We start from the raw sequence: 55,942 nt of genomic DNA, 5'->3' as shown, positions 1-55,942 counted from the left end.
GACGGGCTCGAGTCCAAGTCCCTCGTGGACGACGAACTCGAGAGCATTGACGAGGTAGTGAGCGACGATGACCGCGAGCAGGCTCCCCGTGACGATGAAGAGCGCCGCGAGAACGAATCCCAGGAGGCCTGTGACGACGATGCCGGCGGGTCCCTGCATCCCGTGACCGATCGCGAACGCGACCGACGAACCCACGGCGAGCAGCCAGATCGGCACATCGAAGCCGGCAGCGAGGACGCCGATCAGGGCCGCGCGGAAGAGAAACTCCTCGAAGAACGCGACGACTGGCAAGACGGCGACGAGCAGGACGACCCATCCGCGAACGTCATCTGGGGCCAGCAGTCCACGAAGTGCCTCGTCGTGGTCGACGCCCAGGCGATTCGCCAGCGCGGCCCCGACTTCGTTCGCTGCGTAGAGGGCGACGCCGGCGACAGCGCCGATGAGCAGGCCGCTTCGAAGGTAACTCGAGTCGAACTCGATTCCGAGGGCCTCGAGCGGGATCGCGGTGTAGACGGCGGCTCCGAGCAGAACCGCGGCGAACAGTCCCTGCGAGAGTGCGACGTTTGCGAGCAGGGCTCCGGTCGAGATGTCGCGAGGGTCGGTCCCGTTCCTGGTCCCGCTCTCACTCCTGATCCTGGCCCCGGTCCCGGTCCCACTCTCGCCGCCCCTCCTGGAGTGCGCTGGCTCGCGAGTCCCGGCCGTCTGACGACTGGCCGACTCCGCCACATCGGCGGCCGCGGCATCGGTCGACGCCTGATCGGCGGCCGCGGCATCGGTCGACGCCTGGTCGGTGACGTGGGCGGCTTCAGGGTCGTCACCCGACCCTCCTCTCGGTCGAGCGGTGCCATCGGCTTGATCGATGCGCACACGAGAGTCGTCGAGTGGATCGCTTCGATCATTTCGATCGTCTCGATCATCTCGATCATCTCGATCGCCTCGACCGCTTCGATCCAAAGCGCGCCCGCCACCTGCCTCGTCGCGCTCACTCGAGCCGTTTGGCTCCTCGAACGCGCGCTGGGTGAGTACCGAGAGAACGAGAAGTGCGATCAGGACGACGCCGGTGAGTCCCGCGAACGCCGCCCACTGAGCCATCCGATTACTGCGGGCTCGGGTTCGAGCTGCCGGTTCCAGTCCCAGTCCCGGTCCCGGTGTTGACCTGGCTCTCGAACGCCGAACCGGTGATCTGCTTGAGTCGGTCGACCAGCGAGTCTTTCTTCGGTTCGCCCATCAGGGCGACGTCCAGGACCTCGCTGATGTTCGAGCACGGGATGATCTCGATCATTTCCTCGTATTCGTCCTCGATCATGACGTCCTGCTCGTTGGTTTTCGGGATGATGACCTTCGTGCAGCCGGCTTTCGCGGCGGCCTCGATCTTGTGGGTGACGCCGCCGACCGGGAGGACGTCGCCGCGCACGGACAGCGAGCCGGTCATCGCGACCGACTGATCGACCGGGATGTCTTCGAGGGCGGAGATGACGGCGGTCGCCACCGTGATGGAAGCGGAGTCGCCGTCGACGCCCTGCTGGCCGGCCTGGACGAACTGGATGTGGACGTCCTTCTCCGAGAGGTTCACGTCCGAGAACTTCTTGATGATCGCGGAAACGTTCTGGACCGACTCCTCGGCCATCTCCTTGAGCTTCCCGGTGGCAATGACCTGGCCCTGGCCCTGTGCCGGGGCGATTTCGGCCATGACGGGGAGCATGATCCCGGAATCCTCGCCCATGACGGCGAGACCGTTGACGCGGCCTTCGACGCCGCCCTCGTTGACCTGCAGTTCGTAGTCCTTGCGGCGCTCGATGTAGTCGTCGGCGAGTTGCTGTTCGATCGAGCGCGAGCGACTCTTCGCCTGCAGGACGTGATCGCGCGACGTGAACTCGGCGTCCTCGGCCCGCGCGATGTCGCCAGCGACCCGGACGAGACCGCCCAGGTTCCGGAACAGCAGGGTGAGGTGTTCCTTGCGCCCTGCCCGGCGCTTTGCCTCGAGGATGACCTCCTCGACGGCCTCGTGGGTAAAGTGAGGCAGGCGACCGTCGCGTTCGACCTCCTGGGCGACGAAGCGCGCGTACTTGCGGCGCATCTCGGGGGTGTCCTCGATGGTGTCGTCCATGTAAACTTCGTACCCGTAGCCCTTGATCCGGCTGCGGAGCGCGGGGTGCATGTTCTCCATCGCGTCGAGGTTCCCTGCGGCGATCATGACGAAGTCACAGGGGACGGGTTCGGTCTGGACCATCGCGCCCGAGGAGCGCTCGGACTGGCCCGTGATGGCGAACTCGCCCTCCTGAATCGCCGTCATCAGCTTTTGCTGGGTGCGGACGTCGAGGGTGTTGATCTCGTCGACGAACAGCACGCCCTTGTTGGACTTGTGGATCGAGCCAGGTTCGACGCGGTCGTGACTCGGGGTCTCCATGCCGCCGGACTGGAACGGGTCGTGGCGGACGTCGCCGAGCAGTGCGCCGGCGTGAGCGCCGGTGGCGTCCTCGAAGGGCGCCGTGCGCTGCTCGCCGTTGTTGACGATCATGTTCGGCACCATCGCGTCCATACCTCGAGAGGTGTACCGGAAGATCAGCCAGATGATACCCGCAGCGAGGATACCGAGGAGAATCTGTCCCGCGAAGAGCGCGTAGACGACGACGATGGCGATGATGATCCACATCAGAATCGACCGCATCTGGTTGCGCTTTCGGGCTTCCTCCTTGTGGGCCTCGATGATCTGTTCGCCCTTGCCCGCCGGCACCGTCCGAACTTTCGGCTCGTTGCCGTCGTCGGGGTTGTGGTAGACGAGTACGTCCTGGAGGTCCTCTTTCGGGAGGAGCTGGCTCATCGCCTTCGCGAGCATCGACTTTCCGGTCCCGGGCGAGCCGATCATCATCACGTGGCGGCGTTGTTTGGCCGCCTTGATGATGATGTCACGGGCTTCGTCCTGCCCGATGACCTGATCGACCAGTCGGTCGGGGACCTCGATGTCGGCGGTTGAGTCGATCTGGAGGCCGCCGAGCAGGTCGTCTTCGGCGATCTCCTCGTCGATTTCGACACCTGGATCGACCTCGACGGTACTGCCGAGGTCCTCGACGGTCTCGATTTCGTCGTCTTCGTCTGCATCGTGTGCGTCGACGGTTGCCGCGTTGGCGTCCTCCCCGGTCCCGTCCTCGAGTTCCTCGAGTTTCTCGAGCGATCGCTCGAGGGGGTCCTCGGGATCGGCGTCGGGCCCGGAGTCACCGCCGGCGTCGTCCGCATCGACCGGCGATTCGACGGCGTCCGAGTCCGCCTCGGCGTCCGTCTCGTCGGACCCACCGTTGTGGGAGTCGGCGGTCGTGCCGTCGTCGGCCGGGGGGACCGCGTCCGTGGACGAGTCCTCCTCGTCGGGAGGGGTTCCATCGTCGTCCGGCGACGGGCCGTCAACGTTCGTATCGTTGCTCATAAATGGCTATTCAGTACCCGAACCGAAGGGATTGCGACTGATATACTTTCTCCCTTCTCCCGATTCGTGGCCACTACGGATGAGTCGTAAGACGGTCGATTTCGCCGGTTTCGGTCCCGGGAGAACCTCGCCACCCTTAAGAGTCCGACCCTCGAGATGTCAGGTATGACGCGGGGGTTCTACATCGGCCGGTTCCAGCCCTATCACAATGGTCACCACACCATGGTCGAACGCATCGCCGAGGACGTCGACGAACTGGTTCTCGGGGTCGGGAGCGCGGGCGACTCGCACTCGACGCGCAACCCGTTCACCGCCGGCGAGCGCATCATGATGCTCACCAAGGCGGTCCAGGAGTTCGATCTGACGACCTACGCGGTCCCCATCGAGGACTTAGAGCGAAACTCCGTCTGGGTGAGCCACGTCCAGAGCATGAGCCCGGACTTCGACGTGGCGTACTCGAACAACCCGCTCGTCGTCCAGCTGTTTCGCGAGTCAGGGGTCGACATCCGCCAGTCTCCGATGTTCAACCGCGAGGTTCTCGAGGGGGCGTCCGTTCGCGAGCGGATGATCGACGACGAGGACTGGGAATCGCTGGTTCCCGACGCGGTCGTCGAGGTGGTCGAGGAGATTAACGGCATCGAACGGATCCAGATGGTCTCGGAGGACGATTCGAACGGCGTGTGAGTGGCTCGGACGGATAAATCCGCCGGTCAGAGACGATCACCCGGACGGAAACAGCCATAGTGACGGACCAGAACTGTGACAGTAATGGCTGGAGACGAGGATTCGCGAGTAGTCACGGGCGAGATGGTCGGCTTGTTTTTCGTCCTCGCGTTCGACCTGCTGGTCGTCGTCGGCGTCCTCTGGTACGTCGGCCAGCTCTCGAGTGAGGTCGCGGGTTTCGTGTTCGCCGGCACCATCGCCGTCTTTCTCGGGTGGATTTGCTATCGCTGGTGGTCGATTCGTCGGTCGAGAGTCACCGGACTCGACGAAGACACGACGGTGGATCCCCTGGTGACGCTTCAGGACCGATACGCGGCCGGCGAGCTCTCGGAAGAGGAGTTCGAACGCAAACTCGATCGCGTCATGGATTCGACCGAGGCGGTCGAAGACGCCGCTCGTGAGCCGGGAGGCGCCTCAGACGACGTGACGAGCGACCGACGAGAAGGAGGTACTCGCGACCGGTCGGAGACGCACCGGGACGAACTGCGCGAGTGAACCGGGCCGATTCTCCCGTGTCGCGATCGAACCTCCCGGATCCTGATCGACCCCGGGCCACAACCGGCTATGACCACGAGCCGTCCGTCCTCGAGACAACCACCGGACGTGCTGAGGTGAGAGACGAGTCGCATCGACTTTGAAGGATCGACCCGTACCGGCGACCATGATTACGCTCGCTTCGGACTTCGGGTCGCCCTATCCTGCGGCGATGAAGGGCGTCCTCTCTTCGCGAACCGACGTCCGACTGGTCGATATTTCTCACGACCTCCCCAGGGGCGACGTTCGCACGAGCGCGTTCTGGTTGCGCGAGACGCTGCCGTACTTCCCGCCGGCGACGCACCTCGTGGTCGTGGATCCGGGCGTCGGGACCGACCGCCGTGCGATCGTCGTTCGGGCCGGAGACCACGTCCTCGTCGGCCCGGACAACGGCGTGCTCCTCCCGGCCGCCCGTCGGTTGGCCGGCCTCGAGGAGACGGGGTCGAGCGACGGTAGCAACCTCGGGACGACGAGTGACGACGGCGCCCTCGAGGAAACACTATCGAACGACGACGGCAGTCTCGAGGCGTTCGCCGTCGACGAATCAGGTCTCGAGACGCCGGTTCCGTCAGGTCACCACGAGGCCACCGGAAGCACGACCTTCCACGGTCGGGACGTCTTCGCCCCTGCCGCAGCGGCCGTCGAGACCCGGAACGGGCCACTCGAGACTCTCCCTTGGCTCTCTCGACTGACAGGCCCCGTCGACTGTAGACTCCCGGTGGCCGACGTCAGCGAACCGATCGCGGTGGCCGGCGAGGTCCTCGCCGTCGACGACTTCGGCAACGTCATCACGAACGTTCCGGGCGACGTTCTCGAGGAAGCCAGGAACGTTCGCGTGAACGGCGACCGCGTCCCCGTCGGCGAGACCTTCGCGACGGTCGCTCCTGGAGAGCAGGTCGCGCTCGTCGGGAGCCACGGCTACGTCGAATTCGACGTGAACGACGGCCGCGGCGACGACGCCTTCGGCCTCGCGGTCGGTGACGAGTTCGTCCTGGAGCGGGTACCTCCCGTCGACGAATAGCGACGGTGGGTCTCGTCACCTCCACTGGCGCGGATTCGTTACCCCCGCTGGCGCGGGTCGATAACGATCTCACCGCTCTCGTGAATTCGTATCCCGCACTCGGCGTACTCGAACGACACCACGAGCGCGTTCGTTCGGCCTGGAGACCGAGGCTGGGACCGAGCGCTGCGGATGAAGAGATCGTCGAGCGCTTCGGGATCGACTGCCGTCGCCAGCGGTTCGAGCGTCTCGATATCGGCCTCGAGGGCCGCCGAGACGGCCATCAGGACGGCAGTCGTAACTGGTTCGTACGTCCCCCCATCGTACCAGGCGTGGTACGTCCCCCGACGGTCGTCGTAGTAGATCGGTCGGTCGGCCGTGCCCCCGGCTCGAACCAGCCGATCTGTCGGTGAGCGATGGGACATACATTTTCGTATGGTATGTCACAACATAACACTATCGGCTGCGGTTGGTCGATGCGACCGGTTCCGAAAAACGGTAAAACGAACGCGAGAGCGTTATTCGGCGGCGATGACGTCGTCGATGCGCACGATCATCGTCGCGGCTTCGGTGGCACTCTCGACGGCTTCGCGCTTGACGTCGGCGGGGTCGACGACGCCGTGCTCGACGGGGTCACCGATGGTGACGGTTTCGCCGTCGGTCACCAATCCGGCGCGGCCCTCGGCCTCGTGGGCGGCGCGGAGGTCGACCAGCGCGTCGATGGGGTCCTGTCCGGTGTTACCCGCGAGCGTGCGCGGAACGATGTCGAGCGCGTCGGCGAAGGCCGTCACGGCGAGTTGCTTGCGACCCTCGATGCCGGCCGCGGCCGAGCGAACCTCGTCGGCGATGGCGATCTCGGTCGCGCCGGCGCCGGGGACGACTTCGCCCGAATCCAGCGCCGCGGTGACGACGTCCAGGGCGTCCTGGATGGCGCGCTCGAGTTCGTCGACGACGTGGTCGGTGCCGCCGCGGACGAAGACGGTGACGGCCTCGGCGGCCGCGCCGCCCTCGACGAACGCGAGGTCGTCGTCGCCGTAGGTCTCGGTGCGGACGCGGTCGGCGTGGCCGAAGTCGTCCTCGGAGAGGTCCTCGAGGGCGCCGACCCGGCGGGCGCCCGTCGCGTTGGCGACCTTGCGAGCCTTCTTGTTGGTGATGTCCGCGAAGGTGAGGATGCCCTCGCTGGCGAGCAGCGAGGCGACGCGGTCGTCGACGTCGTCGGTCGTGAAGAGCACGTCGACGCCGCTGTCGATGACCTCCTGGGCGTACCGGCGGAGTTCGTCCTCCTCGGCGTCGAGGGCGGCGTTGAGCTGGTCGATCGAGTCGATCGAGTACTCCGCGTCGACCTCGCCCGTCCGGATGCCGAGTTCGACGTCCAGGATGGCGACCGAGGCGTCCTCGACGCTCGTGGGCATCTCGTCGTGTGCCGGCTCCTCGTCGATGACGATCCCGTTGACCAGTTCGGTCGCGTTCGAGGACGAACCGACCTGGGTGTGGATCTCGACGTTGTCGCGCTGGACGCCCTCGTCGGAGTTGACCTGGCGAATAGCACCGACGACGGTCTCGGCGAGCGTCTCCGTCTGGAGACCGCCGGTTCCCTTGCCGGTCATGCTGGAGACGGCGACCTGCTCGAGCAGTTCGTCGTCGACGTCGACGTCCAGGACCTGGTCCTCGATGGCCTCGAGGGCGATGCGAGCGGCCTCGTGGTAGCCTTCGACGATGGTCGTCGCATGGACGTCCTGCTCGATGAGGTCCTCGGCCTCGGCGAGCAGATTTCCGGCGATAACGGCCGCCGTCGTCGTGCCGTCACCGACTTCCTCCTCCTGGGATTCGGCGACCTCGACGATCATCTGTGCGGCGGGGTGCTCGATGTCCATCTCGTTGAGGATGGTGGCGCCGTCGTTCGTGATGACGACGTTCCCGCTCGAGTCGACGAGCATCTTGTCCATGCCGCGCGGGCCGAGTGTCGTACGTACGGCCTCGGAGACCGCCTTTCCGGCCATGATGTTCGACGACTGTGCGTCGCGGCCCTGCGTTCGGTTGCTGTCCTCGCTCAAGATGAACATAGGCTGTCCGCCCATGCGTCGCTGTTGTGCCATGTGTGAAACCTCTATACTTGTATCGTCAGCACTTCTATAAAAGTATTTCGGTGCCATCGCGCTTCCCTCTGGCGATTGTGTGATTGATACACACGCTTCCCGTTCAGTTGCTCCCGCCGCGCCTGACGTTGGATCGCTACTGTCCTGCTCATCGGCGGAAGCCGGTACGCCCATGTGTGTCGACCCCAAACGCACGAGCGAATGCTCGAGCTGGAACACGACTTCCGCGTCGTCGACGTCCACGCTCGGCTGTCCCCGGACGGCAGGGGCGAGCCGTCGACTCGAGTACCTCCGGCGACGCCCGACCGAATGGAACGGGAGATGCACCAGGCCGGCATCGTTCGGGCGGTCGTCTTTCCCGGAACCAGGCCCGGCGAGTCCTACGTCGCCGCGAACAACGGCGTCGCCCGTCGGAGCGTCGAGCGGCCGTTCGTCGCCTTCGCCCGCATCAACGGCGTGAACGCGCTCGAGACCGATCGAACGGGGCGGTTCCGAAACGCCGTGAGTCGTCGCCAGCCATTCCACACGACCCCCGAAGACGTCGAGCAGTACGCCTACGACGACCGATTCCACGGCTTCGTCCTCGATCCGGCGGTCGACGGCGTCCCCGACGAAACCGTCCTCGAAAAACTCGAGGCCGCGTCCCTGCCCGTGATCGTTCGCGGGGGCGAGAACGCGCCGCCGTCGGCGTTCGTCGACCCTCTCCTGGACCGGGGGTTTCCGGCGATCGTTTCTCATGCGGGCCCCTCGGTCAGTCGGCCATCCGCCCACGCGTTCCTCGATTTGCTCGAGGCCGTGGACGACTGCTACCTCGAGACCAGCGGGGTTCGCTACCGGGAGGTCCTCGAGCGAGCGCTACTCGAGCATCCCGACCGCGTCCTCTTCGGAAGCGGCGCGCCGGACTGGCACCCGAACGTGGCGATCATGGAGATTCTGACCCTCGACGTATCGGCGGACAAACTGCGCCGCGCATTTTCGAAGAACGCCTGCCGCGTGATCGACTCGTTGCGGCCCGAGTGACTTTTCTTCGAGGTGACCTCGAGTCGCCGCCGTCGGATTCTGATCGCTCGCGTACGGTCGGCTACGATGTCACGAACCCAGCCACTGCACCCAGCGGCCATACGGTTCGAAGCGTGCGATCTTTGACTCCGTTACGTTCCCGTCTTCGAATATCACCAATCGGTAGGTGGGTTCCCCGAGTTCTTCGTTGGGGTCTATGGAGAGCCAGTGAACCGGCTGTTCCGAGCTATAATCGGAGAGGATCGACCGAAGTTTCGTTATCGTCGCCGCGTCCAACTGGTAGAGAACGTGCGTACTGAATACGACGAGAGCAGCGCCATCGGGTGCGTCCGAAAGCAGCGTCGGCAGCGCCTCGAGCGCGTCGCCCTCGACGAGCGGGGGCCGGTTCGTCTTCGCCATCTCGATGGCCGCCGCGAGTCGCCGGTGCCGCCGGTCTCGATTCGGGTGAATCAACGCGTGCAGCCACCGCGCGTCTTCGTCGTCGGTTACGTCGAGCGTATTCAAGTCGACCCCGCGCCGGTGGACGACCGTGAGGAACGCTCGAGGGAATGGGGGGGTCCCGGTCGCCGCGGACGGCCGTCGCGATCGTCACAGGTGAGTCCGTCTCGGCGTACCTGCCGGCGCCGTCGAAGTCGTACCGGTACCGATCCCAGTTGAGGTTGAGCCCCGCGCTCGCCCCGATTTCGACCTGAGCCAGCGCGTCGGATTCGGACGTCCTGGCGACGTGCTCGAACGCCGGGAGGAGGACCGCCGAGCGGCCGACGTCGTTCGTTTGACAGCGACGAGTGGCGACGATCGACCGGAGTCGGTCTTCGTTTGCTACGCAGAAATCTCGGAACAAATCGACCGGGTCGCCGGCACTTCCGCTCCGTTCGCAGGTGGGGTAAAACTGGGCGAGCGGGTGGTCTCGCCCGGCCAGTAGTAGCGAGTGCACTGCCGCGAGCAGGAGTTCCGGTTCGGGTTGCCCCCCGCAAGCGGCCGATGCGATGTCGAGGAGTCGGTCGTCGTCGACGACGGAATCGGCGAGTCGCGCGTAAAATGGGGACGTGTCTTCCACCCAATTCGCGTAACGACCGAACTTCTCGGCGATGTCCATGGCGTACGTTGTGTGCTCGATTTTATAAAACTCGTAGCCGATCACGATAGCGTCTCCCTCCGCATGCCGCGTGATTCAACGCCCCTCGTCGGCCGTTACGTTTCTCGATTCGAGCGAACCAACAGTCCCCCTGATAGCGCCATCATCGTCGCGCCCCAGAACACCCAGAGCACCGCACTCTCGAGGACGTACACCGTTCCCAGCGTCACGACAAACAGACACACCAGCGCGAGGACGACCCTGTCTTCCTGCATCGACCGGATCTTTCGCTTCGAGCGTCGTGAGTGCGTCGGTTCTTCGAACCGGAAACCGGCACACAGAACCCGTTCCCACGCACTTATGCGCGTTCGAGCGACAGACTCGGGTATGTCTCAACCGTTCGATCTCGAACTCCTGACCGAACTCACCGAGACCAGCGGGGTCCCGGGGTACGAAGACCGGATTCGCGCTCTCGTCGAGCGCGAGTTCGAGAACAGCGTCGACCGCGTCCGCACCGACGCGATGGGTAACGTCGTCGGCACCATCGAGGGCGAGAGCGACTACAGCGTCGCCGTCGCCGCCCACATGGACGAAATCGGCTTCATGGTCAAGCACATCGCCGGCGACGACGACGGCTTTGGCTTCCTCCAGCTCGACGCCCTCGGCGGCTGGGACGCCCGCGTCCTCAAGGCCCAGCGCGTGACAATTCACACCGAGGACGGCGACCTTCCCGCCGTCATCGGCTCGCCCCCGCCACACACCCTCAGCGACGAGGACCGCTCGAAGACCCCCGATGTCGACGACGTCTACGTCGACACCGGCCTCCCGAAGGACGACCTCCAGGAGCGCGTCTCGGTTGGCGACCTCGTCACGATGGATCAGTCGACCGAGCGCGTCGGCGAGACCGTCACCGGTAAGGCGCTCGACGACCGCGTTTGCCTGTTCGCCATGCTCGAGGCCGCCCGCCGGATCGAGGACCCGGACGTGACGATTCACTTCTGTGCCACGGTCCAGGAGGAGGTTGGCCTCCGCGGGGCGAAGGCCCTCGGCGTCGACGTTGACCCCGACCTGGCCATCGCCCTGGACGTCACCGTCGCCAACGACGTTCCAGGCTTCGAGGCCGCAGAGCACGTCACCCGCCTCGGCGACGGCGCCGCGATCAAGCTCAAGGACGGGAGCGTCATCACCAGCCCGAAGGTCCACCGCCGACTCAAGCGCGTCGCCGAGGACGAAGACATCGACCACCAGCTCGAGATCCTGCCCGCTGGGGGGACAGACACCGCCGGCTTCCAGAACACCCGCGGTGCGAAGCCGGTCGGCGCGCTCTCCATCCCGACGCGGTACCTCCACACTGTGACCGAGATGGCCCACGTTGACGACGTTGCGGCGACCATCGACCTGCTTGCGGCGTTTCTCGAGTCCGAAACCGGCGAGCACGACTACCGCTACTGATCGGTTTTTACGTTCGATTCGCGTGTCCTCATCTGTACTTCGTCACGTACCGTCTCGAGTCGTCTTCTTGCATCGAGTCGTTGTCTCGTCTGGAGTCGTTGTCTCGTCTGGAGTCGTTGTCTCGTCTGGAGAAAATGGGCACTCAATACTATAGATTCCATATCTATGTCCGGGTCGCGCTCTCCTCGATCACACCGGCGGCGACAATCGTGGCGAGTGACAAACGATGGAATCGAAGATTTCAGTACCGGGCGTTGCTAACCCCCTGGTATGAACCCATCCGAGGACGAGACACGACTCTCACGGCGACTCTTTCTCGCCGGCACGGCGGGGACGGCGGTCGTCACTGGCGTGAGTGCGAGCGCGCTCGCGCAGGAAGACAACGAGACGGATACCGGTGACGGCAACGAAACTGACACCAACGGTAACGAAACTGATACCGAGGACGGCAACGAAACGGCCGAGGATGGCGGCGAAGGAGGCGAGTCCGAAGACGGGAACGGTGAAGGGGACGAGTCCGAGGGCGATGGGGAGGACAACGAGTCCGAAGACGGCGGTGGCGGCGGAGGCGGCACCACTGAAACCGTCGAGGTCGACGACAACGAGTTCGTCCCCGACAGCCTCTCGGTCGAACCCGGCACCACGGTCGTCTGGGAGTGGGTCGGCTCCGGCCAACACAACGTCTCCCCGGGCGAAACCCCGGACGAGGCTGACTGGGAAGGCCACACGGACCTCCAGGCGGAAGGAACCTACGAACACACCTTCGACGTCGAGGGAACGTACGAATACGTCTGTGACCCACACGTCAGCGTCGGGATGACCGGCAGCATCGAAGTCGCCGAAGGGGCGGGCGGCGGCGGTGAAGGAGGCGCTATCTCCCTCGTTCCTGACGCCGCCTGGACGCTCCTCGTCGCGACGCTGGCCGGCGTCCTCTCGACGCTCTCGCTCGTGTACGGCTTCATGCGCTACGGTGGAGACTCGGGCGAGTAACTCGACGTTACGACCGCACCCTCTTCTCTCTCTCTCTCACTCTCTGTCTCTCACTCTCTGTCTCTCGCTCTCTGTCTCTCGCTCTCTGTCTCTCGCTCGGGTCCCCCGAAGCGACAGGCCCACGCTTTTCGACTCACGGAGCGTCTCCTACGGCGCCTCGTGAACGGTCAACTCGATCGATCGGTGCGTCCCTTCGACGTCCGCGACGAGGCGCTCGAGGACGCGACGGGCCTCGTTCATCAGTCGCGGACGTATTTTGTCGATTACCCAACTCATCGAGACGAATCGGGGAAGCGAGACGGCGTCCTCGCTAGCCGAGTGGGGGTCGTAGACGGCCTCGAAGTAGAGGCGGCTGGCCGTCTCTTCTTCCGGCGGCGCTACGTCTGGCGCGGGCTCGACGCGCCACTCACCCTCCGCGTCGAGGTCTTTCGTCAGTCGCCACTGCAGCGACGTCGGCGCAGAAACGTCAGTGACCTCCGACCGCGCCGTGTAGCTGAGCTTCCACCACGCCAGTCGAAGGTCGTAGCGCGTTCCTGGACCGCCGTCGCCATCGACGGTGACTGACTCGAGGTGGTCGGCGTAGCGCGGGTACCGTGTGAAGTCCGCAAGGTACGGAAAGACCGCCTCGGGCGAGCGATAGACGACCGTGCTAACGAGGATTCGGTCCACACCCCGAGTATACCGAACGGGACCGTAACTGTGACGGACTGTTTCGAAACGGGTTACACCTATCGCGGTTCGTCCCCCTCGCGCTGCCCGGAAACGACTATCGTTCGCCACGGTTTGGACCTCGGCGGTGGCGACGAGTACGACTCCACAGCCGCTATTTTTATGCGAATGCCTCCCAATATCGTGATATCACCCCTAACCCTTCTCCCGACACGAAGCGGTTGCGGCCGCCATCGAATGGCCATCGGCACGTCATCGAAAACGTCCCCAACGGCGTCCTGGTACTATTCGACGACTCCCTCCGATACCGAATTGTGGGACCGCGCACCCTCCCGTTTTCAGGAAACCCGACGGCCGAGATGGTCGGTGAATCACTCGACGAGCTCTTCCCCGACGAAACCGGCTCTCGGCTCGAACCCGAACTCCGCGAAACGCTCGCGGGAACGCCCCGCTCCTTCGATATCGAGTATGACGAGCGCGTTCACCACGTCGAGACGAAACCGGTCACGATCGAGGACGAGCTTTACGGCGTCTTGCTCACCCAGGAGGTCACAGAACCCCGCGAGACGGCGGCTGAACTCGAGGCACAGAACGAGCGACTCGATCAGTTCGCGAGCATGGTTTCTCACGACCTCCGAAACCCGCTGTCGATCGCGTTCGGCGAACTCGCGTTGTATCGCGAGACCGGCGACGAGGACAGCCTGGATCGCATCTCGGATGCGCTCGAACGGATCGACGATCTCCTCCTCGACCTGACGATACTGGCTCGGCCCGGCTTGCAATCGGCCGACCACGGTCCGGTTTCGATCGAGACGATCGCTCGGGACTCCTGGACGATGGTCGAGACGAAAGACGCCACGCTCGAGGTCGACGACTGCACCGTGGCCGGTAGCGAGGGACAGCTCCAGGCGCTCTTCGAGAACCTGTTTCGAAACGCGATCGGCCACGGCGGGGCGGACGTGACGGTTCGGGTCGGTCCGCTGGCGGACGGATTTTACGTCGAGGATACCGGCTCGGGTATCGGTGCGTCGACGCGGGAGCGAATCTTCGAACACGGATTTACTACGGGATACAGCGGGTCCGGTATCGGTCTGACCATCGTTGCACGAATCGCCGACGAGCATGGACTCAAGGTGACGCTCGCGGAGAGCGAGGAAGGCGGTGCGCGCTTCGAATTCCGCTCCTCGAGCGACTGAGAGGGGCAGACGAGCATAGAGTGACGGAAAATGCAAGCATTCGGGCATCCCGTTACATTCTCTGCGATGAGAGTTGAACGCTATCCGCCAGCGGCCGTCGTCGGCCCGGTGAGTGAGGACCGAGCATTATCCGTCAGCAGTCATGATCGCCCGGAGAGTGAGAGCCACGACGGTTGCACGCGTGCCTTACAGCTCTCCGCCGCAGATGTGACACGAATCGGGCTTCAGCGCCGACCGGTGGACGAACTTACAGTGTGTACAGCGGACGACGACGGGGTCTTCTGAACAGGCCATTACTCACCCGTTTCGTATAGACAATCGTGTACGTTTGGAAGGGACACAAGAATTGCGCCAATCGAGAACGAACCCGGCTCCGATTCCCGCCCGACCCGCCACAGCGCCGAACCGGACTCGAACCGCGTTTCAGTCCTTCTCAGTCCTCGAGTTCGGCCCGAAGCAATCCGTTGACGTCGCCCGGATCGGCGCTCCCGCCGGTCTTTTGCATGACCTGCCCGACGAGGAAGTTGATCGCGCCGCCCTCGCCGGCCTCGTAGTCGGCCACTGCATCGGGGTTCTCCTCGATGGCCTCGACGACGGCGGTCTGTACTTCGTCCTGGTCGGTCTTGCCCAGCCCTTCGCGCTCGACGATGGCGTCCGGATCGTGGCCGTCGTCGAGCATCCCGCGGAGGACGACCTCTTTCGCGTTCTTCGCCGTGATCTCGTCGCTCGCGACGAGTTCGACCAGCCGTGCGACCTCGTCCAGGCGGCCCTCGAGGTCGGTGACGTCCATGTCACGGTAGTTGAGTTCGCCGAGGAGTTCATCGGCGACCCAGGTTGCCGCCAGGTCGGGATCGAACGCGCTGGCGACGTCCTCGTAAAAGTCGGCGACCTGCTTCGTGGAGGTGAGCTTCGACGCCGCCTCCTCGCCCAGGCCGTACTCCTCGCCGAACCGCTCGCGACGGGCCTTGGGAAGTTCCGGAATCGAGATCTCGTCCTTCCAGTGAGAGACCCGCAGCGGCGGCAGGTCGGCCTCCTGGAAGTACCGGTAGTCCTTCTCGGCTTCCTTCGAGCGCATCGAGACCGTGATCCCGCGGCTCTCGTCCCAGTGGCGGGTCTCCTGTTCGACTTCGCGACCGCGTCGAACCGCGTTCTTCTGGCGGGTCTCCTCGTAGGCCAGCGCCTTCTCGGCGCCCTTGTGACTCGAGATGTTCTTCACCTCGGTCCGGTTGGCTGTCTCGAGTGCCTCGCGGCCGATCGAGCCGTCGCCGTCGACCTCCTCGCCGTCGACGATCGAGAGGTTGGCGTCGATCCGCAGGCTACCGTCGCGTTCGGCGTCGAAGACGCCCAGGTACTCGAGCACTTCCTCGAGTTCCGCGAGGAATGCCCGAACCTCCTGGGGGCTGCGAAAGTCGGGGGCCGTGACGATCTCCATGAGCGGCGTGCCGGCGCGGTTGTAGTCGACGAGCGTGTAGTCGGCGGTGTCGATGCTGCCGCCGACGTGCTGGAGACTCCCGGGGTCCTCCTCGAGGTGGGCGCGTTCGATCGTAATCTCCCGGCGTTCGCCCTCGACGGCGACCTCGAGTTCGCCGTCCTGGCAGATCGGCTCGTCGTACTGGGTAATTTGGAAGTTCTTGGGCAGGTCGGGGTAGTAGTAGTTCTTCCGGTGAAAGCGCGTTTCCTCAGGGATGTCGGCGTCGATGGCCTTGCCAATCTTGACGGCGGCTTCGACGGCGGCCTCGTTGAGGACGGGCAGGGCGCCGGGGAGGCCCAGACAGACAGGGCAGACGTGTTCGTTCGGTCCGTCGGCGGGGTCGGTGGAACAGCCACAGAATATCTTGGTGTTCGTCTCCAGCTGGACGTGCACCTCGAGACCGATGACGGTGACGAGGTCCCCCTGCTGGACGGTTTGTGCGGTCATTGGAAGCGATTTGACCCGCGGGCGCTAAAGGATAACGGACCCGCTGTAGTCGTGGATCGGCGCTCGAGGCAGAGAAGTGACTCGCGAACTTATCGAATTATTCATCTTTTCTTCTACAAACACAATTTGCACGATGGTTCCCTCGAGAAACGCTGAGGATACGGTACATACGTTCGCTACACGGTTTGGGGATGGGACGCTTACCCGGGCGACCGACCTGCTCACTGTGGACGGTCGAGCGGCGGTCGTCGAGTCGTTTCCCGACGAATTCCAGGAGCCAGTTGATGCCGTGGATGCGCTCGAACTGTACTGGCGGGGACTCTATGCTCAGTACGGCGATTTCGAGGGTGTGGGCGAGGTGGAGGTGGATGGAACCGGCGCAAACGTCACACTCGAGTTCGAGGACGGCACCGAACGGGCGAGCATCGATATCGACGATGCCACCGGCATCACGGAGTTCTCGTTCTCCCCCACGTACGAGGCACCAGAGTACGTCGACAGGAACGCATTCAGCGAGCGCAACGTGACTGTCGAGGCCGGGAGCGTGAACCTCGAGGGCGTTCTCGCGGTTCCCGACAGCTCCGGCCCGGTCCCGGCCGCTCTGCTCGTCCACGGTGCCGGCATCCACGACCTGGACGGAACCGACGGCGCGTCGAAGATCCTCAAAGACCTCGCGTGGGGCCTCGCTAGCCAGGGAATCGCGACGCTCCGGTACGAGAAGCGGCTCGCGGAACACGACGTCGAGGACGAGCACTACACGCTCGACACCGTCGTCGTCGACGACGCAATCGCGGCGATAGACGAACTCGCTGCGACCGACGAGGTAGCCGAAGACGCCGTATTCGTAGCGGGGCACAGCCAGGGCGGGATGTGCGCCCCGAGAATCGCCGCTCGTCACGGTGGCGTTGCGGGCGTCGTCGCTCTCGATGCGCGGGCCGACTCGACGCTCGACCCTGACGACCTCGCGATCCTGCGTTACGAGTTCGAACCGGACGGCGACCTCAGCGAGGGTCAGGAGGCCGAACTCGAGCGCGAACGTGAGACGGTTCGACGCCTGGCCGAGAGAGACTATGACGACGACGAGACGGTCTGGGGACGGCCGGGGACCTGGCACCGCAGCGTCGGAGCCTACGACCCTGCGGGTACTGCGAGCAGTTTGGAGGTCCCGTGCTTCGTCCTGAAGGCCGGTCGAGCCGACGAGGAGGTACAACCGGAACTCGCCGTGTAGTTCCGTGACGAGTTCGAGAAGTGGCGGGCTGTAGACCTCGCGGACGGGAACCGTGTCGAGTTCTACGAGGGGCTCGATCACTTCTTCCAGGAGGGGTTCGCTCCCGCGAATCCGATGAGCCTCTACTTCGGTGGAAACGTCGCGGAGTGCGTCGTCTCGGACCTCGTTGCTTGGATTGACGACGTCGCAGGGTAGCCAATCAGCACGCGACAGTGAAATGCCTCTCGTAGAGTAGAGTGGCACCCGGAACACTAACGTCCAGCATCATCCCTGGCGGCGTGCCGTGTCTGCTGGCTAACCCTCGTGCCGGGCGGGAGGCGCTACGCGCCTCCGGTTGCGAGACGGCGTATGCCGTCGAACGGGTGGATAGAACCACCATCCTGCGTGGCGGCGTGAACCGCCGAACAGCTGTCGCGTACCCGGGTTCGCCGAACGGTCATCGCACCCGAAGTGGGTCTACTCGGTCGGGGACTAAAGGTACGCACATCGAGCTAAGCGACGGCACTGCTTATATACTGCGATCGGCTTTCGAGCGAGCGACGGACCCCTTACCGTCACTCTGGAGGCGCCGACGACGATCAGATATCCACCGAAAACGGCGCGAACTCGTGGGCCGAACTCGCGAACGATCCCAGGAGATCGGCGATCTCCTCGAGGTCCCCGGTATCGACTACTTCCACCGGGGTGTGCATGTACCGGTTGGGAACGCTCACGACCTGGGAGGGAATTGCCCCCGCGGCGGTGAAGAAGCTGTCGGCGTCCGTGCCGGTTCCGAGGCCGAGAGCCTCGACCTGGACGTCGATTTCCTCCTCGGCGGCCACCGTCCGGAGGGCGTCGAAGAGCACCGGGTGGTTGGTGCTGCCGCGGCCGAGCGCCGGCCCGCTGCCCAGCTCCATCTGGCTCGTCTTCTCGCTGGGTGCTGAGGGGTAGTCGACCGCGTGACCGACGTCGACGACGACCACGGCGTCTGGTTCGAGGTCGAAGCCGACCATCTTCGCCCCTTCCGTTCCCACCTCTTCCTGGACGGTCGAGACGGCGTAGACGGTGGCGTCGGTCCCGTGCTCGACGGCCCGGCGGAACGCCTCGGCGGCGATCCAGGTGCCGACGCGGTTGTCCATGCCACGGGCGGCCAGTCGGGTCTCGGAGAGCCAGGAGACGCTCGAGGAGAACGTAATCGGGTCGCCGACGGCGACGCGCTCGGCTGCGCCCTCTTCGTCCTCGGCACCGATGTCGATCCAGAGGTCCGAAATTTCGGGCTCGTCGTCGTCCTCTCGGAGGTGGATCGCGGTCTGGCCGACGACCCCTTCGACGGGGCCGTCCTCGGCGTGTACCGTCACGTGTTGGCCGCGGGCGACGGAGGGATCGCTGCCGCCGATGCGGCCGACGTTGAGGAAGCCGTCGTCGTCGATCGAGCGCACGATGAAGCCAATCTCGTCGGCGTGGCCCGTCAGGGCGATTTCGGGGCCGCCAGGGTCGCCCTCGTGGACGGCGACCGCGTTGCCGTAGGCGTCAGTCCGGACGTCGTCCGCGAATTGCGAGACGTAGTCGATCCAGACGCGCTGGCCGCGGGTTTCGTACCCTGACGGAGAAGGCGTCTCGAGGAGTGAAACGAGAACGTCGCGTGGCTGTGACTCCATAGTGGGTGGTCGGAGGGTTGGGGTTTGAACCTGTTGACTCCCGTGTCGTCTGGCACTCGCGTGACGCTGTGGTTCGGACTAACTCGAATGACGCTGTGGTTCGGACTAACTCGAATGACGCTGTGGTTACGGACTAACTCGAATGACGCTGTGGCCACGGACTCTCCAGCACACGGCGACGACCAGCACAACTGGTAAATGACCGCCCGTTGTGGGGCTCAGTATGGGCGATAAAAACATCACCCTCTTCGAGTTGCACCTCGACGGAGAAACCCAGTTCGGACCCAGGAGCCTCAGCGAGAAACTCCCGTTTGGCGACGAGGGAAGTCTCGAGACCGAATCGGAATCGGAATCTGAACTCGAATCCGCGACCGACCAGGACGAGGACGGAGCCGCGGCCGACGACGGCGGCAGGGGAAGCGCCCTCGGCGTCGTCGTCGCACTCGTCGTCCTGGTCGGCATCGCCGTCGCCGTCAAGAAGTTCCGCGGCGGCGACGAGGAGGAGACGGTCGAGCCAGAGGACGAGCCGGACGTCATCGTCACGTAGACGAACGACTCTCGTCGGTTCGCTCGCCACCGTGGTATGCCTCGATTCAGGTCACCGCTGACTGCGGCGATTCCCCGAGCAAAATCGACTGACTGCGAGACGCCACACGACAGAACGCTTTTTGCTCCCGTCCGCTTACTCGAGGTGTGAATCTCTATCGTAGCGTTCGCGCCGTCGCCGGCGCCTCCGGTGACGACGCGGTCGACTGGCGTGCCGCGGCCGAGGCCGCGAAAGCCTCGACCGAACCCGGATCGCTCGAACTCGAGCCTGGCGAGGAAGCCGCCTACGCTCGCGACGTCCGGGACGCTCGGGCGGGCGTCCAGGAGGCCGCGGGCCTCGAGTTCGACGTCCCCGACGTCGTCGAGATCCAGAATCGACACCACTGGATCGACGCCAACATCGCCACTTTCGAGCGCGTAATGGCGCCCATGGAGTCCCAGATGGGTGCGTTCCCCGGCGCGGCCCGGACGATCAACACCGGGACGATGACCGTCCTGCTCGCCTTTCTTGGGCGGAACGTCCTCGGCCAGTACGACCCACTGTTGCTCGCGGAGACACCCGACGAGGACCACGCGCTGTACTTCGTTCGTCCGAACATCCTCAAGGCCGCGGAGGTCCTCGAGGTCGATTCTGACCGGTTCCGCCGCTGGATCGCGTTCCACGAGGTGACCCACGCGGCCGAGTTCGGCGCTGCCCCCTGGTTGTCGACCCACCTCGAGTCGCGTATGCAGAAGGGAATCGACGCCCTTGCGGAGGGCTCGTTCGACCGGAACGCGTTCCACGAACTGGACGTCACGATGACGGTCGTCGAGGGCTACGCCGAGTTGCTGATGGATCACGCATTCGACGACGAGTACGCGGACCTCCGGCGGAAACTCGACGCCCGTCGACAGGGGCGCGGGCCGATCCAGCGTCTGTTCAGACGCCTGCTGGGCCTGGGTCTCAAACAGCGCCAGTACGAGCGCGGAAAATCGTTCTTCGAGGGGGTCACCGGCGCTCGAGACGTCGCGTTCGCGAGTCGGGTATGGGACCATCCGGACAACCTACCGACCGGCGAAGAACTCGACGATCCTGGACGGTGGGTCCGTCGTCTCGAGCGCGCGTAACCATCGGTCCCTCGAACTGTTCTTCTCTCCAAGGGGATCGACGGGCTGAACCGTTCACACGGACGGCGGGAACTGATAACGCTTTTCCGCGCAGCCAGAGTGTCGTCGACTATGACAGCCGCCGATTCCGTCACGGTGGGGGTACTGAGTCTGCACACGAGCAAGGAGTCGAAGGCGATTCTCAACGCGGTCGAGGAACTGGGCCACGAGACGGCTTGGCTTCGCGAGGAGAACACGGCGATCAGCGTCGACGACGGCTCGGTCACCGTCGAACCCGACGTCGACGTCATTGCGAACCGAATGCTGCTCTCGAACACCGAACAGCCCTGTGAGGAACTCGGGCTGGCGGACACGCTCAGTCGACTGGTTCCAATGTTGAACGAACCGGCGGCGACGTTGACGGCGTCGCACAAGCTGGCGACGGCGGCCGCGCTCGCGTCGGCCGACATCCAGGTGCCCGACGTGTTCCTCTCGCTCAGCACGGAGCGATTGAACGCGAACCGGGACCGATTTGGCGAGGAGGCGGTCTACAAGACGGCGATCGGAACCCACGGGGGTGGGACCTGGAAGATCGGTCCGAACGACCCCGTCAACTCGAAGGTCGGGAACCGCTACGCCTTCCTCCAGAAGCTGATCGACCGCGACGGGGAGCGCCACCGCGACATCCGCGTCTACGTCGTCGGCGACGAGGTCGTCGGCGCGATGTACCGATACGCGCCCGACAACGACTGGCGGACGAACGTCGCCGTCGGCGGCTCGGTCGAGGACGCGACGGACTCCCTCCCCGAGGAAGTCACCGACATCGCTGTCGACTCGGCCCAGATCGTCGGCCTCGACTACGCCGGCGTCGACATCGTCGAAGGGGACGACGGCTGGTTCGTCCTGGAGGTCAATCCGACGGCTGGATTCAAGGGCCTCTACCAGGCGACCCACGTCAGCCCAGCCCCCTACATCGCGAAACTCGCCATCGAACGTGCGGGCGGAGAGGTCGACGATGGGCGCGTCTGGGAACTCTCAGCGAGCCTGGACGACTCGACGCCCTCGTCGATGCCCGAGAGGCTCACCACGACGGACGGCGAGGCCGCGATCATCGGCTACACCGAGGAGGTCGTCCTCTCTGGAACCAGCGGATCGAAGTCCGTCTACGCCAAGTCCGACACGGGGGCGACGCGGACCAGCATCGACACGCGCCTGGCCGCCGACATCGGCGCCGGCCCGATCAAGTCGATCACGCGGGTGAAGTCGGGCAGCAGCAAGACCTCGAAAAGTCGGCCCGTCGTCGACGTGGTCGTCGGTGTCGGCGGCAATCAGCACACCGTCACCGCGAGCGTCGAGGACCGCAGTCACATGGACTACCCGGTCATCCTCGGTCGCGACATCCTCGGGAACTACCAGGTCGACGTGAGTCGGCGCGTCGACGGCGACGTTCCCGATAGCCCGGAGGAGGAAGAAGAGAGCCTCGAGTAGTCACGAATCGAGTAGCCGCGAGGTAAGGAATCCTCGAGCAGCCACGAGGAATAGGGCCTCGAGTAGCGCCACAACTCACTCTCGGGTCGACTCCGTTGGGGCGACGATCACTTTTTCGTCGGCCACGTCCAGGACCTGCGACCGATCGATCGAAACCGAGCCCCCTTCCTGGCGTCCCCAACCGAGTCGTGCCTTGAGCCGTTCTGTGAGCCCGGCCCCGGATTCGACGAGAAGGTGCTCGTCGGTGACGCTGGCGACGGTACCGAGTCGTTCTCCGGCGGTATCGACGACCGGTTTTCCCTCGTCGGTTGCGCTGAGTCGGTCGCCACCCTCCGCACGTTCCGTTCGCCGACCCGCTCGCGGCGTCGAGCGCGCGCCGCCACCCATGGCCGCCTGTTCTTCGTGAACGACGACGCCGCCACCCATCGGTTCGTCGTGGTCGACCGATTCGGCGCCGCCGCCCATCGGAACGATTTCGGTCGGATACTCCTCGCGAGCGGGTTCCGATGGATCGATCTCGATCTTCAGCGCCTCCTCGTCGGCGAGCGCCTGCTCGAGCGCCGGCCGATCGATGCCGGTTCGTCGAGCCACGCGCGCTCGCGACGTGAGCGCGAAGTACCCAATTTCCTGTGGATTTGGGTCGTCCTGGAGGTGAACGAACGCCAGGTCGTACCGATCGAGGACGTCCGCGAACGCGCCCCACTCGAGTTCGCGGTGGTTCCCGTTTGGCGAAACGTTCTCCCGGTGGACGAAGGTGTACGTCCGCTCGCCGCCCTCCTCGACGACGACGGGGCGGGCGTGGCGGTCGGCGGCCCAGCGTTCGATGCGGTCGGGGTCGGTCGTCACCCAGGCGGTCGCGTGGTCGTCGGCCATACGGTCCGGCCGTCGTCCACCATCCCAAATCGTCCGGACTGTTTCGGTCGACAGGCGGCGATTGCCCTGTGATCGACGCCGCGTCGGTCTCCATTTCGTCGTCTCAGTTCGTCTCCAAGCGGCAAACAGGGTCGCTCAGTCGGCCGATCTGTGCACAGCGTTCGATTACGAGCGGTGATAGGGGAAGGGACGGCGAGTAACCGTGGCTTTCGCAGGAAACTGGAGACGGGTTGGTCGGGGGTGCCTCGAGCAACGACCTTTTGCCCGTTCCGTCCTTCTTCCCGTCAATGTCGACGCAGGCAGCAGCCAAATCCGTCCTTCGCCGCGATCCGATCATGGCCGAACTCGTGGAACGGTACGACCTTGCGCCGATCGACTCCTCGATGGGCGAGTTCGAACGGCTCCTCGTCTCGATCATCAATCAGCAGCTGTCGACGGCCTCCGCGATGGCCGTCCGTGAACGCACGTTCGACGTCCTGGACCAGGAGATTACACCGAGGCGCGTCCTCGAGGTCGAGGACGAACCGCTGCTCCAGGCGGGGCTGAGTCGCTCGAAGGTCGAGTACGCCCGAAACGCCGCCGAGGCGTTTCTCGAGCGCGACCTCACCAGGGAGGGGCTGGCCGATCACACGAACGACGAGGTGCGCGAGGAACTGACGACGATTCGGGGCGTCGGCGACTGGACGGCCCGCATGTACCTCCTGTTCGTCCTGGAGCGTCCGGACGTGCTCCCGCTCGGCGACCTCGCCGTCCGGCGGGGCATCGAAGCGCTGTACAACGACGGGGCAGAACTCTCTCGAGCGAAGATGCGCGAAATCGCCGAACCGTGGCGACCCCATCGGAGCCTGGCGACCCGGTACATCTGGGCGGATTACGAATCGGACGACTAACGGGAGTGAGCGAACCGGTGTGACTGGCGAAACCCGGGGGCGTGGCGGAGCGTTTTACTACACAATTCAAAGTAACTACAGTAAATGAAGTAAAGGACTACAGAACCGAAGTTGGATCACCGTTCGACGAAAGGTGTTGACGCGTTTGTCAAAACGCATTAAAGGCGTTCCATGGTACCACGGCTCGCAGGAATACGATGCCAGCACGTGACACACTCGAGAACGAGACCAGACGAGCGGTTCTCCGAGCGGCCGCCGGGGCAATGGGCGTGGCGGCGGTCGGCGGAACCGCGACAGCGCACAAGGAGTCGACCAACGGCGGCACCGGCGATCAGTTCGACGGTGAGCAACGGAACGCGGCGGCGAACACCGCGGTCGTCGGCTATCACAGCGCCGGCGGCGTCGGGCCGGCCTCCTTCTCCGGCCAGCCAGCGGAACCTCACTACGGCGGATTCAGCGAATTCCGGGTTCACGACGACCTGGCGTTCGCCTCCGTCTTCTCCTCGCGAGCAGAGACGCCCGACAGGGGGCTGGCGATCTTCGACGTGAGTGACTTCACGCGAGCGGCGTCTAAGGACGACCTCGAGACGGCTGAAATCGGCTGTCTCGCCTTCTACCGAAACGAGAACGACGCGGCGGCAGTGATGGACGTCAAACTCAGCGACGACGGGCAGTACGCGTTCTGTTCGAAACAGCCAGTCAATGCGCTGTTCGACGAGTCCGACGGCTCGACCGGGACGGACGACCACGACGGTGGGGCCGACGGCGCGGCCCTCGAGGTCGTCGACGTCTCCGATCCGGGGAATCCGGAACTCGTCACCCAGACGACGCTGTCGGTGTGGGTGCTCGGCCCCCACAACGCCTGGTACCACCAGATCGGTGGCCGCGAGTTCGTCTTCACCGCTCACGGCGAGGACGGCGTGACCGGCAGGATCAACGTCTTCGAGTTCGACCGCGAACTCGGCACGCTCGATCACGTCAACTGGTGGAACTACGACAGCGAACTCGGCGAGCCCGAAGTCGGCACCGAGGGCGGGGCGTACTACACTCACGATGTCGTCGTCCAGGACGATCCCCGGTACGGGATCCCGATCCTCTACGACGCCAACTGGAACGCCGGCGTACGGATCCTCGATGCGAGCGATCCGACGGACCTCGTGGAACTTGGCATCTTCGAGATGGACCGGGCTCACCACGCCATTCCCGCCCCGACGCTCCTCGGCGGCAAGCGCGTATTCGTCGCGGGCCACGAGACGCCCGCGAGTCACGAGGGTCAGGGATACGTCCGCACCGACGGCGAGTCTGGCCACTACTACCTCGTCGACGCCGACCCGCTCGACGCGGTGATCGAGGGCGACGCCGGTCCCGCCTACCTCGGCATTTCGACGACGCTCCTCGAGGACGGCGTCGAACCCGCGAGCAGGGAAGCGTTCGACATGTACGGCGGCGCCGTCGAAGACGATGGACCGACTACCGAACTCGACCACTGGATCCTCTTCGAGTCGACCGACCAGACGTTCGAAGAGACGCCAGGTTTCGAACACGAAGCCGCCGACGACGACTGGACCTACGAGGGGTTCGACGACTTCAACCTGAGCGCGCACAACTTCGACATCGACACCGACGGCACCGTCGTGGCGGGCCACTATCACGCCGGAACCCGGTTCCTGCAGATTACTGACGACTTCGCTCTCGAGGAAACCGGCTACTCCCGCGTCGGTCCCGACGTGCCCGAGGACGCGACGCTCGGGGATCTGACCACGGGAACGCCGTTTCACTGGTCCGCCGTGATTCGAAACGGCGTCACCTTCTCCGGCGGGATCAACGCGGGACCCCAGGCGATCGCCCACGACGGCATCGATGTGGGCGGCGACACGCCGATCGACCTCGAGATCGAGCGGGAGGCCGACGCCTCGCTGTTCACTGCCGGCCAGACGAGTCAGGTTCGCGTCCACGTCGACGCCGACGAACCCGTCCGCGTTCGGGATCGTATCCCCGTCGACTGGGAGGTCGTCGCCGGCGACGTGACCGTCGAGCAACTCGACGGGTACCGAAAGGTCGTGACCTTCGACGAAACCGTCGAGGAGGGCACGCTTCGATACTACGTCGAGGTTCCCGACGACGCGACGGACCGCTACGCCGTCGGCCCGCTCGAGTACGCCCGGCCGACCGTCGAATCGGATTACGGTGGCGGCGTCTCGGCGAACAACCGCCTCTGGCGGAAGGCGAATGGCGAAGTCGACATCTCGACGGTGGTCGGACTCGAGACCTGATCGGACATCGGGTGGATCGACCCATCGGAGACGGCCACATTCTTTGAACGGTCGCGGACAAGATTGATACGTGCAGCCCGTCGTCCACCCCGTCGTCGGCTACCTCTGTTACGCAGCGTACGCACGGTGGAGCCACGGTGAGCCACCGCGCGACGAACCGGCGCTCGTCGCCGTCCTCACGGCTGGCCTCGCCGACCTGCTCGACAAGCCGTTGGCCGCTGCGGGCGTCGTCGAGGTCGGTCGAACGGTCGGTCACTCCCTCCTGTTCGCCGTTCCGGTCGTGGCCGTCGCCTGGATGCTCGCTGCTCGAGCCAATCGGCGGGACCTCGGGGTCGCCGTCGTTATCGGGTACGGCTCGCATGTTCTCGCGGATCTCCCCTGGCACGTGCTGTCCGGGGACTACGCGGAACTGGGGTTCCTGCTATGGCCGGTGACCCACATGCCGGCGTACACGGGAGTCAAGCCCCTCGGCCTCGGTGCCGTCGCGGGTCTCGAGGCGACGACGCTGTGGCTCGAGGCGGTCATCCTGGTCGCCGGCATCGTGCTTTGGTGGATCGACGGGCGGCCGGGCGTCGGAGTCGTCGGGACCGCCATTGGTCGACTACGCGAACGTGGATAATCGGCCGGTTCAGGCGGGCGAATTGTCGTCGTCCGGCGTCTCCGGTTCCACTCGTGAGAGCCGCATGGCGTTGCCCGTCACGGCGAGGCTCATCCCCATGTCGCCGATCACGACAGCGTGGATGATCGTCACCAGCCCGAACGGGGCCCCCGCAGCCAGCACCGCCTTGACGGCGAGGCTCGACCCGATGTTCTGACGGATCACGCCGTTGGCCGTCCCCGAGAGCCGGTAGAGGTACGGCAGTCGGGTGAGGTCGTCGCCCATCAGGGCCACGTCGGCGGTCTCGAGGGCGGTGTCGGTGCCGGCGGCCCCCATCGCGATGCCGACGCTGGCGGTGGCCAGGGCGGGGGCGTCGTTGATGCCGTCGCCGACCATCGCGACGGTTCTTTCGGTACCTGACGAATCGCCTCCCTCGAGCTCTCGAATCGCCTCGAGTTTCTCCTCGGGGAGCAGTTCGGCGTGGTACTCGTCGATGCCGACCTGCTCGGCGATGGCACGGGCAGTCCCCTCGTTGTCACCGGTGAGCATGACGACGCGAACGCCCTGGTCCTGGAGCGCCGAAACGGCCCACGCGGCCTCCGGACGGACCTGGTCCGCAACGGCGACCAGCCCCAGGAGGCGGTCGTCGGTGCCGACCAGGACGACTGTTTTGCCCTCGGACTCGAGTCGAGGGACCACTGTTTGCAGGAGGTCGAGACAGTCCTCGCGGCTACACCGGGGTTGGGCGTCGACGGCTCCCGATATTTCGTCGATCGAGAGGTCCCCGGTTCTGGTTCTGGTTCTGGTCCCGGTCCCGGCTTCGGCCTCGGCCCCGAACCCACCGTCGGTTCTTACGTGCGTGTGCTCGAGGTCCAGTCCCAGGCCGTCGAACAGGTCCGGCTTGCCAACGTAGTGGCGCTCGCCATCCAGGTCGCCCCGGACGCCGCGGCCGGTGAGTGCCTCGAAGTCCGTCACCGTCGCGTCGGCGCCGTTTCCGTCGACTCCCCGCTCGTCCGCGTAGCCGACGATAGCCTCGCCGACCGGATGCTCGCTCCGCCGTTCCAGGGCTGCCGCCCGGGCCAGCACGTCGTCCTCGTCGGCCCCTTCCAGGACGACCACGTCGGTCACCGAGAGCTCGCCGGTCGTCAACGTCCCCGTCTTGTCGACGGCCAGGACGTCGCTCTCGCCCACGGCCTCGAGGTACCGGCCGCCCTTGATCAGCACACCGTTTTTCGCGGCGCTCGTGATCCCCGAGACGACACTGACGGGCGTCGAAATGACGAACGCACAGGGGCAGGCGATCACCAGCAGGGTGAGCCCTCGAAGGAACCACGTGTTCCAGTCGGCGCCGACGAGCAGCGGCGGGCCGACCGCCAGTGCGACCGCTGAAACGACGACGATCGGCGTGTAGACGGACGCGAACCGGTCGACCGTCCGCTCGCGGTTCGTCCGCTCGCGCTCGGCATCGGCGACGAGGTCGACGATCCTGGAGAGCGTGGACTCCCCGACTTCGCTCGTCACGTCGACCTCGAGGTAGCCCGACTCGGCGATGGTCCCCGCGTAGACCTCGTCGCCGCTCGAGCGGTCGACGGGGACGCTCTCGCCGGTGATCGGCGACTGGTCGACCGCGCTGGTGCCCGCGCGGACGACGCCGTCGGCGGGAATCTTCTCGCCAGGCCGGACGACGACGGTGTCTCCCGGCTCGAGTACGTCCGCGGGGACGGTCTCCTCTTCGCCGTCCGCGCGCTTGACGGTCGCCGTCTCCGGCGAGAGCTCCATCAGCTCCCGCAGGGAGTCGCGGGCGCGGTCCATCGAGAATCGCTCGAGCAACTCCGCGACGCTGAACAGGACGGCGAGCATCGCCCCCTCGAAGGGGTGGTGGGCCGCGACGCTGGCCAGGATCCCGGCGCTCATCAGGAAGTCGATGTCGAGGCTCCGCGCCCGCAGGGAGTAGTAGCCGCTTCGCAGTACCGGCGTGCCGGCGACGGCCGCGCCCGCGATGAACAGCAGGTGGGAGACGGCGAACTCCCGGCCCAGCACGGTGGCGACGATCGGGTTCGCACTCGCGAGAACGAACGCCAGGGTCATCCCGGCCACGAGGAACACGCCACCCACGGCCGTCGTCAGGGCCCGCCGAGTTCGCCAGATTGGCGTCGACTCCTCGTATTCGGCGCTCCCGTCGTCACTCGAGAGCGGGCGAGCGTCGTAGCCGGCGCCTTCGATCGCAGCGACGACGGTTTCGTCGACGTCGGACGCCGACTGGATGTCCGACTTCGAGGGACTCCCGTTGGCCACCGTAACCGTCACGCGCCCCGATCCAGGAAGCGTCTCGACCGACTCCAGGCCCTCGACGTCCGCGAGGGCGTGGTCGACCTTGCTGGCACACGAGGCACAGTCCATCTCGGGGACCGCGTAGGCTCGTTCGCCGGTCACGTCGAGGCTATCGCCGTCGTCTCGGCGGGTCGACGCCACCACGTCGTAGCCGACGCCCTCGATACGTGCTCGAATCGCACTCCCGTCGGTTCGGTCCGGATCGTAGCGCACGAGGAGGCGACCGCTGGCGACGGCGGGATCGATCTCGGCGACGCCGTCGAGCCCTTCGAGGCTTCGTTCGATCTTCGTCGCACATGACGAACAGTCCATCTCCGGCACCCGCACCTCGAGTTCGGCTGCTCGGGTGCCATCGACGGCTCGATCACTCATTACCGGCGAGTACGGTCCCGGAACCTATACCGCTTATTTGGCGCACGCCAACTTTTGCCGTTCGCGACACCGTCGATTGATCGAAACCGAAGCCGGCGCGTCCCTCCACGGACGGCTATCGAGCCGACAACACGGCTTCGAGGGAGTCGTCGCTCGCGACCACCGACTGCGCGAGGGCGGCCTCGGCCCGACGGAGGCGATAGGAGAGCGTCGACCGCGGAATCTCGAGGACCTCGGCCAGTTCCGACAGTTCGACGGCGCGGGGGGTCTCGTAATACCCGGCCTCGACCGCCGCCCTGAGGGCCTCGAGTTGGTCGTTCGACAGTCCCAGCCCGTCGTCGGGGCCGGCCTCGAGCGAGCGGTCGGGATCCACATCGGTCAGGCGCAGCATCTCGATCCCCGTACACTCGCCGACCTCGGCGTCGAGCGCATCGAAGAAGTCGTGGATGGGTGCCTCGTCGCCGAGGACGATCCGCCAGCGGTGACGTCGCCCCTCTCGGTCGGTTTCGAACAGTATCCCGGGCCCGAAGTGCTCGAGCGCCAGGTGGGGAACCGATGTGCACTCGTCCGTCCGCTCCCAGAACGTGTAGACGATGCGCGTGTCGCTCGCTCGATCCAGGATCTGGGTCTCACAGGAGGCTCCGCAGTCGTCCCTGACGAGGCAGTCCGCGAAGTAGGCGGCGTCCTGGTAGGCGGCCTCGAGGGTCTCGAGGGCCTCGGTCGGGCCGGTCGCGTGGTCGACCCGCCAGAGGCTGTCGGGGGTGACGTGACACGACAGCGACCGAATCCGCGTGTCGGGGTGATCCGCGAGTACGTCCGCTACGGGGTTGGTCCCGGGGTCGTACTCGAGGGCGAAGACGAACTCTCTCATTGAGAGGAGTACGGGGCAGCGGACAAAAAGGGTTCCTGCGGGAGTGGGAGACTACGGAATCGACTCCGTTCGCTCGCGGAGTTCCGTTTCGGTCGACCACTCGAAGAGCCGTCCTTCTTCGTCCAGCAACTCGAAGAAGTGGGCGATCATTGCATCGAACGCCGCGTACTCGGCCTCTCGATCCCCGTACGCGCGCTTCAACGCCCACGTCTTCTCTCGCAACGGCGGGTTCGACAGCGCTCCAGCCTCCCACTCGTGACCGCCGCGGTTGTGTTCGAAGACGCCGACGACGGTGTCGGCCCGACGAACGAGCACGTGAAACTTGAGCGCGAAGTTCGCCGTGAACTCGGGGACTTCCTTCATCAGAAATGCGTGATCGTTGGATCGACGCTCGTCGAGAACGTCCTGGACTGCGGCCAGTCGCGTCTCTTCCTCGTCGCCGTAGCTCCCGATGACGAAGTAGGATCGATCGCTGTAGAGCACGCGGGTAAACGTGTCGTGATCCTCGAAGACGGCCCGTTTCAGGGCCTGTACGTCCTCCGGCGTCAGCGACCGGTCAGCCGTCGTCTCGAGGATTTCGAGCACGTCGTCGACGGCCTCGAGTCGGTCGTCTTCGTCCATTGTCGTATTTATCGGACGAAATGCCGTGGAATAGTGGTGTCGGTTCGTTCGGCAATCAACGTTGGGATCCTCGATTTAGTTGCGATCGTTTCAGTTACAACCGTTTCAGTTACAATCGCTTCAGTTACAACCAATATAGTCACGACTATCACAGTCTGGACCCAAACGATTAAACCGACAGTCGACGTAGGGATCGATAGCCATGTCCCACGACGCCCACGCACCCGACCCGTCGACAGCGGACGCAAGTGTTGAGAGTACGGAGTGGGACCGCTTGCGGCTCATCACCCAACCGACGCGAGCGGCGCTGCTCAGCGACATCCTCGGTCACCCGAAGGAGTCCCTCAGCGTTCGCGAGTTCGACTACCGCAATCCGGACGTCAAACGGAGTACCATCGAGTACCACCTCCAGGAGCTGGTCGAGGCCGGCGTCGTCGAGAAGATCACGCTCCCGAAAGGCGAGCGGAAACGGGACCTCCCGTCGACGTTCTACGGGTTGACTCACGAGGGCTACGATTTGCTCGAGCGCCACGGCCTCCTCGAGGAGCAACCGGTCTGGAAGGCGGTCGACGAACGGCTCGAGAAGCCACCCGAGATTCGGGCGGCGGAGGAACTCGAGCGACACACGGACGACGCGTAGCCCAAAACGCCGTTTTCGTGGCGCTAACTCGAGGTGATCAGCTTCTCATCCCGTGAACGCGGGCGAGTTCGGCCGGGCGCGAGGACGGGGCGCCCGGGCTATTTCGATGCCGGTTGTGAATCGACCCGTCTGTCCTCGTTCATCGACCCGTCTGTCCTCGTTCATCGAATGGTACGTCGTCATCTTTCGTCTCGAGCGTTGGGTTCCCTTTTACATCTCGTCCCGGTGTTCCTCCTGGTTGTGCGTCTGTAATTCTTCTTCTGAGTCGAACGTGGATCCACAGAGGTTGCACTCGTGTTCGTCTGACATGATGCGCGTTATCGTCCATCACCCAGCGGCAAATAACAGCAGCCGTCTGTTGCAAGCGGGAACGACCGCTCCTGGAATGGTCGGCTGAATCGGTCGAGAGTTATCGTGTGCCGATCTCACGACTCGCTTCGCCCTCATCGTCGGTGGCGCCGGGACGAGGAAGAACGCGGCGTCGGCGGGAAGCTACATTGCGACTGGGCGGGTTCGTATATGAGGAGACGGCCCACCCGAGAGAGGGAAGATCACGCGAAAGAGGGTTCCCGCTGGTTCCCGTAAGTAGGGTATGAGCGTGAACGGCTGGCTTCACGGCCTCTGGAGGTTCTACCTCAAGTACACCAGGACGGGAATCCACACGGCGGCCGCGGCGGCGTTCGCCATCTTTGCGCTCCTGGTGTTCGTCGATTCGCTCTTCGCCGTGCTCGCGATTGGCGTCTACGTTGTGCCGCCCGTGCTGTTCTACGTGCTCGAGCGGGATCCGTCGATAGCGGATGACGTGGGTGGGAACGAGGGTGAACCACCGGATGAAACGCCGGACAAAACGGCCGTCGACAGCGGTTTCGATGACCGAATCACGGGTGATGGCGATACGGATTCGGATACGGACTCAGATTCAGATAGCGATGACGGCGATACGGACTCAGATTCAGATAGCGACGACGGCGATACGGACTCAGATTCGGATAGCGACGACGGTGATACGGACACGGATTCAGATAGTGACGACGGTGGTTCGGACTCCGATTTCGATACGTCCTCACTGGAGTAATCGAACGTTCCCGACTCCCCGCTCGAGGGACGATGCAATCACAACCCGACGAGACGGTAGTGGCCGAGCATGCGGCTCGAGCGACAGCGAGAGGCGGGCGCTCCAACGGAAACGCGCGCGTTTTCGAGCATCGCGAACGCGTCGCGTTCGCTCAACAGGGAAGGGCAGGCAATCACAGCATCACTACCGCGAGCGAACGCAGTAAGCGAGCGGGCCGACGAGCGAGCACTGAGAGTGAGGAGTGCTTTTGGTCCAGCTCTTATCGAGAGACGCTTCGCTGTGCGGCGAAGCCGTCAGCGAAGCAGACCGTGGTTCGAAACGCCTTCGGCGTTTCGTCATCACGAAAGAGCTCGCTCTTTCGAACGACAGAATAAAAGGTGGGTCTTAGAACCCTTTCCCGAGCATCTCGCGGGCGATGATGTTCTTCTGTATCTCCGTCGTGCCCTCGTAGATCTGGGTGATCTTCGCGTCGCGGTAGAGCCGTTCGACGGGGAAGTCGTTGACGTAGCCAGCCCCACCGTGGATCTGGACGGCCTCGTCGGCGACGTCGACGGCGACGCGAGAGGCGTACTCCTTGGCCATCGAGGCCAGCTGCGTGATGTCCTCGCCCTGGTCGACGTTCCAGGCGGCCTTGTAGGTCAGGTTGCGGGCGGCCTCGGTCTTGGTCGCCATATCGGCGAGCTTGTGCTGAATAGCCTGGAACTCTGAGATGGACTTACCGAACTGCTCGCGATCCTGGGCGTACTCGAGGGCAGCCTCGGTGGCCCCTTTGGCGATGCCAACGCCCTGTGCCGCGACGGCGGTGCGAGTCTCGTCGAAGAACTGCATCTGCTGGAGGAAAGCGGCGTCTTTCGTGCCGACCAGGTTCTCTTCGGGGACGCGCACGTCGTCCAGGATCACTTCTGCGGTGTCCGACGCTCGAATGCCGAGTTTGCCGGTGATCTTCTCGGTCGAGACGCCATCGCGGTCGGTCTCGACGATAAACTGGCTGAAGCCGTTGTAGCGGCCCTCGGCGTCGGGGTTCGTCTTCGTAAGGACGACGAGGAAGTCGGCGACCGTGCCGTTGGTGATCCACATCTTGTTGCCGTTGATGACCCACTCGTCGCCGTCCTTCTCGGCGCGCGTGGAGACGGAGGAGACGTCCGAACCGGTGTCGGGTTCCGAAATCGCGGCGCCCGAAACCGCTTCACCCAGCGCAACAGGCTCCAGGAACTCTTCTTTCTGTTCTTCGGTCCCGAAGTTCATGATCGCCTCACAGCCAAAGGAGGTGGCGACGATCGAGAGCGCGATGCCGGGATCGACGGCGAACAGTTCCTCGGTGATGATGGCGGTGTCCAGGATCGAGTAGCCCGCGCCGCCGTACTCCATCGGGATGTAGGCGCCGGTCAGCCCCATCTCGGCGGCCTTCTCGACGACGTCGTGGGGATACTTCTCCTCGACGTCGTACTCGGTCGCGACCGGTTTGACCTCGTTTTCGGCGAAGCGCCTGACTTCCTCGCGGATCTGTTGTTGTTCGTCGGTGAGTCCGAAATCCATAGCCCTAGATTCCTGCCTGAACGATAAAGAACTTTGTAACCGGAACTAAACTCGGGAACAGTTGTTCCTGTCGAGAGGGAAACGTTGAAACGGGTGCCAGACGCATACGTGCCCATGGAACTGGAGGATATCAACACCATCGCAGTTCTCGGTGCGGGGAACATGGGCCACGGGATCGCCGAAGTGGCCGCACTCGCGGGATACGACGTGAACCTGCGCGACATCAACGAGGAGTTCGTCCAGGACGGCTACGACCAGATCGAGTGGTCACTGGGCAAATTGGCCGAAAACGACCAGATCACAGACGAGGTCTCCGACGATACCCTCGAGCGGATCACGCCGCTGGTCGACGTGGAGGAGTCGGTCGCCGACGCCGACGTCGTCATCGAGGCCGTTCCCGAGAAGATGGGCATCAAGAAGGATGTCTACGGCGAGGTCGAACAGTACGCGCCCGACCGCGCCATCTTCGCGACGAACACCTCCTCGCTGTCGATCACCGAGCTCTCGGAGGTAACCAACCGGGCCGACCAGTTCTGCGGGATGCACTTCTTCAACCCGCCGATCCGCATGCCGCTGGTGGAGGTCATCTCCGGGGCTCACACTTCCGACGAAACGCTCGACGTGATCGAGGCGCTCGCCGAGGACGTCGACAAATCGCCCGTCCGGGTGCACAAGGACAGTCCCGGCTTCATCGTGAACCGCGTGCTCGTCCCGCTGATGAACGAGGCGGCCTGGATGGTCTACGAGGACGAGGCCACCGTCGCCGAGGTCGACTCGACCGCGAAGTTCGACATGGGGCTCCCGATGGGCCTGTTCGAACTCACCGACCAGGTGGGTCTCGACGTCGGCCTGCACGTCCAGGAGTACATGCACGAGACCCTCGGCGAGGCGTACGCCCCGTGTCCGATGACCGAGGAGAAAGTCGAGGCCGAGGAACTCGGGAAGAAGACCGGAAAGGGCGTCTACGACTACGAAGACGGCGAGGGCGTCCAGATCCCGACCGACGAGGGGAAGGAGTGGATCGCCGACCGCTTGCTCGCCGTGATGGCCGACGAGGTCGCACAGTTGATCGACGGCGACGTGGCCGGCCCAGACGCCATCGACGAGGCGATGAAACTCGGCGCAGGCTTCCCGGACGGCCCGGCGAAGATGAGCGACCAGCGCGGCCTCGCCGACCTGTTCGAGGCACTCGAGGACGCCTACGACGAGAGCGGTGCGGCGCGACACGAGCCTTCGGACGCCCTCCGGGAGTTCGCGGACGAGGGGGGCTTTTACGGGCCCGACGAGGAGGGCGACGGTGAACTCGAGTTCGAGACCATCCGGCTCGAGTACCCTGGCAACATGGTCGGCCACGTGGTCATCGACCGCCCCCACCGGATGAACACGATCAGTTCGGAACTCCTCTCGGAACTGAGCGAGGCCATCGACGTCCTCGGGGACGACGACGAGGTACGGGCGATCCTCATTACCGGCGAGGGCGAGAAGGCCTTCTCCGCAGGTGCTGACGTCCAGAGTATGGCTGCGGGCGGGGCCGACCCCCTCGGCGCCGTCGAACTCTCGAAACAGGGCCAGGATACCTTCGGCAAACTCGAGTCGTGTGACATGCCCGTCGTCGCCGGCATCGACGGCTACTGTCTCGGCGGCGGGATGGAACTAGCGACCTGTGCCGATATCCGGATCGCCTCCGAGCGCTCCGAACTCGGTCAGCCAGAACTCAACCTCGGGTTGATCCCCGGCTGGGGCGGCACCCAGCGCCTCAAGCACATCGTCGGCGAGGGCCGCGCGAAGGAGATCATCCTCACGGCCGACCGCTATGAGGCAAAGACGATGGAAGCGTACGGCTTCGTCAACGAGGTCGTCGGCAACGAGGAGTTGCTGGACGAGGCCCTCGCACTCGCCGAGAAACTCGCCGGTGGCCCGCCGATCGCCCAGCGCTTCACGAAGCGTGCGATGCTCGCCGGCCGCGACGACACCGACGCGGGACTCGAACTCGAGGCCGCAGCGTTCGGTCACCTGATGGCTACCGACGATCTCATGACGGGGATCACGGCGTTCATGAGCGGCGACGACGCGGAGTTCGAAGGCAAGTAAGGCGTCGAGTAGCGTTCGAGCGATTCGTGTTTTATCTGCGCTTCGGGACCGTGCTCGAGCGAGCGCGAAGCGTCAGCCATACAGAAGATATTTATCGCTATAATATTGAAATTTTAACATGAGTTCGCGCCCTCCGGTCCCTCGCTCCACACGCTCGTCGACGAACGCGTCGTACGCGAGCGGTCCGTCCCGGCCGCTCGGCGTCTCGATCATCTGCATCCTCGGCGCCCTCGGATTTCTGCTCGCCTGGATCCCGATCCTCCAACTGCTCGCCTACGGCGGATTCGGCGCGTTCATTGCACTCGTGTTCACTGTCATCAACCTCGGTATGCTCGCCGTCATCGTCGGCCTCTGGAACATGGAGGGGTGGGCGCTGACGTGGGCCCTCGTCCTCTACGGGCTCAGTGCGCTCCTGGATCTGGTGACGCTCAACCTCGTCGGCCTGCTCATCTCCCTCGTGATTCTGGCCTACCTGCTGAGTGTAAGCGATCAGTTCGCGTGACGCTCGAGGAGTCGCCGGAGTTCGGATTCCATCGGCACCTCGTCCAGTGCTGTGGACTCGAGCCAGGCGTACTCGGATATGGGCTCGTCGTCGTTCGGGTTCGCCTCGATGTCTACCGTCCCACCGACTACTGCACACTCGAAGACCACGGAAACGGTGCCCTGTTTGCCGTCGGCCCAGGTGTAGGCGAACGCCTCGAGCGGGTCGCCGACGTCGACCTCGAGGCGCGTCTCCTCGTACACCTCGCGTACGAGGGCATCTCGCGGGTCCTCGCCGATTCGTGCTCGGCCGCCGGGGACGCCCCAGATCGGCCCGCTCGGCATGTCGTGTTTCAGGAGTAGGTAGGTGCCGTCGGTCTCGATCAGGCCGCGGACTGAAGCGTCCGCGTGGACGTGATCGTCGGTGCCAGGAGCGTCGCTATCAGCATCGACGTCGACGTCGATGGGGTCGTCAGCAGTCGTAGAGCCGTCAGCGGTAGCAGGGTTGCCGACGCCGCGGCGGTCGCTTTCGGGGTCACCTGAATCACGGAAACCGTCCTCTCGCATACTCGAGGACGACGCGGCGTGGACAAAATTCTGCTGATCGCTGATTCTCGCTCCCGACCGACTACTGCTCGCCCCCGATCGCTCACTGCTCGCTCGACTGCAATCGCTTGGTCGTCTCCACCAGCGGATGTCTCGCGTAATCGACCACTTCGATGTCGCAGATGGATTCGAGACCCTCCTTTTTCGCCGTCTCAGCCATTCCCAGCGCGAGGCGCTGATCGACCACGATCACGTAGGCATCCATCTCTTCGAGGTCGATTCGATCGGCGGCCATCACCCGGTGGTGGCCATCGGCGAGCAACAACTCGCCGGCGTTGTCGATTACGACGAGGGGTTCGGCCAGCCCACGCTCGAGTTCGTACTTTCGTCCCTCGAGTTCGTCCGCGTAGACCCGGCCCTGGGTCGGCGTCAGGTCGGACAGCGTGATCATCCGGCGCTCCTGGCGCAACTCGACTTCGTGAATGTTCTCGAGGGTCCGCATAAGCTTGCCGACCTTCTCGGGAGTCGCGCGTTCGATCTGGCTCCGAATAACGTCGGCGTTCGCGATGATCCCTACGAGATTGCCGGCGTCGTCGACGACTGGGAGCTTCTGGATCCCCGACCGGAGGATCACTCTGGCCGCATCGATCACTTTCATGTCGGGGTGAGCGACGATCAACTCGCGAGACATTACCCGGAAGATCGGCGCGTCGTCGTCGGCGAGCAGGAGGTCGCGCGCGCTCACGAATCCCTCGACTCGACGGCGATCACAGACGGGAAAGCCGCTGTGTTCTTCGCTCTCGGCGATCCGTTCGGCGACCGAGGCCACCGTCTGGTCGGGCGAGACCGTCACCACGTCTCGCGTCATGTAGTCCTTCACACGGGGTTTGCTGTCGGTGACGATGTCCATGCCCGTTCCATCGTCGGCGGTCGTAAAAAACGCTCCTCTCTGCGGTTCGGGTCGTCGATTCGCGCGTTGGTTCCGTCGATGCAGGCCCGTGCCCGCTCACCCGTCGTGTTCGGCGTCGGCCTCGATCTGCTCGTCCAGGATGGCGGTCGAACCGAACAGCATCTCGCTGGTCTGGCTGTAGATGCCGACGGGGGTCCCCGGCTGGGTATCGACCGCCTCGAAGAAGCGGTCGGTGATGACTTCCTCGACGATGTTCAGGATGGACTCGCGCTCGGTGCTCTCTTCCATGTCGCCGAGGACGCCCATCTCGAGTTGGGCTCCGGCCATGTCGGCGTGCCCGCCGGCGCTTCCGATCTGATCGAACGCGTCGCGAAGCGTCTCCCCGAGATCGAGGTCGTTCCCGCGTGAACGAGCCGAGACGAACACCATCTCGTCGCGAAAGCCAAAGACCAGGGTCGTGTCGACGCCGTCCATCGCGAGCAGTTGGTCGGCTGCCTGGGGTAGCGCGTCGCGGTCGGTGATGCGTCCGGCGCTGGCGGCGACCACGGTTCCACGCTGGACGCGGTTCTTGATCGCTCGCGCGACGGTATCGAGGGTGTCGCCCTCGACGGTCGGGTACTCGATCTTTCGGAGCGTCGCGAAGTCGACGGCGTCCCAGAGCGTCGCAGCGGCCTCGAAGTCGGGTGGTGAGATTTCCCGGGTGAAGTCCCTGGTATCGACGCGAATCCCGTAGAGCAACGCCGTCGCGATCTGGCTGTCGACGTCGATCCCGAAGTACTCGAGGTACTCGGTGAGGACCGTGCTCGTCGCACCGACGCACTGACGGAGGTCGTAGAACTCCCCCGGAACCGGGCCTCGGGGCGGGTGGTGGTCGATCACGATGTCGATCGGGAGATCCGCCGGGAGCTGGTCGTTCACGCCAGGTCGGGAGTGGTCGACGAGCGCGAACGCGTCGTACGCCTCCAGGGAGTCCGTTGGCTCGAGCGTTCGAAGATCGAGCTCCAGCAGGTTGACCATCGCCCGGTTCTCCTGGTGGGAGATTTCGCCGTAGTAACACGCCTCGGCGTCGACGCCGACGCTCTCGGCGATCTTGGCCAGCGCGACGGCGCTCGCGATGGCGTCCGGGTCGGGGTTATCGTGTGCGATGACGGCGAGCGTCCCCGTGATTTGAGAGAGGTGTGCCCGCAGTTCGATCGCCTTCTGGGCCCCTTGGGAGACCGTTCGCTCGGCGACCCACTCGACGACGGTTTCGATCGAATCGACGACGTGGGTCGCCTGGCGCCCGATGACCCGTCTGTCGGCCCGGCGGTCCGCTTCGGACTCGCTCTCTCCCACGTACGCCACGAATATCGCGTTGGGAAACACCGCTCGTGCGATTTCGAGCGTCCGCCGGTTCTCCCGGCTGTCGTCGCCGGCGACGAACACGAGGTCCGGCGAGCCGGATTCGAACTCCAGTTCGAGACCTTCGAGAAGCGACCGGTCCGATGGTTCGCCCTGCCGAGCCCGTACGTTTTCCTCCCGGAGCGTCTCGACGACATCGGCGTCCCTCGAGACGACGAACAACTTCTCGCGATCGCGCGTCCTCGTGGCGGAGCCGGCGGTCGATCGAAGGGGTGGCGGTGCCGAGTCCGGCAGCCGCTCGACGACGCGTTGTCCGACGTCCCCACATCCGAGGACGAGCCGGGAGATCATACCGCGGATTTCCACCGAACAGAGTAAAAGCTACCGGGTGATCAGGAGACGACGACCGCGCTCGCCGCGTCGATCGCGAGGTCCGCGACCGGCCCGAAACCGGGCAACAGGACGAGCGTCATCACGGCCGCGAAGACGATGGCCGCGTACAGTCCCGTCGGCGAGCCACCGAAGTCCCGGTCGACGCCCGAAACGGGGTCGTCGATCCAGACGGCCTTCACGAGCCGCGAGTAGTAGTACAGCGACAGCGCGCTGTTGATCACCAGTGCAGCCGCGACGATCAACATCGCGGGGTTGGCCGACGCCGCCTCGAGGGATCCCGTGAACAGGAAGTACTTGCTCCAGAAGCCACCGAACGGCGGAATACCGGCGAGGCTGAACATGAACACGGCCAGGGCGGCACAGGCGACGGGCGCCCGGGCTGCGAGGCCGTTGTAGTCCTCGAACGTCCGGCCGACGCCCCAGTACTCCGCCAGGGCGACGAACAGGAACGCGCCGGTGTTCATGAAGCCGTAGACCAGCAGGTGCATCATCGCGGCGCCGAGCACGAGTTCGCCGCCGTCGACGGTGAGCCCCGCCAGCCCGATCAGCGCGTAGCCCGCGTGTCCGACCGAGGAGTACGCGAGCATCCGCTTGACGTTCTGCTGGGTGGCCGCCGCGAAGTTCCCGACCGTCATCGTGACGATGGCCAGGATGATGAACGCGTGGGTCCACTCGAGGCCGATGATCTCGGCCGTCGCCTCGAGCGGGAACGCCGTCGTGAACACGCGAAAGAGGATCACGAAGCCGGCGGCCTTCGAGGCCGAAGAGAGGAACGCCGAGATCGGTGCCGGCGCCCCCTCGTAGGCTTCCGGCGCCCAGAAGTGAAACGGCACGCTCGCGGTCTTGTACGCGAAGCCGCCGATGAGCATCAAGAGCCCGAGTCCGAGCAGGCCCCCCATCTCGGAGACGTCGTGGCCCGACCCCGGCTCGGCCTCGCCCGTGATGACGTCCGCGATGGCCTCGAGTTGCAGGTGGCCGGTGACGCCGTAAACGAGGCTGATCCCGAAGACGAAGATGGCCGAGGAGAACGCGCCGATCAGGAAGTACTTCAGACCGGCCTCGACGCTCCCGCGGTTGGTCTTGAGGATGGATACGAGCGCGTAGGAGGGGAGACTCGCCAGCTCGAGGGCGAGAAAGATGGTGACGAGGCTGTTCGCCGCGGCCATCGTCGACATCCCGGTTGCCGCGAGCAAGAGCAGCGAGTAGTACTCGGCCTGGTAGGCGTGTCCGGCCATGTAGTCGTAGCTCGCGATCGCTACCATCGCGGTGACGACGGCGACAACGATCATGAAGAACAGTGCCATCTGGTCGACGACCATCTGGCCGCCGAAGAGGTCGATGGCGCCGGCGCCGGCCTGGGACTCGCCGACGACGAACCAGAGATCGTAGCCGGCGTCGGCGTTCTCGGAACCGGTTCCCGCGACGGCGAACCAGACCGCGATGGCGAGGGAGACAATTGCGCCGGTAACGGCGATGCCAGCAAGCGCCGGGCGGTTCGTCGACCGTGGGCTGATGCTGTCGAAGACGAACAATACCATGGCGGTCAGGGCCAGCACGAGCGTCGGTGCGAGTGCGAGCCACTCCGCCGGCACGAGTGCGTTAACCATCAGGCACCACCTCCCCGTTCGAGGATCGGATCGACTGCGTCAAGGATCATGTCGAAGATCAACTCCGGTGCGACGCCGAGGGCGATGATCAACCCCAGCAACACGAACATCGGCGCGACGTCGTGGAACGGCGCGCGACCGATCTCGTAGTCGGTCTCGAGCCGGAAGGGGCCAAACAGCGTCCGCTGCATCGCGAACAGCAGGTAGCCGGCGACGATGACGATGCCGAACATCGCCAGACCGGTAAACAGCGGCGCGTACGTCAGCACCTCGGAACCGAAGGCCCCGAAGAAGATGAAGTACTCCGCCGCGAAGCCGCTCATCAGCGGCAGGCCCATGTAGCCGAACGCGCCGGCGATGAGGATGGCGACGGCGATGGGCATCTTGTCGGCCATCCCGGACATGTCGGTGACCATCCGGGTGTGGGTGGCGTTGTAGATCACGCCGACGGCCATGAACATCAGGCCCGAAATCAGGCCGTGAGAAACCATCTGGAAGGTCGCGCCGCCGACGCCGAAGTGGGTGAACGCGACCAGGCCGAGGATCACGTAGCCCATCGACGAGACCGAGGAGTAGGCGACGATCCGCTTGAGGTCCGTCTGGGCCAGCGCCAACATCGCACCGTAGATGACGCTGATGACGGCGATGGCGGCGATGGGAACTGCGTACATCTCGACCTGCCCGGGGAACATCGTGAAGTTGAACCTGAGCAGAGCGTAGGTCCCCATCTTCAGCAGGACGCCCGCCAGGAGCACCGACGCCGGCGTCGGTGCCTCGACGTGAGCGTCGGGCAGCCAGGTGTGGAACGGCACCACGGGGACCTTCACGGCGAAGCCGATGAACATCGCGATGAACACCAGCGAGGCGACCGTGCTACCGGCGACGCCGGCGAATCCCTCGGGGCCGCCCGCGAGCATCGCCTGCGTGATCTCCGTGAGTGCGAACGACGAGACGTCGAGGCTGAAGACGAGCGTCATGAACGCCCCGAACATCAGCAGCGAGGCGACGTTCGTGTAGACGAAGAACTTGATCGCGGCGTACTTCCGGCGCGGGCCGCCCCAGACCCCGATCAGCAGGTACATCGGGATGAGGACGGCCTCCCAGAAGATGAACCAGACGAAGAAGTCCAGCGCGGCGAAGACGCCGATCAGGTTCGCCTCGATGAACAGGATGAGGCCGTAGAACTGCGACTGGCGCGTGTCGATTGGCGTCCAGGAACTCAAGATTGCGAGCGTCGAGAGGACCGTCGTCAGGACGACCAGCGGCAGGCTGATGCCGTCGAGCCCGACGTACCACGAAATCTCGTAGGCGCCGAGTTCGATCCAAGTCGTCCGGGACTCGAACGCGAGCGCGCCACCGTCGACTAACGCGTTGCCGCTGCCGTCGAAGGCGGTGAACAGCCACAGTGACAGCGCGACTGGTACGAGGCTGATTGCGAAGGCTAGTTTTCCGGCGATACGATTGGGCGCGAGGAACGTCACCAGCGCGCCCACAAACGTGACAGCGAGTAGCGTCTCGATCATCATACGAACCACCCTCCGAGCACGCCGAGCACCACAAGCAACGCGATGAACCCGACGACGATCAGTGCCGCGTAGGTCGTCACGACACCGGTCTGCAACCGCTTCACGCGGCTTCCGCTAAAGAGACTCACGCTCGAGACGCCGTTGACGACGCCGTCGATGACCGTCTGGTCGAATCGGTCGGCGGCTCGAGCCACCGGCAGCGTGAACTTCTCGGCGAGCCAGACCTGGTACTCGTCCTGGTAGTAGTTGCTGCGCAGGACGGTTCGCGCGCTGCCCAGGTTCTGGGTGTGCGGGACGGGCTCGGGCACGTTGTACAGGATGTACGCGAGTCCGGCGCCCGCGAGTGCGAGGCCGAGCGAGAGGCCGGCGCCGAGCAAGAGCGTGATCGTCTCGGAGCCGATGTAGCCCTCCTCGAACGCCACGGCGTCGTGGTAGGCGTGGTAAGTCAGGTCGGCGAACCCACCGTACTCGCCGTCGAGCCAGAACTCGAGGAACGTGATCTCGGCGCCGGTGAGCTTGTAAATCGGCGCGAGGTTGGCGGCGCCGGCGACCAGTGCCAGCACGCCCAGCGTCGCGAGCGGAATCTTGATCGGCAACCCGACTGGGTGGGGGTTGCGTGCGGTCTCCGTCCGGGGCTCACCGTGGAAGGTCAGGAAGACCATCCGGAATGTGTAGAAGCCGGTGAAGAACACGGCGATCAGCCCCATCGCGTAGGCCACGAGGAAGACTGGCTGTTCGAGGCCGACGATGAGCGCGTCGTAGAGAATCTCGTCTTTCGACCAGAATCCAGAGAACGGAACGATGCCCGCGAGCGCGAGTGCGCCCGCGAGGAACGTGTAGTAGACGACGGGGGCTCTGTCCTTGAGCCCGCCCATCTTCCACATGTCCTGTTCGTGATGCATGAGGACGATGACGGCCCCGGCGCCGAGGAACAGGAGCGCCTTGAAGAAGGCGTGGTTCATCAGGTGGAAGACGCCAGCGACGTAGCCGCCGACGCCCAGCCCGAGCATCATGTAGCCGTACTGGCTGATGGTCGAGTACGCGAGCACCTGCTTGATGTCGTCTTTGACGACGCCCATCGTCGCGGCGAAGAGTGCGGTGAAGCCGCCGGTGAAGGCGATGACCGCGAGCGCCGTCGTCGACTGGGCGTAGAAGCCGAACATGCGGGCGACGAGGTAGACCCCGGCGGCGACCATCGTCGCGGCGTGAATCAGGGCCGACACCGTGGTCGGACCCTCCATCGCGTCCGGGAGCCAGGTGTGCAGCGGGAACTGTGCGGACTTCCCGATGACCCCGCCCAGGACGAGCAGGCCGGTGATCGTCACCCAGGTCTCGGCGTCGAAGCCGAACAGGGTTTCCTCGTTACTAATCGCCTCCTCGGCGGCCGCGACGAACGAGCCGTCGCCCTGGAAGGCGAGGGTGCCGAAGGTCGCGCCGATGGCGACGACGCCGATGAGGAAGAAGTAGTCCCCGAAACGGGTCACCAGGAACGCCTTCTTCGCGGCCGACGGCGCGGACTCGGTGCGGAACCAGAAGCCGATGAGCAGGTACGAACAGAGTCCGACCAACTCGAAGAACATGAACGCCATCAGCAGATTGTCCGCGACGACGAACGCGAGCATGCTGAACGTGAACAGTCCCAGTTCGGCGTAGTAGCGTCGGAGCCCCGTTTCGCCCTCGGCGTTCATGTAGCCGAGGCTGAACAGGTGGACGAGGAACGCGATGAGCGTCACGATGACGAGCATCAGTGCCGACAGCGGGTCGAGCAGGATGCCGAACGTGAACTCGATCGTCTCTTCCCCGGTCTGACTCAGCGCGTCGCCGGCCGCCCACGTGAAGTACGTCTCCTGTCGCTGGCCGCCGGTCGCGACGCCTGCCAACACGAAAATCGACAGGATCAGCGACCCGGCGGTCGCCACGATACCGGCGAGCGCGCCCTTCTTTGGCATGTAGTCGCCGAAGAGCAACGCGACGACGAACGCCGCGAGTGGCAGGAGGACGATTGCCGGCGCCAGATCGAATGCAGTTTCCATAGAATTACCACCTCATTGCCGACGGTACCGTGACGTCGACGTCACGGAAGTTGCGATACAGCACCAGGATGATCCCGAGGCCGACGGCGACCTCCGCGGCCGCCAGCGCCATCGTAAACAGGGCGAACACCTGCCCCGTGAGATTGCCGTGGTAGGACGCGAACGCGATCAGATTGACGTTGGCCGCGTTCAGCATCAACTCGACGGACATCAGGAACATCAGTGCGTTGCGACGCGTCAGGACGCCGAACAGCCCGATACAGAACAGGGCCATCGCCAGCAAGACGTAGGACGTGACCGCGACGGTCACCGGTCCTCACCTCCGTCGGTGGCCGCCTCGGCGTTCGTCCCCGTACCCGCACTCGAGTCGGCAGGCTGACTCTGCGTCGAGAGCGCGGTGACGGGTTCGCCGGCCTCCTCGCGCTTTGCGAGCACGAGCGAGGCGTCGAGGGCGGCGTCCAGGACGACGGCGATCAACAGGAACGAAAAGAGGAAGGGTTCGGTGTTGCCCATTCCTAGCTCGCCGGACTGCAACGCCGTGTAATCGAACATCGCGTAGCCGATCTCGGCGGTGATCGACACGCCGTCGGGGAAACCGACCATGTTGCCGAGGCCGGCGTTCCACGTGATCAGCGCCATCATCGCGAAGAGTACCACGGCGAGCACGCCGGGTACCAGATTCGTTCCGAGTCGGAGCTTTGGGCCTGTCGTCATGCCCGCGGCACCTCCTCGTCCGGTTCCGTTTCCTTCTCCGCCTGCGTGAGCATCACGGCGAACGTGATGAGGATGAGAACCCCGCCCACGTAGACGAGAATCTGCATCATGGCGACGAACTCCGCCGCCAACATCACGTAGTAGACCGCGACGCTCGTCAGCGACACGCCCAGCAGGAGCGCCGAATGCCACGGATCCTGCAAGAGCACGACGCCGACCGCACTGCCCAGCGTGACGAACGCGAACAGCGCGAACGCGATCAGCTCGTATGTCATTGGTGTTGTCTGGTGTTGTGTGCCCTTTGTAGATTTCGAGATGGGCTGATCTCTTACTGGTAGTCGACCTCTCCTTCGCCCTCGCCGATCCAGCCGCCGCGGTCGGGTTCCCTGGACTCGAGCGGATCGATGTCCTTGTACCACGGGACGGCCTTCAATTGCTCTTTGTTGTAGACGAGGTCGTGTTTCGTGTCGCCCGTGAACTCGAAGTTCTGAGTGAGCAAGATGGCGTCGACGGGACAGACCTCCTCACAGAGTCGGCAGTAGACGCACTGGCCGATGTGGAGGTTGTACTGCTCGCCGTTTCGCTGGGCGTCCGTGACGATCTGGATCGTGTCGTTCGGGCAAACGTTCTCACACTGGCGACACCAGATGCAGCGCTCCTGGCTGAACTTGTGGACGCCCCGGAATCGCGGCGAGACGTCCGGCGTCGTCTCGGGGTACTCCACGGTGAAGGTGTTACCGTCCAGTGCGTGTTTCATCGTCGTGGCCATGGATTTGAGGAGTCCGATCATGGGAAGATCACCGTAACCATCGCGAAGGCGAGATCGGTCTCGAGGAGACCCACGATGATCGCCGTGAACACCAGGTTGGCGAAGGCGAGCACGAGCATCCCCTTCCAGCCGATCTCGATGAGCTGATCGATTCTGACGCGCGGAAGCGCCGAGCGGAGCCACTGGGTGAACAGGAAGACGCCCCAGATCTTGATGGTGAACCAGACGATGCCCGGTAGCACCGGACCGGCCGGGCCACCGAGGAAGATCGTCGCGATGATCGCCCCGCCCAGGAAGATGTGGATGAACTCCCCGAGGTAGATCAGGACGAAGTAGACGCTCGAGTACTCGGTCTGGTAGCCAGCGACGATCTCGGTCGGCGCTTCGGGCGTGTCGAACGGGTTACGCCCGACCTCCGCCACGTTCGCCGCGACGAAGAGGACGAACGCGAACGGGTTGACGAACGCATACCACATCGGAATGTCGAGGCCGCCGAGGCTGACCAGCGTCTCGGCCTGTGCGGCCACGATCTCGCTCATTTGCAGGGTGCCGGCGAAGATGACGACGGACATCCCCGTGACGACGAGCGGAATCTCGTAGGCCACGTTCTGTGCGACCGCGCGCAGACCGCCGAGCATCGAGTACTTGTTCGCGGAGGCGTAGCCAGCCATCACGAGGCCGACGCTGGCGATGCCGGCGACGGCGAAGACGTACGCTAGCCCGACCTCGGGGTCCGCGAGGTGAATGCCCGATCCCATCGGGATGACGGCGAATCCGAGCAGTGCGGACCCGGCGATGACGATCGGCGCGAGGTCGTACGCCGGGCGGTCGGCGTTCTCGGGGACGATGAGTTCCTTCGAGAGCAGGCGAACGGCGTCGGCGACGATGATCAACAGGCCGAACGGACCGATTCGGTTGACTGCGATCCGGTCGGTGAACGCGGCCGTAATCTTTCGTTTCGCCCATGGGCCTGCAAAGGCCGTCATCGTCAGCATCAACGTGCCGACGAGGGCCGCCGCGAGTAACGTCGCGATCAACTCGCCGCCGAATCCGAGGTTGTTGAGTCCGGTCAGATCCCCGAGCCGTTCGGGCAGCAAGGCGCCGCTATCGCTCTGGAGCGGTAGGCCTGCCGCGGTCATCGATCCACCTCCCCGAGCACGATGTCGAGGCTCCCGAGCGAGGCGATCAGGTCCGGAATGTACTCGCCGCGAGTCATCTCGGGCAGCGCCGAGAGGTTGTGGAAACACGGACTGCGGATCTTGAAGCGGCCGGGCTTGTCCGTTCCGTCCGAACGGATGTAGATGCCGAGTTCACCCTTCGCCGCCTCGACGCCGCGATAGACTTCCGTGTCCGCCTCGGGCTTGAGCGTCCGGGGGACGTTACTCTGGATCTCCCGGTCGTCCTCGGGCCAGTCCTCGAGCAAGTCGACACACTGCTCGATGATCTTCGCACTCTCTTCGACTTCCTGCATGCGCACGAGCACGCGCGAGTAGTTGTCCATCCCGTCCTCGGTGATAACGTCCCACTCGAGGTTCTCGTAGTAGCCGTAGGGGTCGTCCCGCCGGAGGTCGATGTCGACCCCGGAGCCACGAGCGGTCGGGCCGGTCGCGCCGTAGGACTTCGCAACTTCTGGCTCCAGGATGCCGGTGTCGACACAGCGGATCTGGAAGATTTCGTTGGTGACGATCAGGTCCTCGTACTCCGAGACCTTCTGAGGAAGGTCGTCGAGGAAGTCCCGCGTCTTCTCGAAGAACTCCTCGCGGGGTTCGGGCAGGTCCCAGGCGACGCCACCCAGGCGGAAGTAGTTGAACATGAGCCGCTGGCCGGTGAGGTCTTCGAGGATGTCCTGGACGACCTCGCGGTCGCGGAAGGCGTACTGGAAGACGGCGGTGAAGTCGCCGAAGACGTCCAGCGCGAAGGTACCGAGTGCCAGCATGTGTGCGGCGATCCGGCACAGTTCTGCGCCCATCGTCCGGATGACCTGGGCGTACTCGGGGACCTCGATGTCCGCGAGGTCCTCGACGGCCCGGGCGTAGGCCCACTCGTTGAGCAGGCCGGCCGAGACGTAGTCCCAGCGGTCGGGGTAGGGCATGATCTGGTGGCGGTAGGTGCCCTGCTGGCACATCTGCTCCTCACAGCGGTGGAGGTAGCCGATGTCGGGGTCGACGTCGACGACCGTCTCGCCGTCCAGGACGGTCTTGACGTGCAACACGCCGTGGGTCGCTGGATGGTGGGGCCCGACGTTCAGGAACATCGTGTCCGTGTCCGAGTCGTGGTGGTCGGGCAGGAGCGGGTTGGCGTGTTCCGACAGCGTCACGACCTGTGGCTTCTCCTGGTTGTAGTCGTTCGAGAGCGGGTGTCCTTGCCAGGTCTCGGGCAGGAGAATCCGTCGTGGGTCCGGGTGGCCCTCGTAGTCGATGCCGACGAGGTCGAAGTTCTCGCGCTCGGCCCAGTCGGCCGCCCGGAAGACGGGTTCGGCCGTCTGGCTGACGGGGTCGTCAGTCGACGTCGGAACGACCACGCTGACCTCCTGGGTCGGGTCGTCGTACTTCTTGAGGTGGTAGATAGACTCGTAACGGTCCGCGTACTGCTGGGCCGTCACACAGGAGAGGTAGTCGAAGCCGGCCTCGTCGCGGAGGTCGAAGAGCACGTCCTGGACGGCGTCCGGTCGAATAACGAAGCCGGGCGCGTTCATGTGGTCGTCTCGCGTGAGCGCGCGATCTCCGATCAGCGCCTCGAGTTCGTCCTCGGTGACCTCGAGGCCCTCTCGGGGTTCGAGTCCGGTGCTCATGGCGAGTCACCCCAGTTGTACCGCATGACGAGGTCCTCCTCGTCGATCTCGGCGGCCAGTTTCTCGACGAGTTCGTCCCGCGGCAGGTCGCCGAACTCCTCGAGTTCGTAGGGTTTGACGACGACCGGCGAGGACTCGCCGTTGGCGATGCGCTCCTGAAGCTTGGCGACGCCGTAGATGAGCGCCTCCGGGCGCGGTGGGCAGCCTGGAACGTGGATGTCGACCGGGATGATCTCCTCGGCACCCTTTACGACGTTGTACCCTTCCTGGAACGGGCCGCCGGAGATCGTACACGAGCCCATGCCGACGACGAACTTGGGTTCTGGCATCTGGTCGTAGACGCGCTTCATGCGCGGCCCGAACTTCGAGACGATGGTTCCGGGGACGATCATGACGTCGGCCTGTCGCGGCGAGGCGCGGGGGACGCCGGCCCCAAATCGGTCGAGGTCGTGTTTGATCGCGTACGTGTGAATCATCTCGATGCTGCAGCAGGCAATTCCGAACTGCAGCATGAACATCGACGACCCTCGAACCCAGTTCATGAACTGGTCGAACTTGGTGAGGATGAACGGTGATGCCCCGAAGGCCTCCCGAAGCTTCGAGTTCATCCTGGCGTCGACGCCTGCGCCCATGCGGGCGTCGCGGTCCGCCGTCGAGGGAGCGGTACTCTCGTAGATTTGTTGGGTTGGTTGGTTACTCATGGTCGATCGACCTCGGATTCGACCTGCTGGGGCGATTTCGCCCACTGTACGGCACCGTTGCGCCAGGCCCACGCGAGTCCGACGACGAGGATGGCGACGAAGAGCAACATCGGACCCAGTGTGGCCACGAGTCCGTACTCCTCGGCTCCGAGCGCATCGGTGTAGGTGACCACCCAGGGGAACAACAGGACGGTCTCGATGTCGAAAACGAGGAAAAGCATCGCAACCATGTAGTACTGGATGTTGAACCGAATGCGCGTCCCGCCGGTCGGCACCTCGCCACTCTCGTAGGTGGCACGTTTGCTCGTCTCGGGGACGGTTGGCCGCAAGAGGTACGATACCGCCATCATGCTGAGCGGAATCAGTAGCCCCACGAGCGCCAGCGCCCCGATGGCTATCCAATCGTTCATCTCCGTAACGTTCGGGGGTTGGAAACGCACCCATATAAGGGTTGATTCTTTGTTTTTCGCCCGATTTCGCCCCGCTGGAGCCCCCTGCGAACGGATCGGTCGGGTGAGAGTCAGACGTCCCGAACGGTCGTCGCCATCGAAGCGCGAAAAAATGGCGGAATGCGGCCGGTGTGCCGTCGCTCGAGGCGCGCCCTCGATTCGGTTCGACGGATGGCCACGCAACGGTTGTCGACGCGCTCCTTCAATCCGGTTCGATTAGCGGCCACGCGACGGTCGTCGTCTACTCCTCCCGATAGGCCGTCACGCCGCCGTCGTGGAGCCGCTTCGAGACGGCACCGACCTCGAGCTGCAGGTTCTCGTGGTAGGCCACCAGCCGCTCGCGAATCTCGTCGTGCTGGCGGGCGAGGATCTGGGCGGCCGACAGCGCCGCGTTGAACGACTTTCCGGCGTCGACGGCCGTGAGCGGGGCGCCCGTCGGCATCCCGATCACGCTGTCGACGGACTTCTCCTGGACGGGGACGCCGATGACGGGCAGGGGATAGGCGATGGAGGCCGTCATGTTCGGCAGGTCCGCCGATTTCCCGCCCGCGCCGGCGATGAGCACCTCGAGACCCCGGTCCTCGGCCGTCTCGGCGTAGGCCGCCATCAGGTCGGGCGTACGGTGGGCGGAGGTGACGTAGGTCTCGAAGGTGAAGCGCTCGTCGGGCGGGTTCTCGTAGTCGGTCTGTTCGCCGAACCCGAGTTCGCCGATGAGGGCGTCGTAGGCTCCCGGTCGCCGGCCGCCGGTCAGCATGACCTCGAGGTCGGAGTCGCTGCCCATGACGATGCCCACGTCGGGGGTTTCCGCGGTCGGTCGGTCCTGGTCGGCTTCGCGGTGCAGTCGGTCGATGAGGTCGGATACGGTGTCTGCCATCTGTGTGGTATATCTGTTCCAGTTCCTGTTAGGCGTTCACTGACTTTCGAACGTCACTGCGTCTCGAAGCCCGCGGGCGCGCTCGAGCAGGTCCTCGCGCGTCTCGTCTGTCTCGTCTCTGCGCGTCTCGTCGCCGTCGGCGGTCACCGTGACGTGGCCCATCTTGCGCAGCGAGCGAGCCTCCCGCTTGCCGTACCAGTGGAGGCTTGCAGCGGGTGACTCGAGGATTCGCTCGACGTTGGCGAGGGCGGCCGGTTGCGGCTCCTCGACGTCGGCGAGCAGGTTCGTCGAGACCGTCGGTGCCCGAAGGGCGGTCGAACCGAGGGGCCAGCCCAGCACCGCCCGAACGTGCTGTTCGAACTGCGAGGTACGGGCGCCCTCGATGGTCCAGTGGCCCGAGTTGTGCGGACGCGGGGCGATTTCGTTGAGTAGAACCTCGCCCGACCGCGTTTCGAACAACTCGATCCCGTAGATGCCCCGTCCCTCCATCACCTCGAGTACGTCTTCGGCGACCTCGCGGGCGCGTTCGAGCACGGCGTCGCTCGAGCGGGCGGGAACGACGGTCTCCCGCAGGATCTCGTCCTCGTGGACGTTCTCCCCGACGGGGAACGTTGCCGTCTCGCCGTAGCCCTTGGCCGCGATGACCGAAATCTCGCGCTCGAAGTCGACGAAGGACTCGACCATCGCCGGACCGGCGACGGACTCGAGCGCCGCGTCGGCGTCGGCTTTCGACTCGACGGGGACGTTGCCGCGCCCGTCGTACCCGCCGGTTCGGGCCTTGAGCATCACCGGGGCGCCGTAGTCGTCGATGGCCGCCCGAACGTCGGCAACGTCCTCGACCGCCCGAAACGGCGGCACCGGTACTCCGGCGGCCTCGAGTTCGCGCTTCTGAATCAGTTTGTCGTGAATCGTCCGCAGCGTCGCCGGATCGGGGTGAACGGGGACGCCGGTCTCTTCGCGGACGCGCTCGAGGGCGTCCTGGTCGGCGAGTTCGATCTCGAAAGTGAGGACGTCCGATCGCTCGGCGAGGTCGCGGATTCCGGCCTCGTCGTCGAAGTCCCCCACGAGCTGGTCGCGGCTGACGCCCGCGGCCGGGCAGTCGGGCGTCGGATCCAGGACGAGCACGTCGACGCCGAGCGGCGAGGCGGCCTCGGCGAGCATCCGGCCGAGTTGCCCGCCGCCGACGACGCCGACAGTCGGGCCAGGTGACTCGAGAGTCGTCATGTACGGCGATTCTCAGCGATCGGGTATAAGGATTCTCACTCCGTACGCGTCGCCAGGTTGCCCGTCTCGGTCACTCCGGAGCAGCGTCCGGATTCTCGCCATCGGCGGACCGACGGTCGTACACGCGGACGGCTCGATCGTGGCGCGTCGAGACTCCGTTTGGGTTTCGTTTCGAGGTCCGATCGTCGTAGCGGGCTCGAAGCCCATCGACGAGGCCGCGGGCCGATCCCTGGAGCACGTCGACCCCGTTTCCGAGCCAGTTCGTCGGTGTCCCCTCCCCCGAGAGGATGCCACGAACACCGCTCGCGGCGTCAGCGATCGCCCGACAGACGAGGCGACCGAGTGCAGTCGGTCTGGGCCCGTAGTTCTTGGTCAGTCGATAGCCGAGCGACCGGTACCGGTCACCCCAGTTCCGGTCGAGCGTGCCGCCGTCGGTTCCAACCTCACTTCGGACCGCCATCTCGGGGAGCCAGGTCACGCCGACGTCCAGGCCGGCGAGTCGATGTGAGCAGTCCTGGGCGCCCGCGGTGGGCACGTACTCGTCGAATCCGTCGAGGGCCTCGAGCACCGATCGGTCGAACGCGACGTTGGCGCCCTCGAAGAGGGTGACCGACCGGCCGACGACCGACGTCGAATCGGTCCCTCGCGGACCGCGATCCGTTCGACCCCGGATTGGGCCCGTGACGACCTCTGCGTGACCAGTGATGGCCGTCTCGAGGGCGTCGTACCACCCGGGTTCGACGACGTACTCGCCGGTGAGGAAGACGACAACGTCGCCTGTCGCCGCCTCGAGGCCCGCGTTCCGCGAGACGTTGAGGGCGCGATCCGAAATCTCGACCAGCACATCGACGTCGTCGCGCTCGCGGACGGCCCCCGTCGTCCCGTCCGAGGACGGTCCGTTGACGACGATCACTTCGCTCGAGGCCGGGAGCCGGTCAGCGAGGGCGTCCAGGCACGAGAGCAACCGCTCCCGGTCGTTCAGCGTCGAGACGACCACCGAGAGCGTCACGTCCATACGAACGTGTAATCGACACCGATACTAAAAATAGACCGGGTTCGCGTCGACACAGTCAATACATATGACATGACGGGATAACGCCGTCTCAAAGCCTGGCGTTCCAGTACGAGACCGACATCAGATGGTCGCTCAGTGGGAGTCGACCGATCGCCCGGTCGATCGTTCGAATCGGCGACGCGAACGCGTTCGGGATCGCCCGATAGAGTCCGTAGGGGACGATGAAGTCGTCCTGGACGTCGATCAGTTCGAGACCGTTTTTCGCCAGCAAGATGCTCACTTCGCTCTTCGAGTACAGTCGCGATCCCATCGGCAGCGCCCAGTTGTAGACGCTTCGTGTACTGAATCGGTTGAACGTGTCGAAGACGATCCGCTCGCGGGAGACGCGTTTCATCTCACTCAGGAACGCCGCCGGGTCGTCCGCGAGGTGGAAAAAGCGCATCGCGACGACGGTATCGAAGTGGTCGTCCGGAAACGGAAGCCGGCCCGCGTCACCGCGGAGAAACTCGAGCGTTCCCGAGACGTCGGCCACTTTCGCTTTTCGACGTCCTTGCTGTAACATCGCTGCAGAGATGTCGAGCCCGACGACGTGTGCCCCCTCCTGGGCCAGCATCACCGTGAATCGCCCGGTACCACAGGCGATCTCGAGTACGTCCTGATCCTCGAGCGGACCGAGCGCGTCGAGGACCGCGGCTTTCTCTCGGCGGTCGATTAGCTGCCCGCCGCGTGAGAATCGCTTCTCGTCGTACTCCTGGGCGACGTCGTCGGCCTGGTACCATTCCTGTCCTTTCACACTGGGGGAACCTACACGGGCGGGAGGATAAAACGATACTGGAGTCAGTTCGACAGAACGAGTTTTGTTCCGTGGCACCGTATAACATAGTATGCCAACGTGCCCGTACTGCAAGCGAACGGTCGAAACGTCGGCGCTGATCCGTCACGAATCGGGCGACCTGTTGATCGTGCACTGTCCCGACTGTCACGGCGCCCTCGGCACCTACCGGGAACCAGGACGGTTCTAAAATTGCAGTGGACGTCTCGAGCGCGTCTCGGGTCAGTCACCGTTCGTGACCACGCGATCGGGTCGAATCCGTAGAATAACGCGTTCACCCACTTCCTCGCCGTGGTGTGGGTATTCCTCGCGCTCGAAGTACCGCCGGGTCAATTCGTCGATATGCTCGACTGCCCCGTCGGCCGTCACGTCCTCGACTTCACCGCGAACCGAGAGGTACCGGTACGGATCCTCAGGATCGGGAATTGAAAGACCGACCTTCTCGTTCTGGCGAACGTTTCGCTCTTTCTGGCGGTTTCGGGCCGTGTTCACGAGAACGTAGCCGTCGTCATCACGGTCGATCCAGACCGGCGTCACCTGCGGCGTGCCGTCGGGCATCACGGTGGCGAGGTGAGCGACGGTTTTTCGTTCGAAGAGGTCTATGAACGTCGCTGGAATAGAGTCCATACGCCCGTCTCGAGGCGCCGCGAAAAAGGTCCTCGGGCGCCGGATAGGTATGTGCCTTAAACACCTATTATAATCTCAATTGTTCGTATCCCCATATAGGGAAGGTTTACCAGTACGTCTCGGATCGTGTGTGGTATGAGCATGAGTACCGCTGACGACCATGCCGTAGCCGCCGAGGAGGTCCTCTCTGAGGCCGAATACCGCGACCGCCTCCGCGATCTGCCACCGAGTGCGAAACTCGTCGCGAAGGTCCTCGAATCCGATTCCCCGCTCTCGCAGGGACAACTCGCCGACGAATCGCTCCTGCCCGACCGGACCGTCCGGTACGCGCTCAACCGTCTCGAGGAAGTCGACCTGGTGGACTCGCGATACAGTTTCCGCGACGCGCGCAAGCAGGTCTACTACCTCAACCACTGATCGCGAACTGCACGCGTACGCACTGACGACTGCACCCTGCCATACTTCCGGTGTCGCTCGCCGACACCGCCATTTTCAGCACCTCCGAGCAACAACCGTGAAGCGATGACGATCACGCGCCACCAGATCCCGGTCTCGACGCGGGCGCCCGGCGGCCACACGAACACCTACGTCGTCGGCGAGGACCCGGCTATCCTCGTCGATCCGGCCGGCCGAACGCCCGACCTCGACCGAACCGTTCGCGAGCGCGGGGTCGACCACGTCCTGGTCACCCACACTCACCCCGACCACGTCGGCGCCGTCTCGTCGTACGCCGCGGACGTCGAGGCGACGGTCTGGGCGCGCTACGGACGCGAGTCTCGATTCGAGGACGCGACGGGCGTTCGAGCGGACGCGACCCTCTCGCCAGGAGACGTCCTCGCGCTCGGCGGCGGCGCCCTCGAGGT

At 64.7% G+C, this 55,942-nt stretch carries 54 protein-coding genes and 2 pseudogenes (2 of these 56 cut by a window edge); 21 read left to right on the top strand and 35 right to left on the bottom strand.

Annotation, left to right across the window (positions count from 1 at the left end; translation table 11 throughout):
- Together NGM15_RS07720 and lonB are read right to left on the bottom strand one after the other, a co-directional pair.
- Window positions 1–1,092: the 5' portion of a CPBP family intramembrane glutamic endopeptidase gene (locus tag NGM15_RS07720; RefSeq protein ID WP_253437443.1), read on the bottom strand. The gene continues 33 nt to the left of window position 1, outside the view; the window shows 1,092 of its 1,125 coding nt (coding positions 1–1,092); the start codon lies at window positions 1,090–1,092; its stop codon lies beyond the left edge, outside the window.
- 4 nt (window positions 1,093–1,096) lie between these two features.
- Entirely contained in the window at window positions 1,097–3,418 is a 2,322-nt protein-coding gene (lonB, locus tag NGM15_RS07715; protein ID WP_253437440.1) for an ATP-dependent protease LonB, read from the bottom strand.
- Window positions 3,419–3,583: 165 nt separating this feature from the next.
- Here lonB and NGM15_RS07710 point away from each other — a divergent pair, with 165 nt between their 5' ends.
- The 3 genes from NGM15_RS07710 to NGM15_RS07700 all read left to right on the top strand — a co-directional run bounded on the left by NGM15_RS07710 (window position 3,584) and on the right by NGM15_RS07700 (window position 5,696).
- The gene (locus NGM15_RS07710) at window positions 3,584–4,102 is read left to right on the top strand and encodes a nicotinamide-nucleotide adenylyltransferase (protein ID WP_253437437.1); all 519 of its coding nucleotides are present in this window, start codon (window positions 3,584–3,586) and stop codon (window positions 4,100–4,102) included.
- Window positions 4,103–4,186: 84 nt separating this feature from the next.
- Window positions 4,187–4,636: an SHOCT domain-containing protein gene (locus NGM15_RS07705; RefSeq protein ID WP_253437434.1), complete on the top strand. Its 450-nt coding sequence runs from the start codon at window positions 4,187–4,189 to the stop codon at window positions 4,634–4,636.
- 166 nt (window positions 4,637–4,802) lie between these two features.
- On the top strand, window positions 4,803–5,696 hold the full coding sequence (locus NGM15_RS07700) for an SAM hydrolase/SAM-dependent halogenase family protein (protein WP_253437431.1): 894 nt from the start codon (window positions 4,803–4,805) through the stop codon (window positions 5,694–5,696).
- 38 nt (window positions 5,697–5,734) lie between these two features.
- Here NGM15_RS07700 and NGM15_RS07695 read toward each other — a convergent pair whose 3' ends face one another.
- Window positions 5,735–6,100 (bottom strand): HalOD1 output domain-containing protein, encoded by a 366-nt coding sequence (locus tag NGM15_RS07695; RefSeq protein WP_253437429.1) that lies wholly within the window; start codon window positions 6,098–6,100, stop codon window positions 5,735–5,737.
- 93 nt (window positions 6,101–6,193) lie between these two features.
- Entirely contained in the window at window positions 6,194–7,738 is a 1,545-nt protein-coding gene (gene thsA / locus NGM15_RS07690) for a thermosome subunit alpha (RefSeq protein ID WP_253437962.1), read from the bottom strand.
- A gap of 234 nt (window positions 7,739–7,972) precedes the next feature.
- Between thsA and NGM15_RS07685 the strand changes: the two genes are divergently transcribed.
- Window positions 7,973–8,791: an amidohydrolase family protein gene (locus NGM15_RS07685; protein ID WP_253437426.1), complete on the top strand. Its 819-nt coding sequence runs from the start codon at window positions 7,973–7,975 to the stop codon at window positions 8,789–8,791.
- A 69-nt stretch (window positions 8,792–8,860) separates the two neighbouring features.
- Here the strand turns inward: NGM15_RS07685 and NGM15_RS07680 are convergent.
- The 3 genes and pseudogenes from NGM15_RS07680 to NGM15_RS07670 form a co-directional block, all read right to left on the bottom strand.
- A pseudogene (locus NGM15_RS07680) lies at window positions 8,861–9,301 on the bottom strand (DUF2332 family protein); the annotation flags it as partial.
- Window positions 9,302–9,428: 127 nt separating this feature from the next.
- Window positions 9,429–9,887, bottom strand: a pseudogene (locus NGM15_RS07675) (DUF2332 domain-containing protein); the annotation flags it as partial.
- A gap of 95 nt (window positions 9,888–9,982) precedes the next feature.
- Window positions 9,983–10,141, bottom strand: coding sequence for a hypothetical protein (locus tag NGM15_RS07670; protein ID WP_253437423.1), 159 nt, complete (start codon window positions 10,139–10,141; stop codon window positions 9,983–9,985).
- A 112-nt stretch (window positions 10,142–10,253) separates the two neighbouring features.
- Here NGM15_RS07670 and NGM15_RS07665 point away from each other — a divergent pair, with 112 nt between their 5' ends.
- Complete coding sequence (locus tag NGM15_RS07665) at window positions 10,254–11,318, top strand: M42 family metallopeptidase (protein ID WP_253437420.1); 1,065 nt, start codon at window positions 10,254–10,256, stop codon at window positions 11,316–11,318.
- Between the two features lie 270 nt (window positions 11,319–11,588).
- Window positions 11,589–12,308, top strand: a complete 720-nt coding sequence (locus NGM15_RS07660) for a plastocyanin/azurin family copper-binding protein (protein WP_253437417.1) — start codon at window positions 11,589–11,591, stop codon at window positions 12,306–12,308.
- 147 nt (window positions 12,309–12,455) lie between these two features.
- On the opposite strand, the gene NGM15_RS07655 is transcribed toward NGM15_RS07660, so the two are convergent.
- On the bottom strand, window positions 12,456–12,977 hold the full coding sequence (locus NGM15_RS07655) for an SRPBCC family protein (protein ID WP_253437414.1): 522 nt from the start codon (window positions 12,975–12,977) through the stop codon (window positions 12,456–12,458).
- Between the two features lie 221 nt (window positions 12,978–13,198).
- Between NGM15_RS07655 and NGM15_RS07650 the strand changes: the two genes are divergently transcribed.
- Window positions 13,199–14,173, top strand: a complete 975-nt coding sequence (locus tag NGM15_RS07650; protein ID WP_256499361.1) for a sensor histidine kinase — start codon at window positions 13,199–13,201, stop codon at window positions 14,171–14,173.
- A gap of 433 nt (window positions 14,174–14,606) precedes the next feature.
- Here the strand turns inward: NGM15_RS07650 and gatB are convergent, their stop codons facing one another.
- Complete coding sequence (gatB, locus tag NGM15_RS07645) at window positions 14,607–16,091, bottom strand: Asp-tRNA(Asn)/Glu-tRNA(Gln) amidotransferase subunit GatB (RefSeq protein ID WP_253437408.1); 1,485 nt, start codon at window positions 16,089–16,091, stop codon at window positions 14,607–14,609.
- Window positions 16,092–16,224: 133 nt separating this feature from the next.
- Between gatB and NGM15_RS07640 the strand changes: the two genes are divergently transcribed.
- On the top strand, window positions 16,225–17,319 hold the full coding sequence (locus NGM15_RS07640) for an alpha/beta hydrolase (protein ID WP_253437406.1): 1,095 nt from the start codon (window positions 16,225–16,227) through the stop codon (window positions 17,317–17,319).
- A gap of 578 nt (window positions 17,320–17,897) precedes the next feature.
- Here the strand turns inward: NGM15_RS07640 and NGM15_RS07635 are convergent.
- Entirely contained in the window at window positions 17,898–18,956 is a 1,059-nt protein-coding gene (locus NGM15_RS07635) for a M20/M25/M40 family metallo-hydrolase (protein WP_253437403.1), read from the bottom strand.
- Between the two features lie 223 nt (window positions 18,957–19,179).
- Here NGM15_RS07635 and NGM15_RS07630 point away from each other — a divergent pair, with 223 nt between their 5' ends.
- From NGM15_RS07630 to NGM15_RS07620, 3 genes are all read left to right on the top strand, one after another.
- A complete protein-coding gene (locus NGM15_RS07630; RefSeq protein WP_253437401.1) occupies window positions 19,180–19,503 on the top strand; it encodes a hypothetical protein in 324 nt (107 codons plus the stop codon).
- A gap of 146 nt (window positions 19,504–19,649) precedes the next feature.
- Complete coding sequence (locus NGM15_RS07625) at window positions 19,650–20,609, top strand: zinc-dependent metalloprotease (RefSeq protein WP_253437398.1); 960 nt, start codon at window positions 19,650–19,652, stop codon at window positions 20,607–20,609.
- 111 nt (window positions 20,610–20,720) lie between these two features.
- Window positions 20,721–22,076 carry an ATP-grasp domain-containing protein gene (locus NGM15_RS07620; RefSeq protein ID WP_253437395.1) on the top strand — a complete coding sequence of 452 codons (1,356 nt, stop codon included), beginning with the start codon at window positions 20,721–20,723 and terminating at the stop codon, window positions 22,074–22,076.
- Between the two features lie 75 nt (window positions 22,077–22,151).
- Here NGM15_RS07620 and NGM15_RS07615 read toward each other — a convergent pair whose 3' ends face one another.
- Window positions 22,152–22,949 (bottom strand): PRC-barrel domain-containing protein, encoded by a 798-nt coding sequence (locus NGM15_RS07615; protein ID WP_253437392.1) that lies wholly within the window; start codon window positions 22,947–22,949, stop codon window positions 22,152–22,154.
- Between the two features lie 287 nt (window positions 22,950–23,236).
- Between NGM15_RS07615 and NGM15_RS07610 the strand changes: the two genes are divergently transcribed.
- The 3 genes from NGM15_RS07610 (at window position 23,237) to NGM15_RS07600 (ending at window position 26,731) form a co-directional block, all read left to right on the top strand.
- Window positions 23,237–23,839 (top strand): DNA-3-methyladenine glycosylase family protein, encoded by a 603-nt coding sequence (locus NGM15_RS07610; protein ID WP_253437390.1) that lies wholly within the window; start codon window positions 23,237–23,239, stop codon window positions 23,837–23,839.
- A 197-nt stretch (window positions 23,840–24,036) separates the two neighbouring features.
- Entirely contained in the window at window positions 24,037–26,112 is a 2,076-nt protein-coding gene (locus NGM15_RS07605; RefSeq protein WP_253437387.1) for an LVIVD repeat-containing protein, read from the top strand.
- A gap of 70 nt (window positions 26,113–26,182) precedes the next feature.
- Window positions 26,183–26,731 (top strand): metal-dependent hydrolase, encoded by a 549-nt coding sequence (locus tag NGM15_RS07600; protein ID WP_253437384.1) that lies wholly within the window; start codon window positions 26,183–26,185, stop codon window positions 26,729–26,731.
- A gap of 9 nt (window positions 26,732–26,740) precedes the next feature.
- On the opposite strand, the gene NGM15_RS07595 is transcribed toward NGM15_RS07600, so the two are convergent.
- The 3 genes from NGM15_RS07595 to NGM15_RS07585 all read right to left on the bottom strand — a co-directional run bounded on the left by NGM15_RS07595 (window position 26,741) and on the right by NGM15_RS07585 (window position 30,905).
- A complete protein-coding gene (locus tag NGM15_RS07595) occupies window positions 26,741–29,413 on the bottom strand; it encodes a heavy metal translocating P-type ATPase (RefSeq protein ID WP_253437381.1) in 2,673 nt (890 codons plus the stop codon).
- Window positions 29,414–29,528: 115 nt separating this feature from the next.
- On the bottom strand, window positions 29,529–30,284 hold the full coding sequence (locus NGM15_RS07590) for a helix-turn-helix domain-containing protein (protein ID WP_253437379.1): 756 nt from the start codon (window positions 30,282–30,284) through the stop codon (window positions 29,529–29,531).
- A gap of 51 nt (window positions 30,285–30,335) precedes the next feature.
- A complete protein-coding gene (locus tag NGM15_RS07585) occupies window positions 30,336–30,905 on the bottom strand; it encodes a DUF8170 family protein (RefSeq protein ID WP_253437375.1) in 570 nt (189 codons plus the stop codon).
- 202 nt (window positions 30,906–31,107) lie between these two features.
- Here NGM15_RS07585 and NGM15_RS07580 point away from each other — a divergent pair, with 202 nt between their 5' ends.
- A complete protein-coding gene (locus tag NGM15_RS07580; protein WP_253437372.1) occupies window positions 31,108–31,545 on the top strand; it encodes a winged helix-turn-helix domain-containing protein in 438 nt (145 codons plus the stop codon).
- Between the two features lie 210 nt (window positions 31,546–31,755).
- Here the strand turns inward: NGM15_RS07580 and NGM15_RS18910 are convergent, their stop codons facing one another.
- Entirely contained in the window at window positions 31,756–31,854 is a 99-nt protein-coding gene (locus NGM15_RS18910) for a C2H2-type zinc finger protein (RefSeq protein ID WP_425494475.1), read from the bottom strand.
- A 283-nt stretch (window positions 31,855–32,137) separates the two neighbouring features.
- Here NGM15_RS18910 and NGM15_RS07575 point away from each other — a divergent pair, with 283 nt between their 5' ends.
- A complete protein-coding gene (locus tag NGM15_RS07575; RefSeq protein ID WP_253437369.1) occupies window positions 32,138–32,620 on the top strand; it encodes a hypothetical protein in 483 nt (160 codons plus the stop codon).
- A gap of 384 nt (window positions 32,621–33,004) precedes the next feature.
- Here the strand turns inward: NGM15_RS07575 and NGM15_RS07570 are convergent, their stop codons facing one another.
- Window positions 33,005–34,156, bottom strand: coding sequence for an acyl-CoA dehydrogenase family protein (locus tag NGM15_RS07570; RefSeq protein WP_253437366.1), 1,152 nt, complete (start codon window positions 34,154–34,156; stop codon window positions 33,005–33,007).
- 114 nt (window positions 34,157–34,270) lie between these two features.
- Here NGM15_RS07570 and NGM15_RS07565 point away from each other — a divergent pair, with 114 nt between their 5' ends.
- Together NGM15_RS07565 and NGM15_RS07560 are read left to right on the top strand one after the other, a co-directional pair.
- Entirely contained in the window at window positions 34,271–36,247 is a 1,977-nt protein-coding gene (locus tag NGM15_RS07565; protein ID WP_253437364.1) for a 3-hydroxyacyl-CoA dehydrogenase/enoyl-CoA hydratase family protein, read from the top strand.
- A gap of 118 nt (window positions 36,248–36,365) precedes the next feature.
- Window positions 36,366–36,749: a hypothetical protein gene (locus NGM15_RS07560; RefSeq protein ID WP_253437361.1), complete on the top strand. Its 384-nt coding sequence runs from the start codon at window positions 36,366–36,368 to the stop codon at window positions 36,747–36,749.
- On the opposite strand, the gene NGM15_RS07555 is transcribed toward NGM15_RS07560, so the two are convergent.
- From NGM15_RS07555 to NGM15_RS07470, 18 genes are all read right to left on the bottom strand, one after another.
- A complete protein-coding gene (locus tag NGM15_RS07555; RefSeq protein WP_253437358.1) occupies window positions 36,737–37,294 on the bottom strand; it encodes an NUDIX domain-containing protein in 558 nt (185 codons plus the stop codon). The genes NGM15_RS07560 and NGM15_RS07555 overlap by 13 nt on opposite strands.
- An 82-nt stretch (window positions 37,295–37,376) precedes the next feature.
- Window positions 37,377–38,183, bottom strand: a complete 807-nt coding sequence (locus NGM15_RS07550; protein ID WP_253437355.1) for a CBS pair associated ParBc domain-containing protein — start codon at window positions 38,181–38,183, stop codon at window positions 37,377–37,379.
- Window positions 38,184–38,279: 96 nt separating this feature from the next.
- Entirely contained in the window at window positions 38,280–39,875 is a 1,596-nt protein-coding gene (locus NGM15_RS07545; RefSeq protein WP_253437352.1) for a DHH family phosphoesterase, read from the bottom strand.
- Window positions 39,876–39,916: 41 nt separating this feature from the next.
- Entirely contained in the window at window positions 39,917–41,524 is a 1,608-nt protein-coding gene (locus NGM15_RS07540; RefSeq protein ID WP_253437350.1) for an NADH-quinone oxidoreductase subunit N, read from the bottom strand.
- Window positions 41,524–43,050, bottom strand: a complete 1,527-nt coding sequence (locus NGM15_RS07535) for a complex I subunit 4 family protein (RefSeq protein ID WP_253437347.1) — start codon at window positions 43,048–43,050, stop codon at window positions 41,524–41,526. Before NGM15_RS07535 ends, NGM15_RS07540 begins: the two co-directional genes overlap by 1 nt.
- The gene (nuoL, locus tag NGM15_RS07530) at window positions 43,047–45,083 is read right to left on the bottom strand and encodes an NADH-quinone oxidoreductase subunit L (RefSeq protein WP_253437344.1); all 2,037 of its coding nucleotides are present in this window, start codon (window positions 45,081–45,083) and stop codon (window positions 43,047–43,049) included. Before nuoL ends, NGM15_RS07535 begins: the two co-directional genes overlap by 4 nt.
- Before the next feature lie 4 nt (window positions 45,084–45,087).
- A complete protein-coding gene (gene nuoK, locus NGM15_RS07525; protein WP_253437341.1) occupies window positions 45,088–45,393 on the bottom strand; it encodes an NADH-quinone oxidoreductase subunit NuoK in 306 nt (101 codons plus the stop codon).
- Complete coding sequence (locus tag NGM15_RS07520; protein WP_253437338.1) at window positions 45,390–45,797, bottom strand: hypothetical protein; 408 nt, start codon at window positions 45,795–45,797, stop codon at window positions 45,390–45,392. Before NGM15_RS07520 ends, nuoK begins: the two co-directional genes overlap by 4 nt.
- On the bottom strand, window positions 45,794–46,072 hold the full coding sequence (locus tag NGM15_RS07515) for an NADH-quinone oxidoreductase subunit J (RefSeq protein ID WP_253437335.1): 279 nt from the start codon (window positions 46,070–46,072) through the stop codon (window positions 45,794–45,796). The genes NGM15_RS07520 and NGM15_RS07515 overlap by 4 nt, the downstream gene beginning before the upstream one ends.
- A 53-nt stretch (window positions 46,073–46,125) precedes the next feature.
- Window positions 46,126–46,587 (bottom strand): NuoI/complex I 23 kDa subunit family protein, encoded by a 462-nt coding sequence (locus tag NGM15_RS07510; protein WP_253437332.1) that lies wholly within the window; start codon window positions 46,585–46,587, stop codon window positions 46,126–46,128.
- The gene (locus NGM15_RS07505) at window positions 46,584–47,705 is read right to left on the bottom strand and encodes a complex I subunit 1/NuoH family protein (RefSeq protein WP_253437329.1); all 1,122 of its coding nucleotides are present in this window, start codon (window positions 47,703–47,705) and stop codon (window positions 46,584–46,586) included. The genes NGM15_RS07510 and NGM15_RS07505 overlap by 4 nt, the downstream gene beginning before the upstream one ends.
- Window positions 47,702–49,357 (bottom strand): NADH-quinone oxidoreductase subunit D, encoded by a 1,656-nt coding sequence (locus NGM15_RS07500; protein ID WP_253437326.1) that lies wholly within the window; start codon window positions 49,355–49,357, stop codon window positions 47,702–47,704. Before NGM15_RS07500 ends, NGM15_RS07505 begins: the two co-directional genes overlap by 4 nt.
- Window positions 49,354–50,058: an NADH-quinone oxidoreductase subunit B gene (locus NGM15_RS07495; protein WP_253437324.1), complete on the bottom strand. Its 705-nt coding sequence runs from the start codon at window positions 50,056–50,058 to the stop codon at window positions 49,354–49,356. The genes NGM15_RS07500 and NGM15_RS07495 overlap by 4 nt, the downstream gene beginning before the upstream one ends.
- Window positions 50,055–50,468 (bottom strand): NADH-quinone oxidoreductase subunit A, encoded by a 414-nt coding sequence (locus tag NGM15_RS07490; RefSeq protein ID WP_253437321.1) that lies wholly within the window; start codon window positions 50,466–50,468, stop codon window positions 50,055–50,057. The genes NGM15_RS07495 and NGM15_RS07490 overlap by 4 nt, the downstream gene beginning before the upstream one ends.
- Before the next feature lie 280 nt (window positions 50,469–50,748).
- Window positions 50,749–51,381, bottom strand: a complete 633-nt coding sequence (locus NGM15_RS07485) for an AIR carboxylase family protein (RefSeq protein WP_253437319.1) — start codon at window positions 51,379–51,381, stop codon at window positions 50,749–50,751.
- A 36-nt stretch (window positions 51,382–51,417) separates the two neighbouring features.
- A complete protein-coding gene (locus NGM15_RS07480) occupies window positions 51,418–52,605 on the bottom strand; it encodes a 5-(carboxyamino)imidazole ribonucleotide synthase (protein WP_253437316.1) in 1,188 nt (395 codons plus the stop codon).
- Window positions 52,606–52,675: 70 nt separating this feature from the next.
- Window positions 52,676–53,614 (bottom strand): glycosyltransferase family 2 protein, encoded by a 939-nt coding sequence (locus NGM15_RS07475; RefSeq protein WP_253437959.1) that lies wholly within the window; start codon window positions 53,612–53,614, stop codon window positions 52,676–52,678.
- 94 nt (window positions 53,615–53,708) lie between these two features.
- Window positions 53,709–54,413, bottom strand: a complete 705-nt coding sequence (locus NGM15_RS07470) for a class I SAM-dependent methyltransferase (RefSeq protein ID WP_253437313.1) — start codon at window positions 54,411–54,413, stop codon at window positions 53,709–53,711.
- A 91-nt stretch (window positions 54,414–54,504) separates the two neighbouring features.
- Here NGM15_RS07470 and NGM15_RS07465 point away from each other — a divergent pair, with 91 nt between their 5' ends.
- The gene (locus tag NGM15_RS07465; RefSeq protein WP_253437310.1) at window positions 54,505–54,642 is read left to right on the top strand and encodes a zf-TFIIB domain-containing protein; all 138 of its coding nucleotides are present in this window, start codon (window positions 54,505–54,507) and stop codon (window positions 54,640–54,642) included.
- Between the two features lie 32 nt (window positions 54,643–54,674).
- Here the strand turns inward: NGM15_RS07465 and NGM15_RS07460 are convergent, their stop codons facing one another.
- On the bottom strand, window positions 54,675–55,079 hold the full coding sequence (locus NGM15_RS07460; protein WP_253437307.1) for a PPOX class F420-dependent oxidoreductase: 405 nt from the start codon (window positions 55,077–55,079) through the stop codon (window positions 54,675–54,677).
- Window positions 55,080–55,214: 135 nt separating this feature from the next.
- On the opposite strand from NGM15_RS07460, the gene NGM15_RS07455 reads away from it, so the two are divergent.
- Together NGM15_RS07455 and NGM15_RS07450 are read left to right on the top strand one after the other, a co-directional pair.
- The gene (locus NGM15_RS07455; RefSeq protein WP_253437304.1) at window positions 55,215–55,496 is read left to right on the top strand and encodes a helix-turn-helix domain-containing protein; all 282 of its coding nucleotides are present in this window, start codon (window positions 55,215–55,217) and stop codon (window positions 55,494–55,496) included.
- 105 nt (window positions 55,497–55,601) lie between these two features.
- On the top strand, window positions 55,602–55,942 hold the beginning of the coding sequence (locus NGM15_RS07450; RefSeq protein WP_253437301.1) for an MBL fold metallo-hydrolase. It continues 490 nt past the right edge of the window; the window shows 341 of its 831 coding nt (coding positions 1–341); it begins with the start codon at window positions 55,602–55,604; the stop codon falls past the right edge of the window.

The organism is Natronosalvus halobius (assembly GCF_024138145.1).
Lineage (GTDB): Archaea > Halobacteriota > Halobacteria > Halobacteriales > Natrialbaceae > Natronosalvus > Natronosalvus halobius.
The sequence above is the reverse complement of the archived record's forward strand: the minus strand, read 5'-3'. Positions and strand labels throughout refer to the sequence as shown.

Bases quoted from the DNA above. Each gene is read 5' to 3' on its own strand.
- lonB (WP_253437440.1), bottom strand. From the start codon at position 3,418: ATGAGCAACGATACGAACGTTGACGGCCCGTCGCCGGACGACGATGGA.
- NGM15_RS07710 (WP_253437437.1), top strand. From the start codon at position 3,584: ATGACGCGGGGGTTCTACATCGGCCGGTTCCAGCCCTATCACAATGGT.
- NGM15_RS07705 (WP_253437434.1), top strand. From the start codon at position 4,187: ATGGCTGGAGACGAGGATTCGCGAGTAGTCACGGGCGAGATGGTCGGC.
- NGM15_RS07700 (WP_253437431.1), top strand. From the start codon at position 4,803: ATGATTACGCTCGCTTCGGACTTCGGGTCGCCCTATCCTGCGGCGATG.
- NGM15_RS07695 (WP_253437429.1), bottom strand. From the start codon at position 6,100: ATGTCCCATCGCTCACCGACAGATCGGCTGGTTCGAGCCGGGGGCACG.
- thsA (WP_253437962.1), bottom strand. From the start codon at position 7,738: ATGTTCATCTTGAGCGAGGACAGCAACCGAACGCAGGGCCGCGACGCA.
- NGM15_RS07685 (WP_253437426.1), top strand. From the start codon at position 7,973: ATGCTCGAGCTGGAACACGACTTCCGCGTCGTCGACGTCCACGCTCGG.
- NGM15_RS07670 (WP_253437423.1), bottom strand. From the start codon at position 10,141: ATGCAGGAAGACAGGGTCGTCCTCGCGCTGGTGTGTCTGTTTGTCGTG.
- NGM15_RS07665 (WP_253437420.1), top strand. From the start codon at position 10,254: ATGTCTCAACCGTTCGATCTCGAACTCCTGACCGAACTCACCGAGACC.
- NGM15_RS07660 (WP_253437417.1), top strand. From the start codon at position 11,589: ATGAACCCATCCGAGGACGAGACACGACTCTCACGGCGACTCTTTCTC.
- gatB (WP_253437408.1), bottom strand. From the start codon at position 16,091: ATGACCGCACAAACCGTCCAGCAGGGGGACCTCGTCACCGTCATCGGT.
- NGM15_RS07640 (WP_253437406.1), top strand. From the start codon at position 16,225: ATGGTTCCCTCGAGAAACGCTGAGGATACGGTACATACGTTCGCTACA.
- NGM15_RS07635 (WP_253437403.1), bottom strand. From the start codon at position 18,956: ATGGAGTCACAGCCACGCGACGTTCTCGTTTCACTCCTCGAGACGCCT.
- NGM15_RS07630 (WP_253437401.1), top strand. From the start codon at position 19,180: ATGGGCGATAAAAACATCACCCTCTTCGAGTTGCACCTCGACGGAGAA.
- NGM15_RS07620 (WP_253437395.1), top strand. From the start codon at position 20,721: ATGACAGCCGCCGATTCCGTCACGGTGGGGGTACTGAGTCTGCACACG.
- NGM15_RS07615 (WP_253437392.1), bottom strand. From the start codon at position 22,949: ATGGCCGACGACCACGCGACCGCCTGGGTGACGACCGACCCCGACCGC.
- NGM15_RS07610 (WP_253437390.1), top strand. From the start codon at position 23,237: ATGTCGACGCAGGCAGCAGCCAAATCCGTCCTTCGCCGCGATCCGATC.
- NGM15_RS07605 (WP_253437387.1), top strand. From the start codon at position 24,037: ATGCCAGCACGTGACACACTCGAGAACGAGACCAGACGAGCGGTTCTC.
- NGM15_RS07595 (WP_253437381.1), bottom strand. From the start codon at position 29,413: ATGAGTGATCGAGCCGTCGATGGCACCCGAGCAGCCGAACTCGAGGTG.
- NGM15_RS07590 (WP_253437379.1), bottom strand. From the start codon at position 30,284: ATGAGAGAGTTCGTCTTCGCCCTCGAGTACGACCCCGGGACCAACCCC.
- NGM15_RS07585 (WP_253437375.1), bottom strand. From the start codon at position 30,905: ATGGACGAAGACGACCGACTCGAGGCCGTCGACGACGTGCTCGAAATC.
- NGM15_RS07580 (WP_253437372.1), top strand. From the start codon at position 31,108: ATGTCCCACGACGCCCACGCACCCGACCCGTCGACAGCGGACGCAAGT.
- NGM15_RS18910 (WP_425494475.1), bottom strand. From the start codon at position 31,854: ATGTCAGACGAACACGAGTGCAACCTCTGTGGATCCACGTTCGACTCA.
- NGM15_RS07575 (WP_253437369.1), top strand. From the start codon at position 32,138: ATGAGCGTGAACGGCTGGCTTCACGGCCTCTGGAGGTTCTACCTCAAG.
- NGM15_RS07570 (WP_253437366.1), bottom strand. From the start codon at position 34,156: ATGGATTTCGGACTCACCGACGAACAACAACAGATCCGCGAGGAAGTC.
- NGM15_RS07565 (WP_253437364.1), top strand. From the start codon at position 34,271: ATGGAACTGGAGGATATCAACACCATCGCAGTTCTCGGTGCGGGGAAC.
- NGM15_RS07560 (WP_253437361.1), top strand. From the start codon at position 36,366: ATGAGTTCGCGCCCTCCGGTCCCTCGCTCCACACGCTCGTCGACGAAC.
- NGM15_RS07555 (WP_253437358.1), bottom strand. From the start codon at position 37,294: ATGCGAGAGGACGGTTTCCGTGATTCAGGTGACCCCGAAAGCGACCGC.
- NGM15_RS07550 (WP_253437355.1), bottom strand. From the start codon at position 38,183: ATGGACATCGTCACCGACAGCAAACCCCGTGTGAAGGACTACATGACG.
- NGM15_RS07545 (WP_253437352.1), bottom strand. From the start codon at position 39,875: ATGATCTCCCGGCTCGTCCTCGGATGTGGGGACGTCGGACAACGCGTC.
- NGM15_RS07540 (WP_253437350.1), bottom strand. From the start codon at position 41,524: ATGGTTAACGCACTCGTGCCGGCGGAGTGGCTCGCACTCGCACCGACG.
- NGM15_RS07535 (WP_253437347.1), bottom strand. From the start codon at position 43,050: ATGATGATCGAGACGCTACTCGCTGTCACGTTTGTGGGCGCGCTGGTG.
- nuoL (WP_253437344.1), bottom strand. From the start codon at position 45,083: ATGGAAACTGCATTCGATCTGGCGCCGGCAATCGTCCTCCTGCCACTC.
- NGM15_RS07520 (WP_253437338.1), bottom strand. From the start codon at position 45,797: ATGACGACAGGCCCAAAGCTCCGACTCGGAACGAATCTGGTACCCGGC.
- NGM15_RS07515 (WP_253437335.1), bottom strand. From the start codon at position 46,072: ATGACATACGAGCTGATCGCGTTCGCGCTGTTCGCGTTCGTCACGCTG.
- NGM15_RS07510 (WP_253437332.1), bottom strand. From the start codon at position 46,587: ATGATCGGACTCCTCAAATCCATGGCCACGACGATGAAACACGCACTG.
- NGM15_RS07505 (WP_253437329.1), bottom strand. From the start codon at position 47,705: ATGACCGCGGCAGGCCTACCGCTCCAGAGCGATAGCGGCGCCTTGCTG.
- NGM15_RS07500 (WP_253437326.1), bottom strand. From the start codon at position 49,357: ATGAGCACCGGACTCGAACCCCGAGAGGGCCTCGAGGTCACCGAGGAC.
- NGM15_RS07495 (WP_253437324.1), bottom strand. From the start codon at position 50,058: ATGAGTAACCAACCAACCCAACAAATCTACGAGAGTACCGCTCCCTCG.
- NGM15_RS07490 (WP_253437321.1), bottom strand. From the start codon at position 50,468: ATGAACGATTGGATAGCCATCGGGGCGCTGGCGCTCGTGGGGCTACTG.
- NGM15_RS07485 (WP_253437319.1), bottom strand. From the start codon at position 51,381: ATGGCAGACACCGTATCCGACCTCATCGACCGACTGCACCGCGAAGCC.
- NGM15_RS07480 (WP_253437316.1), bottom strand. From the start codon at position 52,605: ATGACGACTCTCGAGTCACCTGGCCCGACTGTCGGCGTCGTCGGCGGC.
- NGM15_RS07465 (WP_253437310.1), top strand. From the start codon at position 54,505: ATGCCAACGTGCCCGTACTGCAAGCGAACGGTCGAAACGTCGGCGCTG.
- NGM15_RS07460 (WP_253437307.1), bottom strand. From the start codon at position 55,079: ATGGACTCTATTCCAGCGACGTTCATAGACCTCTTCGAACGAAAAACC.
- NGM15_RS07455 (WP_253437304.1), top strand. From the start codon at position 55,215: ATGAGCATGAGTACCGCTGACGACCATGCCGTAGCCGCCGAGGAGGTC.